Annotated in this window: 56 protein-coding genes and 1 pseudogene (1 of these 57 cut by a window edge); 2 read left to right on the top strand and 55 right to left on the bottom strand. The window is 39.0% G+C overall.

Features of this window, described 5'->3' with window-relative positions:
* The 45 genes and pseudogenes from ACIPKN_RS05940 to ACIPKN_RS05720 form a co-directional block, all read right to left on the bottom strand.
* On the bottom strand, nucleotides 1-302 hold the beginning of the coding sequence (locus ACIPKN_RS05940) for a MotE family protein (protein WP_132357438.1). Its footprint begins 307 nt before the window's first position; the window shows 302 of its 609 coding nt (coding positions 1-302); the start codon lies at nucleotides 300-302; its stop codon lies beyond the left edge, outside the window.
* A gap of 4 nt (nucleotides 303-306) precedes the next feature.
* Nucleotides 307-756, bottom strand: coding sequence for a flagellar export protein FliJ (gene fliJ, locus ACIPKN_RS05935; RefSeq protein ID WP_400934283.1), 450 nt, complete (start codon nucleotides 754-756; stop codon nucleotides 307-309).
* Nucleotide 757: 1 nt separating this feature from the next.
* The gene (gene fliI, locus ACIPKN_RS05930; protein WP_132357440.1) at nucleotides 758-2,083 is read right to left on the bottom strand and encodes a flagellar protein export ATPase FliI; all 1,326 of its coding nucleotides are present in this window, start codon (nucleotides 2,081-2,083) and stop codon (nucleotides 758-760) included.
* A gap of 5 nt (nucleotides 2,084-2,088) precedes the next feature.
* Nucleotides 2,089-2,877, bottom strand: coding sequence for a flagellar assembly protein FliH (fliH, locus tag ACIPKN_RS05925; protein WP_400934280.1), 789 nt, complete (start codon nucleotides 2,875-2,877; stop codon nucleotides 2,089-2,091).
* Entirely contained in the window at nucleotides 2,870-3,883 is a 1,014-nt protein-coding gene (gene fliG, locus ACIPKN_RS05920; RefSeq protein WP_400934278.1) for a flagellar motor switch protein FliG, read from the bottom strand. The genes fliH and fliG overlap by 8 nt, the downstream gene beginning before the upstream one ends.
* 15 nt (nucleotides 3,884-3,898) lie before the next feature.
* Nucleotides 3,899-5,488: a flagellar basal-body MS-ring/collar protein FliF gene (fliF, locus tag ACIPKN_RS05915; protein WP_400934277.1), complete on the bottom strand. Its 1,590-nt coding sequence runs from the start codon at nucleotides 5,486-5,488 to the stop codon at nucleotides 3,899-3,901.
* A gap of 353 nt (nucleotides 5,489-5,841) precedes the next feature.
* Nucleotides 5,842-6,147 carry a flagellar hook-basal body complex protein FliE gene (fliE, locus tag ACIPKN_RS05910; RefSeq protein ID WP_132357443.1) on the bottom strand — a complete coding sequence of 102 codons (306 nt, stop codon included), beginning with the start codon at nucleotides 6,145-6,147 and terminating at the stop codon, nucleotides 5,842-5,844.
* A 23-nt stretch (nucleotides 6,148-6,170) separates the two neighbouring features.
* Complete coding sequence (flgC, locus tag ACIPKN_RS05905; protein ID WP_142507473.1) at nucleotides 6,171-6,632, bottom strand: flagellar basal body rod protein FlgC; 462 nt, start codon at nucleotides 6,630-6,632, stop codon at nucleotides 6,171-6,173.
* A 3-nt stretch (nucleotides 6,633-6,635) separates the two neighbouring features.
* Entirely contained in the window at nucleotides 6,636-7,028 is a 393-nt protein-coding gene (flgB, locus tag ACIPKN_RS05900) for a flagellar basal body rod protein FlgB (protein WP_142507474.1), read from the bottom strand.
* Between the two features lie 973 nt (nucleotides 7,029-8,001).
* A complete protein-coding gene (codY, locus tag ACIPKN_RS05895; RefSeq protein ID WP_370075233.1) occupies nucleotides 8,002-8,781 on the bottom strand; it encodes a GTP-sensing pleiotropic transcriptional regulator CodY in 780 nt (259 codons plus the stop codon).
* Between the two features lie 87 nt (nucleotides 8,782-8,868).
* A complete protein-coding gene (gene hslU, locus ACIPKN_RS05890; protein ID WP_400934275.1) occupies nucleotides 8,869-10,266 on the bottom strand; it encodes an ATP-dependent protease ATPase subunit HslU in 1,398 nt (465 codons plus the stop codon).
* Complete coding sequence (hslV, locus tag ACIPKN_RS05885) at nucleotides 10,266-10,811, bottom strand: ATP-dependent protease subunit HslV (protein WP_132357448.1); 546 nt, start codon at nucleotides 10,809-10,811, stop codon at nucleotides 10,266-10,268. The genes hslU and hslV overlap by 1 nt, the downstream gene beginning before the upstream one ends.
* Nucleotides 10,812-10,831: 20 nt before the next feature.
* Nucleotides 10,832-11,731: a tyrosine recombinase XerC gene (gene xerC, locus ACIPKN_RS05880; protein ID WP_400934274.1), complete on the bottom strand. Its 900-nt coding sequence runs from the start codon at nucleotides 11,729-11,731 to the stop codon at nucleotides 10,832-10,834.
* Between the two features lie 430 nt (nucleotides 11,732-12,161).
* Nucleotides 12,162-13,475, bottom strand: coding sequence for an FADH(2)-oxidizing methylenetetrahydrofolate--tRNA-(uracil(54)-C(5))-methyltransferase TrmFO (gene trmFO / locus ACIPKN_RS05875; protein WP_142507478.1), 1,314 nt, complete (start codon nucleotides 13,473-13,475; stop codon nucleotides 12,162-12,164).
* Between the two features lie 18 nt (nucleotides 13,476-13,493).
* Nucleotides 13,494-15,572, bottom strand: a complete 2,079-nt coding sequence (topA, locus tag ACIPKN_RS05870; RefSeq protein WP_400934273.1) for a type I DNA topoisomerase — start codon at nucleotides 15,570-15,572, stop codon at nucleotides 13,494-13,496.
* Nucleotides 15,573-15,662: 90 nt separating this feature from the next.
* Nucleotides 15,663-16,559, bottom strand: coding sequence for a DNA-processing protein DprA (gene dprA, locus ACIPKN_RS05865; protein WP_400934271.1), 897 nt, complete (start codon nucleotides 16,557-16,559; stop codon nucleotides 15,663-15,665).
* A 153-nt stretch (nucleotides 16,560-16,712) separates the two neighbouring features.
* Nucleotides 16,713-17,615, bottom strand: a complete 903-nt coding sequence (sucD, locus tag ACIPKN_RS05860; RefSeq protein WP_400934270.1) for a succinate--CoA ligase subunit alpha — start codon at nucleotides 17,613-17,615, stop codon at nucleotides 16,713-16,715.
* 17 nt (nucleotides 17,616-17,632) lie between these two features.
* The gene (gene sucC / locus ACIPKN_RS05855) at nucleotides 17,633-18,793 is read right to left on the bottom strand and encodes an ADP-forming succinate--CoA ligase subunit beta (RefSeq protein WP_400934268.1); all 1,161 of its coding nucleotides are present in this window, start codon (nucleotides 18,791-18,793) and stop codon (nucleotides 17,633-17,635) included.
* A gap of 140 nt (nucleotides 18,794-18,933) precedes the next feature.
* Nucleotides 18,934-19,257, bottom strand: a complete 324-nt coding sequence (locus tag ACIPKN_RS05850; RefSeq protein WP_400934266.1) for an EscU/YscU/HrcU family type III secretion system export apparatus switch protein — start codon at nucleotides 19,255-19,257, stop codon at nucleotides 18,934-18,936.
* Complete coding sequence (locus ACIPKN_RS05845) at nucleotides 19,254-21,146, bottom strand: hypothetical protein (protein WP_400934264.1); 1,893 nt, start codon at nucleotides 21,144-21,146, stop codon at nucleotides 19,254-19,256. The genes ACIPKN_RS05850 and ACIPKN_RS05845 overlap by 4 nt, the downstream gene beginning before the upstream one ends.
* A gap of 226 nt (nucleotides 21,147-21,372) precedes the next feature.
* Nucleotides 21,373-21,516: a hypothetical protein gene (locus tag ACIPKN_RS05840; RefSeq protein WP_400934262.1), complete on the bottom strand. Its 144-nt coding sequence runs from the start codon at nucleotides 21,514-21,516 to the stop codon at nucleotides 21,373-21,375.
* Nucleotides 21,517-21,528: 12 nt separating this feature from the next.
* A complete protein-coding gene (locus tag ACIPKN_RS05835) occupies nucleotides 21,529-22,287 on the bottom strand; it encodes a ribonuclease HII (RefSeq protein ID WP_400934260.1) in 759 nt (252 codons plus the stop codon).
* A gap of 639 nt (nucleotides 22,288-22,926) precedes the next feature.
* The gene (ylqF, locus tag ACIPKN_RS05830; RefSeq protein ID WP_142507486.1) at nucleotides 22,927-23,799 is read right to left on the bottom strand and encodes a ribosome biogenesis GTPase YlqF; all 873 of its coding nucleotides are present in this window, start codon (nucleotides 23,797-23,799) and stop codon (nucleotides 22,927-22,929) included.
* Nucleotides 23,800-23,855: 56 nt separating this feature from the next.
* The gene (gene lepB, locus ACIPKN_RS05825) at nucleotides 23,856-24,425 is read right to left on the bottom strand and encodes a signal peptidase I (protein WP_132357459.1); all 570 of its coding nucleotides are present in this window, start codon (nucleotides 24,423-24,425) and stop codon (nucleotides 23,856-23,858) included.
* 106 nt (nucleotides 24,426-24,531) lie between these two features.
* A complete protein-coding gene (rplS, locus tag ACIPKN_RS05820) occupies nucleotides 24,532-24,876 on the bottom strand; it encodes a 50S ribosomal protein L19 (protein WP_049668419.1) in 345 nt (114 codons plus the stop codon).
* Nucleotides 24,877-24,992: 116 nt separating this feature from the next.
* Nucleotides 24,993-25,730 carry a tRNA (guanosine(37)-N1)-methyltransferase TrmD gene (gene trmD, locus ACIPKN_RS05815; RefSeq protein ID WP_132357881.1) on the bottom strand — a complete coding sequence of 246 codons (738 nt, stop codon included), beginning with the start codon at nucleotides 25,728-25,730 and terminating at the stop codon, nucleotides 24,993-24,995.
* A complete protein-coding gene (gene rimM, locus ACIPKN_RS05810) occupies nucleotides 25,730-26,245 on the bottom strand; it encodes a ribosome maturation factor RimM (protein WP_142507487.1) in 516 nt (171 codons plus the stop codon). Before rimM ends, trmD begins: the two co-directional genes overlap by 1 nt.
* Before the next feature lie 611 nt (nucleotides 26,246-26,856).
* On the bottom strand, nucleotides 26,857-27,090 hold the full coding sequence (locus ACIPKN_RS05805) for a KH domain-containing protein (protein WP_004269410.1): 234 nt from the start codon (nucleotides 27,088-27,090) through the stop codon (nucleotides 26,857-26,859).
* A gap of 15 nt (nucleotides 27,091-27,105) precedes the next feature.
* On the bottom strand, nucleotides 27,106-27,378 hold the full coding sequence (gene rpsP / locus ACIPKN_RS05800) for a 30S ribosomal protein S16 (RefSeq protein ID WP_142507488.1): 273 nt from the start codon (nucleotides 27,376-27,378) through the stop codon (nucleotides 27,106-27,108).
* A gap of 94 nt (nucleotides 27,379-27,472) precedes the next feature.
* Nucleotides 27,473-28,831 carry a signal recognition particle protein gene (ffh, locus tag ACIPKN_RS05795; protein WP_400934257.1) on the bottom strand — a complete coding sequence of 453 codons (1,359 nt, stop codon included), beginning with the start codon at nucleotides 28,829-28,831 and terminating at the stop codon, nucleotides 27,473-27,475.
* A gap of 12 nt (nucleotides 28,832-28,843) precedes the next feature.
* Nucleotides 28,844-29,179 (bottom strand): putative DNA-binding protein, encoded by a 336-nt coding sequence (locus ACIPKN_RS05790; RefSeq protein WP_132357463.1) that lies wholly within the window; start codon nucleotides 29,177-29,179, stop codon nucleotides 28,844-28,846.
* Between the two features lie 192 nt (nucleotides 29,180-29,371).
* Entirely contained in the window at nucleotides 29,372-30,619 is a 1,248-nt protein-coding gene (ftsY, locus tag ACIPKN_RS05785) for a signal recognition particle-docking protein FtsY (RefSeq protein ID WP_400934255.1), read from the bottom strand.
* A complete protein-coding gene (gene smc / locus ACIPKN_RS05780; RefSeq protein WP_400934253.1) occupies nucleotides 30,616-34,197 on the bottom strand; it encodes a chromosome segregation protein SMC in 3,582 nt (1,193 codons plus the stop codon). Before smc ends, ftsY begins: the two co-directional genes overlap by 4 nt.
* Nucleotides 34,198-34,201: 4 nt before the next feature.
* Nucleotides 34,202-34,966 (bottom strand): ribonuclease III, encoded by a 765-nt coding sequence (gene rnc / locus ACIPKN_RS05775; RefSeq protein ID WP_400934252.1) that lies wholly within the window; start codon nucleotides 34,964-34,966, stop codon nucleotides 34,202-34,204.
* Between the two features lie 526 nt (nucleotides 34,967-35,492).
* Nucleotides 35,493-35,729, bottom strand: a complete 237-nt coding sequence (gene acpP, locus ACIPKN_RS05770; RefSeq protein WP_036124798.1) for an acyl carrier protein — start codon at nucleotides 35,727-35,729, stop codon at nucleotides 35,493-35,495.
* A 57-nt stretch (nucleotides 35,730-35,786) separates the two neighbouring features.
* Nucleotides 35,787-36,533, bottom strand: coding sequence for a 3-oxoacyl-[acyl-carrier-protein] reductase (gene fabG / locus ACIPKN_RS05765; protein WP_400934249.1), 747 nt, complete (start codon nucleotides 36,531-36,533; stop codon nucleotides 35,787-35,789).
* Complete coding sequence (gene fabD / locus ACIPKN_RS05760) at nucleotides 36,526-37,479, bottom strand: ACP S-malonyltransferase (protein ID WP_400934247.1); 954 nt, start codon at nucleotides 37,477-37,479, stop codon at nucleotides 36,526-36,528. Before fabD ends, fabG begins: the two co-directional genes overlap by 8 nt.
* Nucleotides 37,480-37,832: 353 nt before the next feature.
* On the bottom strand, nucleotides 37,833-38,825 hold the full coding sequence (gene plsX / locus ACIPKN_RS05755) for a phosphate acyltransferase PlsX (RefSeq protein WP_142507495.1): 993 nt from the start codon (nucleotides 38,823-38,825) through the stop codon (nucleotides 37,833-37,835).
* Entirely contained in the window at nucleotides 38,822-39,400 is a 579-nt protein-coding gene (gene fapR / locus ACIPKN_RS05750) for a transcription factor FapR (protein WP_132357884.1), read from the bottom strand. Before fapR ends, plsX begins: the two co-directional genes overlap by 4 nt.
* Nucleotides 39,401-39,530: 130 nt before the next feature.
* Complete coding sequence (recG, locus tag ACIPKN_RS05745) at nucleotides 39,531-41,576, bottom strand: ATP-dependent DNA helicase RecG (protein ID WP_400934244.1); 2,046 nt, start codon at nucleotides 41,574-41,576, stop codon at nucleotides 39,531-39,533.
* Nucleotides 41,577-42,115: 539 nt separating this feature from the next.
* On the bottom strand, nucleotides 42,116-43,027 hold the full coding sequence (gene sdaAA / locus ACIPKN_RS05740; protein ID WP_400934242.1) for an L-serine ammonia-lyase, iron-sulfur-dependent, subunit alpha: 912 nt from the start codon (nucleotides 43,025-43,027) through the stop codon (nucleotides 42,116-42,118).
* A gap of 14 nt (nucleotides 43,028-43,041) precedes the next feature.
* Nucleotides 43,042-43,704, bottom strand: coding sequence for an L-serine ammonia-lyase, iron-sulfur-dependent subunit beta (gene sdaAB / locus ACIPKN_RS05735; RefSeq protein ID WP_400934240.1), 663 nt, complete (start codon nucleotides 43,702-43,704; stop codon nucleotides 43,042-43,044).
* 351 nt (nucleotides 43,705-44,055) lie between these two features.
* A complete protein-coding gene (locus ACIPKN_RS05730; protein ID WP_400934238.1) occupies nucleotides 44,056-45,705 on the bottom strand; it encodes a DAK2 domain-containing protein in 1,650 nt (549 codons plus the stop codon).
* An 18-nt stretch (nucleotides 45,706-45,723) separates the two neighbouring features.
* Complete coding sequence (locus tag ACIPKN_RS05725) at nucleotides 45,724-46,086, bottom strand: Asp23/Gls24 family envelope stress response protein (protein WP_132357473.1); 363 nt, start codon at nucleotides 46,084-46,086, stop codon at nucleotides 45,724-45,726.
* 100 nt (nucleotides 46,087-46,186) lie between these two features.
* A pseudogene (locus tag ACIPKN_RS05720) lies at nucleotides 46,187-46,720 on the bottom strand (diguanylate cyclase); the annotation flags it as partial.
* Between the two features lie 106 nt (nucleotides 46,721-46,826).
* Here ACIPKN_RS05720 and ACIPKN_RS05715 point away from each other — a divergent pair.
* On the top strand, nucleotides 46,827-46,973 hold the full coding sequence (locus ACIPKN_RS05715; RefSeq protein ID WP_400934236.1) for a helix-turn-helix domain-containing protein: 147 nt from the start codon (nucleotides 46,827-46,829) through the stop codon (nucleotides 46,971-46,973).
* Between the two features lie 399 nt (nucleotides 46,974-47,372).
* A complete protein-coding gene (rpmB, locus tag ACIPKN_RS05710; protein ID WP_054770615.1) occupies nucleotides 47,373-47,561 on the top strand; it encodes a 50S ribosomal protein L28 in 189 nt (62 codons plus the stop codon).
* 679 nt (nucleotides 47,562-48,240) lie between these two features.
* Here the strand turns inward: rpmB and spoVM are convergent.
* Genes spoVM through def form a run of 10 tightly spaced genes read right to left on the bottom strand, consistent with a single transcriptional unit; the run spans nucleotide 48,241 to nucleotide 57,259 of the window.
* On the bottom strand, nucleotides 48,241-48,342 hold the full coding sequence (gene spoVM, locus ACIPKN_RS05705) for a stage V sporulation protein SpoVM (protein WP_100544041.1): 102 nt from the start codon (nucleotides 48,340-48,342) through the stop codon (nucleotides 48,241-48,243).
* Between the two features lie 18 nt (nucleotides 48,343-48,360).
* Nucleotides 48,361-49,014 (bottom strand): thiamine diphosphokinase, encoded by a 654-nt coding sequence (locus ACIPKN_RS05700; protein WP_400934235.1) that lies wholly within the window; start codon nucleotides 49,012-49,014, stop codon nucleotides 48,361-48,363.
* Nucleotides 49,011-49,679: a ribulose-phosphate 3-epimerase gene (rpe, locus tag ACIPKN_RS05695; protein WP_142507629.1), complete on the bottom strand. Its 669-nt coding sequence runs from the start codon at nucleotides 49,677-49,679 to the stop codon at nucleotides 49,011-49,013. The genes ACIPKN_RS05700 and rpe overlap by 4 nt, the downstream gene beginning before the upstream one ends.
* A 2-nt stretch (nucleotides 49,680-49,681) precedes the next feature.
* Nucleotides 49,682-50,566, bottom strand: a complete 885-nt coding sequence (gene rsgA, locus ACIPKN_RS05690; protein WP_400934233.1) for a ribosome small subunit-dependent GTPase A — start codon at nucleotides 50,564-50,566, stop codon at nucleotides 49,682-49,684.
* Nucleotides 50,567-50,577: 11 nt separating this feature from the next.
* Nucleotides 50,578-52,563: a Stk1 family PASTA domain-containing Ser/Thr kinase gene (gene pknB / locus ACIPKN_RS05685; protein ID WP_400934231.1), complete on the bottom strand. Its 1,986-nt coding sequence runs from the start codon at nucleotides 52,561-52,563 to the stop codon at nucleotides 50,578-50,580.
* 2 nt (nucleotides 52,564-52,565) lie between these two features.
* The gene (locus ACIPKN_RS05680; protein ID WP_142507630.1) at nucleotides 52,566-53,315 is read right to left on the bottom strand and encodes a Stp1/IreP family PP2C-type Ser/Thr phosphatase; all 750 of its coding nucleotides are present in this window, start codon (nucleotides 53,313-53,315) and stop codon (nucleotides 52,566-52,568) included.
* Nucleotides 53,316-53,321: 6 nt separating this feature from the next.
* A complete protein-coding gene (gene rlmN / locus ACIPKN_RS05675; protein WP_400934229.1) occupies nucleotides 53,322-54,464 on the bottom strand; it encodes a dual-specificity RNA methyltransferase RlmN in 1,143 nt (380 codons plus the stop codon).
* On the bottom strand, nucleotides 54,464-55,825 hold the full coding sequence (gene rsmB / locus ACIPKN_RS05670; RefSeq protein ID WP_400934227.1) for a 16S rRNA (cytosine(967)-C(5))-methyltransferase RsmB: 1,362 nt from the start codon (nucleotides 55,823-55,825) through the stop codon (nucleotides 54,464-54,466). The genes rlmN and rsmB overlap by 1 nt, the downstream gene beginning before the upstream one ends.
* The gene (gene fmt / locus ACIPKN_RS05665) at nucleotides 55,822-56,763 is read right to left on the bottom strand and encodes a methionyl-tRNA formyltransferase (RefSeq protein ID WP_400934226.1); all 942 of its coding nucleotides are present in this window, start codon (nucleotides 56,761-56,763) and stop codon (nucleotides 55,822-55,824) included. Before fmt ends, rsmB begins: the two co-directional genes overlap by 4 nt.
* A 1-nt stretch (nucleotide 56,764) precedes the next feature.
* The gene (gene def, locus ACIPKN_RS05660) at nucleotides 56,765-57,259 is read right to left on the bottom strand and encodes a peptide deformylase (RefSeq protein WP_049668389.1); all 495 of its coding nucleotides are present in this window, start codon (nucleotides 57,257-57,259) and stop codon (nucleotides 56,765-56,767) included.
* Nucleotides 57,260-57,671 lie beyond the last annotated feature (412 nt).

The raw sequence follows: 57,671 nt of genomic DNA, 5'->3' as shown, positions 1-57,671 counted from the left end.
TGTACGATTTCTGCTTCTTTTTCTTGTATTTCGGCCTGTAACTTTACAACTTTTGAATCATTATTAACTACAGCATCTTTTGCTTGTTGTTCTTCTGAAGGAACGAATGGTAAGCTTTGAACGGCCTTCTTCCCTAAATCAAAGACATTCGTATTCATAAGGGTTGCAACAACAAGTAGAACTGCCGCTACGAACATGATAGGTATTACAAACCACGTAAAAAACTTTCGCAAGCCTCCTGATTTACGTTTAGGCGGTTGTTCTACTAATTCTGCTTTAAGTCGATTGTCTGTTTTCGCCATGAAATCACCTGATTTCTCTCTTGTTATACGTCAGCGATGAAATCTCATCTAAAAAAATGCCTTCGATACGATCCTGTTCCTGCTGAAACACTTTAAAATCTTTCTCTCGCATTTTTTCAAATTTACGTACTTCCAAGTTTTTTTCTAATAATTTTTCTTCGTGCCAATTCATTTTTGCACGAGCTTGAACAACTTTTTGCTGTACATCAACAATTGTTTTTTCGAGGCTATCAATAAACCGTGCATAGTGATGAACTTCTTCTATTGATGAACCTACAGCTAAACGCTCCTGCTGAAACTCTATTAAATCTTCTTTCTTTTTTAACAAGTCATATAGCTTAGTTGCAATTTCTTCAAAAGAACGTACAGATTCTTTATAGGCAATTTCTGTTTCATTTTTTTCTTGCTCTCGAATGGTTAACACTTTTTCAAAACGATATATATAGCTTACCACCCTATTTTCCACCACCGATCGATAATGAAATTAACTCATTCTTGCTTTCCTCTAAGGTCACCTTATCTAAATAGCCCTGCTTTAAATAAGCGGTAATGAGCGGTTCATAGTAAATGGCTTCATCAATTTCTTTTGATGTTCCTGTCTTATAGGCACCGATATTAATTAAATCCTCTGACTTGTCATATGTATAATAGAGCTCCCTTAATCGTTCTGCAGCCTTTTTGTGCTCTGGCTCTGCCACATGATTCATCAAACGGCTGACACTTTTTAATACATTAATAGCTGGATATTGACCTTTATTAGCAAGGTTTCGATCAAGGACTATATGACCATCTAAAATCCCTCGCACCGTATCTGCTATCGGCTCATTCATATCATCACCATCTACTAACACTGTATAAAAGGCAGTAATAGAACCTTTCTCATTCGTACCTGTACGTTCTAATAGTTTAGGTAGAATGGCAAATACAGATGGTGTATATCCTTTTTGAGCTGGTGGTTCACCTGTCGCAAGACCGATTTCACGCTGCGCCATAGCAACACGAGTCACAGAGTCCATCATCAACATGACATTTAAGCCGCGATTTCTAAAATATTCGGCAATCGCTGTTGCGGTAAAGGCCCCTTTAATTCGCATTAGTGCAGGCTGGTCAGAGGTAGCAGCTACTACTATAGATCGACTTAAACCCTCTGGTCCTAAATCACGCTCTATAAACTCACGAACCTCACGACCACGTTCCCCAATTAGCGCAATTACATTTAAATCTGCTTGGGTATTTCGCGCAATCATACCGAGCAATGTACTTTTCCCGACCCCAGAGCCAGCGAAAATACCAACACGTTGTCCATTACCCACTGTTAGCATGCCATCAATTGCTTTAACACCTACTTCAAGTCTTTCATTAATAGGTGGGCGCGTTAGCGGATTGGGTGGATCCTGCTCTGTCGGAACTGTCATTAATCCTTTCGGTAATACAGTTCCATCTATTGGATTCCCCATAGAATCAAGTACCTTACCGATTAGCTCAGGGCCCACTTTTACCTCAAGTGGTGCCCCTGTACCTTCGACTAGGCAGCCTATTGATATTTCCCGAAGAGAAGTAAAAGGCATTAAGACGACAATTTCATCTTTGAAGCCTACAACCTCTGCTAAGATGATTTGATGGCCGTTTTTAGAAGTTTCCACATGAATTTTACAAACATCACCAATGGAACTATCTGGACCTTGTGACTCAATCATCAAGCCGACAACTCTAGTTACTCTACCAAATTTTTTAAAGGTTGGTATTTGAGGAATTTGTTCGATTAATTGAGCCGTTTTCATCTAGATCATTCCTTACTTTCTAATATTTCATGTAGCTTTAATCTTAGTTCATTCAATTGCTCATCAATACTTACAACAATACGGCCATGATTTGTTTCAATATAACAATCTGTTTCATTTTCTAACTCCTCATTTACAAAAATCATAAATGGTACGTCAGTTGGGAACATTTCAGCTAGTTCATCCCGATTAGCAGTTATTAAAGCATAGTAGGTTGGCGAAACGTAAATTTTTATTTCCTTCATTTCTCTCGCTTCTTTAAGTCCTCTGTGAACGATTGAAACAAACAATTCGTTGTCTCGCTCTAAAGATGCATCAATAATTCGCTCTGCTGCAGTTAAGCCTAGCTCTAAAATAATCGATTCTTGATCTTCAATATATTTCCGAGCATTTTCCCTCGCATGAATGATTGTTTCATTGGCCGTTTGGAGAGATTGTGCCATCGCTTCAGAAGCTTTGTTTATCCCGTCCTCATAGCCTTGACCGAATCCTTCATCATAAGCTTCTTGCACTCGATTAGGTCGTTCTTCTTCCCAACCTTGCTTTAAATGTTCAATTTCCTGAAAAAACATTTGCTTTTCTTGTTCAAAAGCTTCACGTTCAGCCTGTAAAGTAGCTCTAGCCTCTGCAAATAAACGTTCGCGCTCTTCTAGCACTTCTTCCATAGTCATTTGTTTTTGAGGTGAATTTTCTCCTTCTTCTACCTCTTGCATTTCAAACATGTCACGAATTTGAATTTTTTTGACATGATCGCCATTGGACTGTGTGTATACAGAACGGATGATTCTAGACAATGACGTCATCTCCTCCACCACGTGCAATAATAATCTCACCAGCATCCTCTAAGCGACGAATGACAGCAACAATTCGAGATTGCGCTTCCTCTACATCACGTAAACGTACAGGTCCCATAATTTCCATTTCTTCCTTAAATGTCTCAGCCATGCGTTGTGACATATTGCGGAAAATAATATCTTTTACTTCTTCACTTGAAACTTTCATTGAAAGCAGTAAGTCTTCATTTTCACAATCACGAATAACACGTTGAATCGAACGGTTGTCAAGTGTAACAATATCCTCGAATACAAACATACGTTTTTTGATTTCTTCAGCAAGCTCTGGATCTTGAATTTCGAGTGCATCGAGAATCGTTTTTTCCGTTTGTCGGTCTACACCATTTAACACTTCAACAACTGCGTCAACGCCACCTGTTTCCGTGTGATCCTGTGTAACAGTTGATGATAGTTTACGCTCTAAAACCGATTCAATTTCACTAATAACTTCTGGTGAAGTGGATTCCATTACAGCAATACGTTTAGCAATATCAGCTTGTACTTCCTGTGGTAATGAAGATAAAATAACACCCGCTTGCCCTGCCTCTAAATAAGATAGAATAAGGGCAATTGTTTGTGGATGTTCATTTTGAATAAAGTTAAAAATTTGTGCTGGATCAGCTCTACGCGCAAAGTCAAATGGACGCACTTGTAAAGAAGATGTTAGACGATTAATAATTGTTTGCGCCTGTTCTACACCAAGTGCTTTTTCCAATACTGTCTTCGCGTAACCAATACCACCCTGTGTAATATAATCTTGAGCAAGTGCAATATTGTGGAATTCTTCAATAATTTCCTCTTTAACATTTGCTTCTACTTTTTTAACACTTGAAATCTCTAAAGTTAAACGTTCAATTTCTTCTTCTGTTAAATGTTTATAGACAGAGGCTGAAACCTCAGGCCCTAATGAAATTAACAAGAGAGCGGCCTTTTGTTTTCCGGTTAATTCCTTATCTTTCTTGGACACAGCCTAACCTCCTAGTTAGTCTTCCGCAATCCAACTACGCAGTAACTTCGCAAAATCGTCTGGCTTATCTTTTGCCATTTTTTCAAGCTGCTTACGACGCATTGTAGCTTCCGTTTCAATTTCTTCATTAATATCTTCAATCATTAATTCTTCTTGTTCATCTAGGATACTAAGTTCTTCTTCTTCCTGCGCACGTTTACGTGAACGGATAATGAAGAATGCAAGCAATAATATTACTGCTAGTAATATGCCACCGATTACCCAAACCCACCATGGAATAACAGATTTTTCACTAGCTGTCTCTGTTGCTTTACCATTCAAAGGTTGCACTGAAACAGCTACTTTTTCATCGATTTGCTGTTGTGTAAGTTCAGCTGCTACATCTTTAGAAATCGTCGTACGAACAATAGTACTTAAAATTTTCTGGATATCCTCTTGAACCCCATTTGGTAACGTTCCCGCGTCAGTTCCTGTCGGTGGTTCAACAATTACTTGGATCCCCATATCTTGAATTTTATATGGTGCCTCTTGGATATCTTTACGTATACGATTTACTTCACTATTAATTGTTTCTTCAGTACGTTCGGATTCTCCATTACCATTTACACCTTCGTTATAAGTTGTGAAGTTATCTGTCGTCGTTTCAGCTTCAGGTGTACCAGTAGCTGCAGCCCCTCCAGAATATTGCTCTGTAATACGTTGAGCACTAATTTCTATTCCTGCCATATTCTCTTCGTCAACTGGCGTAACTAGTTTTTCTTCACGATTTTCTTTTTTGAAATCAATGTCTGTTGTCACAGAAACTACTACTTTGTCTTGTCCCATAAGCGTACCTAGCATATTTTGAACTTGACGCTGTAGGTCACGCTCAACTAATTTCTTCGCTTGTAACTGACCTTCTGCTGTCGTTGTTGAAGTTCCATCAGTAGTCGCAGCATTCAGATCAAAGTAATCAGAAAATTGGTTAGAAATAACAATATTATCCGTTTTTAAATTTGGAACACTTTTTGCTATTAAATTGTACATAGTGGCAATTTGTTGCTCTGTAAATTTATAGCCAGGGTCTGTATTTAAAACAATAGATGCTGTCGCTTCCTCTTTAACATCCTTTAAGAAAACTCCTTCTTCTGGAATGTTAATCATTACCTTTGCATCTTTTACACCATCTAGATTTTTAATGAGCTTTGCAACTTCTGTTTCAGTTGCCGCTTTTTTCAAGAGGTTAAACTCATTATCTGTCATACCAAATCCAGAGCTATTTGCAAAAGAGTAATCAATCGACCCTGTTTGCGGATATCCTTCCGATGCCAACGACACTAACAATGAGTCTACTTGGTCTTCAGGTACTGAAATCGATGTCCCTCCCGGTTCAATTTCATACTTTACACCTTTAGCGTCTAGCGCTTCTTTCACTTGTCCGATTTCTCTTGTCGATAAATCTTTATAAAGTGGTACATATGTAGTTTTTGTAGCAAAAATTGTAATAACTATAGCAAGTGCTACAACCCCTACTAAAGAACCGATCATTACAACTTTTTGTTTTTTACTACGACTTGTCCAAAATTGGCTGGTGTCGTTTTTTATTTTCGTCAATCGTTCATTCATTATGATCCTCCGGTTATAGTGAATAACCTATCCATCTAATAATTCGCGAAAACAGTGGTATCCCATAACATTCAATCAATATCATCACCATAACGGATTGATTTCCGTTTCGATTAGTCTTTTTCCTAGGAGCGTCCGATGAGCCACTTTTGGCAATCAGGGTTTGGTCACGAAGGCATTATCACAAGACTTGATGCTTTTAAACTTCATCACTTCTGTCTCCAGGGTATTATTTGTAACGTAATCCTTAAGGAGTCGTCAATCCTCTACATCATTCATTCATTTAAATAAGTATAAATTATGGGATATATTCTTTACTTCAATAGTGATTGTAATCACTTGTTCAAATAAAGTTAGACACTCATTCGCATTATTTCTTGGTAAGCTTCAATCACCTTATTGCGAACTTCAATTGTTGCATTTAATGTAATGCTCGCTTTTTGTGATGCAATCATCACTTCGTGCAACTCTACATCTCCTCCATTAATTAACTTTTGAGTAAGATTGTCAGAAGTAATTTGTTGATCATTTACTTTCGATATGGCTTCTTTTAACGAGTTCGCAAAGCTCTGTTGTGCTTCATAAGGTGTCGTTTTAAGTTTATTTGTTTCATTTACAACCTGCGTAGGTGTCATTTGTGAAACGGACGAAATTGTCATTATGTATCTTCCTTTCTTCTTATTTATCTTCCAATCTCTAAAGCCTTTGTCAGCATGGATTTATTTGCATTCAATACAGTTACGTTTGCTTCGTAGGAACGAGTGGCTGACATTAAATCTACCATTTCTTTTAATGGATCTACATTTGGCATATTTACATAGCCATCTGCATTTGCATCGGGGTGAGTTGGATCATACACAAGTTTGAAAGGTGTTTCTGTATCCTCTTTTATTTGTGTAACTTTTACGCCGTTACCAACGCCGCTTTTTGCGTTTTTACCAAGTGCTACATTAAAGAACTTTGAAAACTGTCCCTCTTGCGCTGTAAATGTCACAGACTTCCGACGGTATGGCTCCCACTCCCCATTCACTTGTTTAGCTCGCGTTGTATCCATGCCAGCCATATTTGAAGAAATGACATCCATTCGTAAACGCTGTGCTGTTAAAGCTGAGGCAGTGGTATTCATTCCATGAAAAATAGACATCTATTACCTACCTCCTTTAATAACAGTATTTAATGTGTTTAACTTACCGTTCATACGTTCAATTAATGCGTTGTAATAAATTTGATTTTCCGCTAGTTTCGCCTGTTCAGCATCCATATCTACGGCATTACCGTTATTCCGATAACGTAAGCCATTAATATTATTCACACCAGGTGTTGATTGTCGAATCTCGAAATCATAATGTCTACTATCAGTACGATATGCCGACAGGGACATTTGTTGTTCTTTCTCCAACATATCTTTAAAACTTACACTTTTCGCCTTATAGTTCGGCGTATCGACATTCGCAATGTTATTAGCGATTGTTTTATGATTCAAAGTTGCATAAGAAAGTCCGTTTTCCAGGCTACTAATAGTTCCTCCAAACAAATCCAAAACATTCACCTCATTTATGTATTTCTTTTTTTATCCAATAACACAATTGTAATTAAGATGATACCTAGTGTCTATTGTCTTTTGTCCCTTTTTGATAGTAAATCAGACCTATTTTTATTCACAAACAACCAGGACAATACTTCTGCACCCCTTGCTACCACAGGCTTCATGGGACACAAGACGTATCTAGTTAATTTACACTACTTGGATAGTGTTTACGGTTTTAGGATTGATTTTTTTCCTTTTTCTTACAAAACATCAGTAGACACAATGTCTAAATTAGAGTTCCTTTTTACTATTCAAGCCCGAGCTACCGAGATTGCTAAAAATTCAGAATAGTTATTCTAGACTGTCTTATAAGTAACAATTGGAGCATCTATTTTTTTCATTTATGCAAATAGTAATGCGCACTCAAAAAATCTAATTTAGGGAGAAAGCAATGATAATTGCATCTATAAAGGTCGAAAACTTACCTATAAGAAATGAGAAAAAGAATTAAAACATAGATTATTTCTCCCCCCCTATTTAGTACTATATCACAGTTCGACTTAATTAGAGCATTGTAAATCGGCTGAAAATTTCGTCGAATCCTTGTCGAATTACGAAAAGTTTAAAAAGGCATCCAGAACATAATTATTCCTGATGCCTTCATGATACTAATAAGTTTTAGATGTCATATTATATCTTTTTGCAAAGCGAGGGGATGCTTTCCGTTCCGGCCGAGCGCTTACCAAGGGGCGTCCGAAGAGCCGCTTTTTTATCTGCGCAAAAGAGGAAGCATAGCGACAAGTTCAGGTGTTTGGGCCCCACTGAAAAGTAACTTAAATCCGCATTTAACTCACCATCTATGGAGGTAGGAGACTTCTGTAACTGCCATTTCACTTACGTTACAAAAGACATTTGATGAAAGAAGTTAAAAGGCATCTAGAAAATTCATTCCAGATGCCTGACACCGTTCCGAAAGAACGTTTTATTATTTCATTTTAATTTCAGCTAATGCGTTTAAGAATTTACCGTTTAGTACTTTAATGTAAGTACCTTTCATACCTAGAGAGCGAGATTCGATTACACCTGCAGATTCTAGTTTACGTAATGCGTTTACGATTACTGAACGTGTAATGCCAACTCGGTCTGCAATTTTTGAAGCAACAAGTAAGCCTTCATGGCCGTCAAGCTCTTCAAAGATATGTTCAATGGCTTCTAACTCACTGTATGAAAGAGAATTAATTGCCATTTGTACAACAGCTTTGCTACGAGCTTCCTCTTCAATTTCCTCAGATTTTTCACGTAAAATTTCCATACCAACTACTGTTGCACCATACTCAGCTAAAATTAAATCATCATCCTCAAATTGTGAAGATAAACGAGCAAGAATTAATGTACCTAGACGCTCACCACCACCAACAATTGGAACAATCGTTGTTAATGCATTTTGGAATAGCTCTTTGTTTTCAACAGGGAAAGCAGTATGTTCGTCATTAATATCTAAGTTTGAAGATGTTCCAGAAATTGTAAACAAGCTATGTGTATACGCTTCTGGGAATTGACGCTCTTCGAACATCTTTTTCATACGTTCGTTTTCAATTTGTTGATGAATTGAAATGCCTAATAGCTTCCCTTTACGGCTTACAATATAAACATTACTGTCTATAATATCTCCTAAAGTATCTGCCATTTCTTTAAAGTTTACTGGCTTACCAGCAGATGCTTGAAGCATCGAGTTAATTTTACGCGTTTTTTCTAATAAATTCATTATATGTTCCTCCTATAAATAATCCGAAGAGTATTTACTTAATATTCTAAAGTTTTTTACAACTGAATGAAACTATTCAGCCTTATATTACAATATAAACTGTGACAAATCTTTGTTTTTTACAATACCCGCAAGTTTTTGATCTACGTACGCAGCATTAATCGGAATATTTGCAGGCGCAATTTCTGCAGCTTCAAACGATAATTCTTCCAATAAACGCTCTAAAATCGTGTGTAAACGTCGAGCTCCAATATTATCGGTCGCTTGATTGACCTCGGTTGCAATTTCTGCAATTCGTTCAATCGCGTCGTCCGTAAAGTTTATTTCCACACCTTCTGTTTCTAATAATGCCTTGTATTGCAAAATAAGTGATTGGTCAGGCTCTTTCAAAATACGTACAAAATCTTGTTTCGTTAATTTTTCAAGCTCTACTCGAATCGGGAATCGGCCTTGCAACTCAGGAATTAAATCTGATGGTTTTGACATATGAAATGCTCCAGCAGCAATGAACAGCATAAAGTCTGTTTTTACAGCACCGTACTTCGTCGTTACAGTAGAACCTTCAACGATTGGCAGAATATCACGTTGCACACCCTCACGTGATACATTCGCAGAGGAGTTACTATCCTTACTAGCGATTTTATCAATCTCATCAATAAAAATAATACCTGACTGTTCAGCTCTCGAAATAGCTTCTTGGGCAACTTCATCTGCATCTATGAGCTTATTCGCTTCCTCTATTGTTAAAATACGGCGCGCGTCTTTCACTTGTACACGGCGTTTCTTTTGCTTTTTAGGCATCAAATTAGATAACATATCCTGCATGCCACTGTTAGCTGACATATCCATGCCCGTTCCTTGTAACGCATCGAAAATAGAAGGATTTTGTTCCGTTACTTCAACTGTAACCCATTCATTTTCTAATTTACCATTACGTAAATCGATAGCGATTTGCGCACGTTTGGAGCGTACTTCAGTTTCTTCAGAGGAATCGTCATTGGCTTGCGGTTCTTTCCCACCAAATAACATTTCAAATGGGTTTTGCATAGACTGTTTTTTCCGTAAGGAAGGAACCAATAGCTTAACGATGGCTTCGTTTGCCAATTCTTCTGCTTGGTCCTTTACAGACTCCATCATTTCTTCTTTTACAAGACGATGAGAAGCTTCTACTACATCACGTACCATTGACTCTACGTCACGTCCAACGTACCCTACTTCGGTAAACTTTGTTGCTTCTACCTTCACAAAAGGTGCATTCGTTAGCTTTGCAATTCTTCGTGCAATTTCTGTTTTTCCGACACCTGTAGGTCCAATCATCAAAATATTTTTTGGAATTACCTCAGCCTTCATCTCATCACTTAACAATGAGCGACGATATCGATTACGTAACGCAATAGCTACCGCTCGCTTCGCTTCATTTTGTCCAACGATATAACGATCCAAATGCCCAGTAATTTGTCTTGGCGTTAAATTATTTTTTGTCATTAGTTAAGCGCCTCCACGATAATATTATGATTCGTAAACACACAGATTTCAGCAGCGGTTTCTAATGCCGCTTCAGCAATCTCGCGAGCAGACATTGTATCACCCGCATATTTTTTCAAAGCACGACCTGCTGATAATGCATAATTACCCCCAGAGCCAATTGCCAAAACTCCATCATCCGGTTCAATTACTTCTCCAGTACCTGAAACAAGAAGGAGCGTACTTTTATCCATTACAAGTAGCATCGCCTCTAATTGACGTAGCATTTTATCACCGCGCCATTGCTTAGCTACTTCAACTGCTGCACGTTGTAAGTTGCCATTGTATTCATTTAACTTTCCTTCAAACATTTCAAAAAGTGTAAATGCATCGGCAACCGATCCGGCAAATCCGGCAAGTACCTGCCCATTAAACAGACGTCTGACCTTCCTTGCTGTACCCTTCATCACAACCGCATTCCCTAGGGTTACTTGACCATCACCTGCCATTGCGCAAGCTCCATTATGATGAACCGCAAATATCGTTGTCGCATGAATTTGTCCCATTTGCCTTCCTCCTTAGCTTATTATGCCCTTGGATGAGCATTCATATATGTTTGACGAAGATGCTCTTTTGTTACATGTGTGTAAACTTGTGTAGAAGTTAAATGAGCGTGACCTAATAACTCCTGCACCGTACGTAAATCTGCGCCATTATTCAATAAATGCGTGGCAAAAGTATGGCGAAGCATATGTGGATATATTTTCGTATGGAGCGAGGCCTTGTCAATCATTTCAGTTAAAATATGACGTACACCTCGAGGAGTAAGTTCCCCACCGCGCATGTTGACAAACAATTGCTGATGACTTGTGTTTTTCATCAATCGAGGACGAGCTTGTTCTATGTAATCCAGCATAGCTAAACTCGCAAATTGCCCGAATGGAATGATACGTTCTTTTCGCCCTTTTCCCATTACCCTAATAATTGAATAATGGAAATCAATATCTTTTACTTGAATAGAGGTAAGCTCACTTACACGAATACCTGTCGCATATAACAGCTCTAATATAGCCGTATTTCTTAATGATTTCAAATCATCGCCAACATTCGCATCAAATAGCTGCTTCAACTCTTCTTCATAGAAAAAACTAGGTAAGCGTGATTCTTTTTTGGGATGATAAAGTGATCGAAATGCCCCATCATCTAATCCGTACTGTCTATTTAGGAAGCGATAGAAGGAGCGTATTGAGGAGATTTTCCTTGATACCGATGATCTTGCTCTCTTTTCATCGTACAACTTCGTCACATAAAGACGTGCATGTATATACTCAACACTAGCTAAATCATTTACGCCCTCCGCCTGCAAAAACGCTAAAAAATCTAGTAGATCCGATTCATACTCCCGCACTGTATGAACAGAGAAGTTTTTTTCAATTTGAATATAAAGCATAAACTGCTCAAGTGCATCTTGGGACGAAACTAACATTAAAAGATTCACCACCAACGAATTATTATAAACCTTCTGTATATTACGGCTCATTACCATAACGTGGGATTGGTTTTTTGTTCGGGCTAGTCGCTTTCCCGGGGGCGTCCAGTCTGAACGGAAACCCAATATTTATACATAGCATACGTTTCAACGTCATCCCTAACGTTTGGTGATGAACCCAAATACTTACACCTTGCTATTAAAAATGTACAATTTCGTGTATCTCTTTAGTTTGTCATGTTGGGTATCGTTAATGTAGAAAACATACATATTGACACTATACCTATCTTCATCATATAGCAAGTGGAAATGTTTATATTTTGAGAAAATCTCCATACAAAATAATAAAATACGTGTAAATTAGCATTTTATCTACAAAAAAGAAAAAGCCTCTAAGAGTATATCAACTTTTAGAGGCTTTTTGCAATCAAATTGTTTGTGAATTCACAAAATTACGAATTGTACTTATTGCACGTGTAGCATGCATCTCTGCACGCTCTGGTTTTGAACGACGTCCTGGTGGTAGTTCAGGGAAAATTCCAAAGTTAACGTTCATTGGCTGGAAGTTTTTCGATTGTGCTTCTGTTATATAACGCGCCATACTTCCTAACGCCGTTTCAAATGGGAAGATAAGTTGTTCTTGTCCTAATGCTAAACGAGCCGCATTAATACCAGCAATTAAACCACTACCAGCAGATTCAACATATCCTTCGACACCTGTCATTTGACCAGCGAAGAAAATATTTTTTCGCTCGCGAAGCTGATAAGTTTTCTCTAGAACCTTTGGTGAATTAATGAACGTATTTCTATGCATAACTCCATAACGAACGATTTCAACATTCTCTAATCCCGGAATTAATTGCAGTACTTCTTTCTGTGGTCCCCATTTTAAATGAGTTTGGAAGCCAACGATATTGTAAAGAGTTCCTGCTGCATCATCTTGACGTAATTGAACAACAGCATAAGGTCGTTTCCCTGTTTTTGGATCTTCTAGACCTACTGGCTTCATCGGTCCAAATAACATTGTTTTCTCCCCACGAGCAGCCATTACTTCGATAGGCATACAGCCTTCAAAGTAAATTTCCTTTTCAAATTCTTTTAATGGCACAACCTCTGCTTCGATTAACGCTTGACGGAAACGATCAAATTCTTCCTTTGTCATAGGACAGTTTAAATAAGCTGCTTCCCCTTTATCGTAACGAGATTTTAAATAAACCTTTTCCATATCGATGCTGTCTTTTTCAATAATTGGTGCTGCTGCATCATAGAAATATAAATAATCTAAACCTGTTAAGCCCTGAATTTTTTCAGCTAAATCTTTCGATGTTAGTGGTCCTGTGGCAATCACAGTAATGCCTTCTGGAATTTCAGTGACTTCTTCATGAATTACTTCGACAAGAGGATGATTTTTCACAGAGTCTGTCACATAGCCCGCAAACTCATGACGATCCACTGCTAATGCACCGCCTGCCGGTACTGAACATGCATCTGCTGCCTTCAAAATAACAGAATCTAAAATACGCATTTCTTCTTTAATCACACCTACGGCATTTGTTAATCCATTTGCACGTAATGAGTTTGAACAAACAAGCTCTGCAAATTTATCAGTATGGTGAGCTGGAGTTTGCTTTACCGGACGCATTTCATAAAGTTTAACTTTCACACCACGTTGAGCAATTTGCCAAGCTGCCTCACTGCCCGCAAGACCTGCGCCTATTACATTTACTACTTGTTCAGTCATGTTCTTACCATCTTTCTATCATTGAGTAGGTGTCTCTTCATAGTCACATTTCGTACACTGAATTTGTACACCTTTTTTAATTTTTTTCTCTACTAATAATGCACTACATTTAGGGCATGGTCTACTAATTGGCTTGTCCCAAGAAACAAATTCACACTCAGGGTACTGATTGCAACCATAGAATAAACGCTTTGTTTTACTCTTTCGTTCTACAATTTCGCCAGTTTCACAGGAAGGACATTTTACACCAATAGGTTTCATAATAGCTTTTGTATTGCGGCAATCTGGGAAGTTTGAACAAGCCATAAATTTCCCATATCGTCCAAGCTTAAAGACCATTGGAGATCCACAAAGCTCACAATCCTCGCCAGCGGGTTCATCTTTTATAACAACCTTTTCCATAGCCTCATCTGCATACTTTACATGGACCTCAAAATCCTTATAAAACTCACGGACAATTTCTTTCCACTGACGACTACCTTCTTCAATATCATCCAAATCTTGCTCCATTTGTGCTGTGAATTCGATATTTATTTCATCAGGGAAAAACTCTAGTACGAGTTGATGCACGATTTCTCCCAGCTCAGTCGGCATAAATCGTTTTGCATCTAATACGACATAGCCACGGCGCTGTATTGTATCGAGGGTCGGTGCATATGTGGACGGGCGCCCTATACCTAACTCTTCCATTGTCTTTACAAGACGCGCCTCTGAATAGCGTGGTGGTGGCTGTGTAAAATGTTGCTTTGGCTCAATTTCAAGAGATTTTACTTGATCGCCAACTTCCATTTCAGGTAGAAGCTTTGTTGTTTCTTCAGTTTGATCATCTGTACCCTCAATATATAACTTCATAAAGCCAGCAAATTTAACTTGTGAGCCGTTTGCACGGAATAAAACATCCTCATTTTGTAAATCAACAGCAACTGTATCAAGTACAGCCGGCGCCATCTGACTAGCGATAAAGCGCTCCCAAATTAAACGATATAAGCGCAATTGGTCGCGACTAAGCACTGCTTTTAATTCATCTGGAGTTCGTATCGTACTAGTTGGACGAATGGCCTCATGGGCATCTTGTGCATTGGATGCTTTTTTAGCCTGCTTCGACTCCGTGGAGATGAATTCTTTACCGTACTTGGATTCAATGTAGGCAATTACTTCAGTTTTTGCTGTGTCCGAAATACGTGTAGAATCGGTACGCATATAAGTAATTAAACCGACTGTCCCCTCTTTTTTACCAATATCAATACCTTCATATAATTGTTGGGCAAGCATCATCGTTTTCTTAGCACGGAAATTTAACTTACGTGCGGCCTCTTGCTGTAAAGAAGACGTTGTAAAAGCAGGTGCTGCATTTCGTTTACGTTCTTTTTTAGATACATTGACAACTTCAAAACTTGTACCTTTAACATTTTTTAAAACAGATTTTACTTGTTCTTCATTTGTTAATTTAATTTTTTCTTTGCCATCACCATAATAAAGCGCATCGAACGTTTTCTTACCTTTTTCAAAAGAACCTTCAATTGTCCAATATTCTTCCGGTTGGAAGTTTTTAATTTCATTTTCACGATCAATAATCATGCGTAGTGCTACAGATTGTACTCGTCCTGCTGATAATCCCTTTTTAACCTTTTTCCAAAGAATCGGACTAATGTTATAACCAACAAGTCTATCCAAAATACGGCGTGTTTGCTGTGCATCTACTAAATCCATATTAATAGGACGTGGATTTTTAAAGGATTCTACAATCGCATCCTTTGTAATTTCATTAAAAACAACACGACAATCTGAATTAATATCAATATTTAACGCAGTCGCAAGGTGCCAAGCAATCGCTTCTCCCTCGCGGTCTGGATCGGCCGCTAGGAAAACTTTCTTCACTTTTTTAGCTGCAGACTTTAAGTCCTGTAAAACAGGACCTTTACCACGAATAGTAATATATTTAGGTTCAAAATCATTTTCAGGACCAACACCCATTTGGCTACGTGGTAGATCACGAACATGCCCGATTGACGCTTTCACTTTATACTTTTTCCCTAAATATCGTTCAATTGTTTTTGCTTTTGCTGGTGATTCTACAATCACTAAATAATCCGCCATCTATGTCTCCCCCTTAGAGAGGTCTATTGCTATTTTTTAAGTTACCTGTTGCAAAATGTATAACAGATTTTAAGATAATGCAACTTTTTTTCAATTTTTGTTAGAAAAGAGAGTAAGTGTTTCAACGATTTCGTGACCACTGCACACCGGAATAGCTCCTTCTAATAGTAGTTTATTTGTGCCTTTTGATTGCTCCGCATTAATTGGACCCGGTACAACAAATACATCTTTTCCTTGCTCTAAAGCATATTCTGTTGTAATAAGTGTGCCACTTCTTAATGCTGCTTCGGTTACAACTAAAGCTTTGGACAATCCACTAATTATTCGGTTACGCATTGGAAAATGCCATTTTTCAGGCTTCATATATGGGGGATACTCTGTGACAAGTAACTGATGCTCCGCCATATGCTCAGCGAGCGACTGGTTTTCCTTAGGGTATATAAAATTAAACCCATGTCCAAGCACTGCAATTGTGGAACCGCCAACTTTTATGGTTGTCTCATGAGCGATCGTATCTGCCCCTCTTGCAAGCCCACTTACGACAGTATATTCGTGTTCAACAAGAGGCGGGACAATTAGGTCCAACGCAGCCTTTGTATAAGCTGTAGCCTTTCTAGAGCCTATAATGGCTACTTGTTTTTCTTTCGTTAATAAAGAATACCGACCTTTCACATACAATACAGTAGGTGGACTGGATATTTCAAATAATTGCGCCGGGTATAAAGGATGATGAAATGGGATAGGGGAAATATTAGCCCGTTCATAAGCTTCCCGAAATGAAAATGTCATAATTTGTCGAAAACTCTTGGATATTTCCAACGCTCTTTGGGATGATATTTGCAATGCTTTGGCAATCTCGTTGGGGGGCACTTCTTCAAAATAACTTAGTATATCCACCGGGGACAATAATTGCTGAAGTTTTTGAAGTGGCAATGGGTATATATAATGTAAAGCTAGTAATCTCTGTGTATCAACTGATAAAATCATTTAAAAACCGCCTTTTAATAGAAGAAATTAAATGACCGCATCTTTAATGACATAGCTTTTTTAGACAGTAAGTAGGGAGTTAGCTATTTCATCTCTTAAAGCCGTGTCTAAATAAAGAAAAAGATGTAGCCACAACGTGCTACATCTTCCATTTTAATGGGTTTTACACTTTTCGTATAGCCCTTTTTCTTTGATTACTTTAATAAGTGTGTCACCAATGACAGATGGCGTTTCTGCTACTTCAATACCAGCAGCATTCATTGCTTTAATTTTCTCTGCTGCTGTTCCTTTACCACCTGAAATAATAGCACCAGCGTGACCCATACGTTTTCCTGGAGGCGCTGTTTGGCCACCGATAAAGCCAACGACAGGCTTCGTCATATTCGCTTTAATCCACTCAGCCGCCTCTTCTTCAGCTGTACCCCCAATTTCCCCGATCATTACAACTGCATATGTTTCCGTATCGTTGTTAAACGCTTCCAAAACATCGATAAAGTTCGTACCATTGACAGGGTCTCCACCGATACCTACAGCTGTAGTTTGGCCAATACCAGCTTGTGTCAATTGGTGTACAGCTTCGTATGTTAACGTACCAGAGCGAGAAACAACTCCTACATGCCCTTTCGTATGGATATAACCTGGCATAATACCAATCTTACATTCATCTGCCGTAATAACACCTGGACAGTTTGGACCAACTAGACGTGTCTTTTTACCTTCCATATAACGTTTAACCTTAACCATATCAAGGACAGGAATATGTTCAGTAATACAGATTGTTAATTCTAATTCAGCATCAACTGCCTCTAAAATAGCATCCGCCGCGAATGGAGCAGGTACATAAATAACTGAAGTTGTTGCGCCTGTTGCAGCTACAGCTTCCACTACAGTGTTATATACAGGCACTCCTTCGATTTCCAGACCACCTTTACCTGGTGTTACACCAGCTACAATTTTAGTACCATAATCAAGCATTTGCTTCGTATGGAAAAGCGCTGTTTCGCCCGTAATCCCTTGTACAATTACCTTCGTATCTTTATCAATAAATACAGCCATTGTTCTCCCTGCCTTCCTTAGCCTACTAGTCCCACAATTTTTTGTGCACCGTCAGCCATTGAATCCGCTGCAACGATGTTTAAACCAGATGCATTTAATATTTCTTTTCCAAGTTCCACATTTGTACCTTCTAAACGTACAACTAATGGCACAGCTAAGCCAATTTCTTTGGCAGCTGTCACAACACCCTCGGCAATAATGTCACATTTCATAATTCCGCCAAAAATGTTTACGAAAATACCTTTTACATGTGGATCAGAAAGAATAATTTTGAAAGCTTCTGTTACTTTTTCTGCCGTTGCACCGCCACCTACATCTAAAAAGTTAGCAGGGCTTCCGCCATAATAGCTAATTGTGTCCATTGTAGCCATTGCAAGACCAGCTCCATTAACCATACAGCCAATGTTGCCATCTAGAGAAATATAACTAAGATCATATTTTGATGCTTCGATTTCCTTTGGATCTTCTTCATCAAAATCGCGTAATTCGACAATATCTTTATGACGATACAACGCATTTGCATCAAAATTAAATTTAGCATCTAATGCCAAAACTTCTCCTTGTCCAGTTATAACAAGTGGATTAATTTCTACAATAGAAGCATCTTTGTCGATAAATGCTTGATACAAACCTAACATTAATTTAACAGCTTTCCCTACTAGGTTAGCTGGAATATTCATATTAAACGCCATGCGACGTGCCTGGAAACCTGTTAATCCAACAACTGGATCCACAACTTCTTTGAAGATTTTTTCTGGATTTGATTCCGCTACTTCTTCAATATCCATGCCACCCTCTTCAGACCCCATCATTGTTACACGGGATGTTGCGCGGTCTAATACTAGACTTAAATAGTATTCTTTTTGAATATCAGAACCCTCTTCAATATATAAGCGTTTTACTTCTTTTCCCTCTGGACCTGTTTGATGAGTTACTAAAATTTTACCTAGTAATTCTTTTGCGTATGCACGCACCTCGTCAAGGTTTTTAGCGATTTTTACGCCTCCCGCCTTACCGCGTCCACCTGCATGAATTTGCGCCTTGACTACTGTCACATTAGAGCCAAGTTCTTTCGCTACTTTCACTGCTTCATCAGGAGAAAAAGCTACTTTTCCGTTTGGTACAGCTACACCATATTTTCTAAGAATCTCTTTCCCTTGATATTCATGGATATTCATAATACATCCTCCCATCAAACATTTGCATAAAATTGTTTTACTAACATAATCTATTCTAACGAAAGATTCTGATAAAGTCTATACCTTGTCTCTTATTCATTTTTTATCTTTTAATATGACGATTTTTACTGTTTTGTGTACTAAAACAGAGTTTTATAAAAATCAGAATTCTCTATTTTTTCTATTTTTTCGGCATATTGTTGGTCTAATCGATAAATAAATGCAAAAACCTCAGCAACAGCTTCAAACAATTCTTCCGGGATTGACTCATTTAAATCTAATTGTCCAAGTAAATGAACAAGGTTAGGATCCTCATAAATTGGGATTTCGTGCTCATTCGCGCGTGCTAATATATTTTCCGCTATTTTCCCTTTTCCTTTTGCTACTACTGTTGGACTATCAAAACTTCCTAACTTATACGTAAGAGCGATAGCCTCTTTTCGAGTAAATTTTTCTTCACTCATACGCGAAAATCCACCCCATTATGTTCCTCCTGCTGTTCTACTACAGGTGTTTTTGCAGGTTGGGCTTTTTCAAATTGCTTAATAAAAACGCCTGAAAGTTGATATTCTTTTTCTGCTAGGCCAATTTTCAACGCTGCTTTTAGCGGTTCTGCAAGCGGAATAATATCATCATTTCCATTAAATACTGTCACAGAAACTACACGATTTTGAACCTGCATATCAATAACGGTTTCTTTCATAGATTCCATTTGTAAATAAAATAGTATACGCGCATAATTGGCATCAATTTTACCGTCTTCCTTCATGCGCCCATTCCACTGCAATGTTGCATCCATTTTCCTACCAAAGAATTCTAATGGTACTTGCATAATAAGCTGATGCTGATGACCATTCTCCCCTGATGCTAGCTGCATGCCGTTCATGCGTGCCATTAACATTTCTGCTGCTTCCTTCAGCTGCGGAGAAATATGTGTTTCCTGCAATAATGTATGTAGCTGCGGTTTTAATTGATGTGCAATCTGCTGTAAATCTGCTGACTTATTACTAAGTGTCGCTTCATAGCTAACTCCTAGATTTTTTAATACTGTTTTAAGTGCATGTTCCATTGCTTTACTGTCCATAGAATTTTGTACATGGGCATCTGCTTGCGTCACGATTTGCTGAATCATTGCTTGCGGGGATTCAACACTATTTTTCATAAGACTTCGCATGAATGCTTCATTTTGTAGCGGAGTAGTAGCTTCATGCTTTAAAAGCGATAATAAATGGTCCTTTACTGAAAGAGCATTGGCGTCTTGTGTAAATAAACGCTCCGAAGAATTTTCTGCAAACGCTTTTATAAATTGTTCTTGCATCTGTTTTGCGAAAATCTCTAGCGTTTGTTTAGTTGCTGGTAGCTGATTAAATCGATCGATAAGTTGATTGAATGACTGCTTTTGTTCGTTGGTTAGCAAGCTTTGATTTGCTGTCCAAGATTTAAGCTGGTCAACTAGATGATTTATATTGTCAGATTTTGTCGTTAAAATTGATTGAATAACTTCTCCAGCCTGTTGAAACTGATTTGACTGGATAGACTTTACATCGCTAAAGCTTGACCAGTTTTGCAAGGTTGCCTGCTGAGGAAGTATCCCTGCCGCTTTTAAAATAGTCATGGCTTGAATCTTTTCACTCATAGAAGCAGCATTATTCGATAATATTTGTATGGATTTGGCAAGTACTAAACTACCTGTTTCTACTTCAAAAGGCTTTGCAATAGCCTTTACCTGTTGGATTAGATTTTGCTTAAGGTTTTCTGGTAAAGCTATTTCTTTCGTTAAAAGCTGTGTAAAGTTTTCCATTACGGAAACCATGCCAGTAGTTTTTTGTCCACTTATAAGAGCATGAAAAACATCATTTGTCATCGGCATTTTAAGCTCCACCATTTTTTGAATAGCTTGTAGGGCATCCATCTTAGTAACACCCTCCGGTAATGCCTTTAACCACATTTCTGCCTGCATTAGCTGCTCTTTTGAAATCGGTAGCTGCGCTTTCATAAAATGAGCTAGAAGTTGCTGCATCTCAGCTGTTTTGGGTAAATTCATTGAGTCAAGTAACTGATTAATTTGTTGACTTTGAGAAGCCGTTTGCCCCATAGGGCCCGTAACTACTTTTAGTTCTGTTTGTGGGCTTGTACCAGTTACTTGGAAGAAGTGGGCATCCCCTGCTTTTAGCGGCACTTCGAGTTTAGCAATAAACTTCTGATGGCCAACCTGTATTTCTGCCATTTGATCTGGATATAATTGTTTGATTGTTCCTTGAAATACTTGCCCTTGTTTTAAAGTAAGTGGCTGATTATTTGGGGTTAAAGCAGTTTGTTGCATTTGAATCGGATTAAAAGATGTGGCTGTCATATACATACTCCTTTCATCAACTACTCCTTGTAATTGGCGTCCTTTTTTAACGCGGGGAGATTTTTGCTCCGACTGGGCGCTTTCCTAGAGGGCTGAGTGCCTAGTCGGAGCTCTAATCAACTTATTCACATGATATACGTTTTTACAAATGTCATTTCTAACTGCTTGAATGTGCCTTTTATTTTTTGCTTGCTATTATGTGTTAAAAATGACATCCGCCAGAACATTAACTTATTTCAGCGGATGTTTGTACAATAAACATTTGTAGCTGTCGCTTTGCTTTCGCTACATAAAACACTTGTAGCTGTCGCTTTGCTTTCGCTACATAAAACACTTGTAGCTGTCGCTTTGCTTTCGCTACGTAAAACATCGCTGAAACAAGTTAAAGCATTGACTTTATCGGCTCAAATGATTTGCGATGATGAATAGTTGGACCAAACTCTTCAAGGGCTATTAAATGCTGTTTTGTTCCATATCCTGCATGCTGAGCAAAACCATACATAGGGAATTCCTCGTCCAATTGATCCATATAATCATCTCGAGCTGTTTTTGCCAATATGGATGCAGCTGCAATAGCTAAGCTTTTCGCATCCCCTTTAATTATTGAATCCTGCGGAATAGAGATTGGCAGCGTCATAGCATCAACTAGCACATAATTAGGTTTTATAGATAACGATTCTACACTTGTCTTCATCGATTGCTTCGTCGCTTCGTAAATATTTAATTCATCAATTTGCTGTGTTGATTGGAAATGGATAAAGTAACATAATGCATGCTCTTTTACTAAAGCAGCATAAGCATTGCGTTTATTTTTTGATAATTGCTTTGAATCATTTAAGCCGACTAGAGCTTCACAGTTCGCAGGTAAAATAACAGCTGCTGTTACTACTGGCCCTGCTAACGGTCCACGCCCTGCTTCATCTACTCCTGCAATTAAAGTATTCTCTCCTCCGTAACTTCGATCGAAATCAACTTTCGCTTGATGTTCCTGCAGTATCTGTTGCTTTTTCTCTTGACACTTTTGCCAACTTTGCCAAGCCTTTTGTACACCTGCACGTTCATCGGTTGCTACCCCTGACATCCAGTCCTGCCATTCCTCCGCTTCTTTCAATGCTGTAGTAATTTCTTTAATCGTTTTCATATATTTACTCCCTATTGGTTCTTAACAGTTATTCGCTAATTTTACTTTTTAGTGGGCTAAGGATTCACCCTAACGTTTTGGCGTTCTTCGCAATATATCCTTTTTTGTAATATGTACTTAAATGCACAGCACTCTTCATGCCGTACATTTGAAGCCTGAGTCTCCCCGCCCATGCTTTTATACTAACAATACTTTTTTAGAAAGAACAGGTTTGGAATCGTATTACATTTAATGGTATTCCGTTATATTAATTGATTGTAGTGGAGGTTGGGCGACTCCTTAGGAATCAGCGAATGAGGAACAAAGACTAAAACCATCACATCCTGCGATAACGCCTTCATGACCAACACAGGTGCCTCTTCACTTTCACGCAAAAAAACATCTGTTGGGCCGAGACCACGCAGCGAGCAGCGCGAGTGAAGCTGCTCATCGGACGCCCCCAGAAGTCTTTGCTCTTTTGCGAAAGCGAAGCGCAAGCCTTCACTACAATCAATCCCTACGTTATAACGAAAAGCTCCAAATCAATTCAAAAATATTTATTGCTTTTTTCTCACTCTATATCATTTATCGGCAAGATGGCGTATTCCTAAAAGAAAAACTGTCACACTCACGATTTAAGGCGTGAGTGTGACAGTTTTATTACTGTTCTGTTTCTTTTTCAAGTTGTTCGTCAACAAAGTCAAATGTTAGTTTACCTAATTGCAACCCACGGATATCGCGAACGACTAGTTGAGCTACTTGATCATAATCGATTTCTCCTCCAGGACCGAAAACACGGCGAAGTTTACCGATATGATCGAAGGTATCCACTAAATCTTCATGGATAAACTGGAAGCCATAGCGTTCTTCCATTCGTGCCGGATAATGAACGGATAAAAAGCGTAGACCATATACAGCTAAATCCTCCATATTCGTTATAGTATCCTTTATAGCACCTGTTAAGGCTAATTTAAAGCCTACTTCTTGGTCTTCGAATTTCGGCCATAAAATACCTGGCGTATCGAGTAATTCTAGCTCCTTGCCGACCTTTATCCATTGCTGAGCCTTAGTGACCCCTGGCGTATTCCCTGTTTTTGCGATATTTTTCTTCGCTAAGCGATTAATAAGCGTCGATTTTCCTACGTTCGGAATGCCAACAATCATTGCACGAATGGCTCTTGGCTTCATCCCACGTGATTTCATGCGTTCAAATTTTTCTTTCAAAATTTCTTGAGCAGCCTTTGTCACCTGCTGTAATCCTTTGCCTTCAAGAGAATTGATTGCAACCGCCTTATGACCTCGTTGTGCAAAGTATTCAACCCATTTACGTGTTTCGTGCTCATCTGCCATATCTGACTTATTTAAGATAAGGAGACGCGGTTTTTGATTAATTACTTCGTCGATCATCGGATTTCGGGAAGAAAGCGGTAAACGTGCATCTATTAATTCAAATATAATATCAACTAGCTTTAATTTTTCTGTAACTTCTCTGCGGGCCTTTGCCATATGCCCAGGAAACCATTGTATAGTCATATCTATACCTCCTAAACTAAAAGAAAAAGGGAGTGATTAGCCCTCCCTTTCAAAAATTACTTTACAATTTTAATATCACTAAACGGCCAGAAAATCAGACTTGTACTTCCAATAATCTCTTTCTGATCGACGACTCCAATAATACGACTGTCCTTACTGTATCGACGATTATCTCCCATAACGAAAACATAGCCTTCTGGAATTACATTATCTTTTAGGTTTACATCAATGTCTTTTAATGTAAAATCCTCGGTTAAAGTACCTTCTGTAATTTTTGATTTGTAAGCATCTAAATAAGGTTCATCTATCGGTTCACCATTAATGTATAATTGATCATTTTTATACTCCAATGTCTCTCCTGGAAGCCCAATAACACGTTTAATATAGTTTTTCTTTTCAGGAGCATGGAATACCACAATATCAAAGCGTTTTGGTTCACCTATTTTATAACCAATTTTATTCACAATCATACGGTCGCCATCTTCAAGGGTTGGCATCATGGATTGGCCATCTACTGCAATGGGTGTAAATAAAAAATAACGAATAATCGCTGCAATCGCAAATGCAATTAGAAGTGCCTTTGTCCATTCCCATAGTTCATTCTTTTCCTTTATCTGTTTTTCCATCGAGATTTGCCCCCTTGTCTATCCTCATTTTAGTTGATAGCTATTTAAGATGACAAGCAAAAAGAAAAGGGGCTTGTTACACAAGCCCCTCACTTTTAAGTCATAATTATCGAATTTCTTTAATACGAGCAGCTTTACCACGTAGGTTACGTAGGTAGTAAAGTTTAGCACGACGTACTTTACCACGACGTACAACTTCTAAGTTAGCGATTTTTGGTGTGTGTACAGGGAATGTACGTTCAACACCTACACCGTAAGAAATTTTACGAACTGTGAAAGTTTCGCTAATACCGCCACCACGACGTTTAATTACTACACCTTCGTATACTTGTACACGTTCACGAGTACCCTCTACTACTTTCACGTGTACCTTAACAGTATCACCAGGACGGAAAGTTGGTAGATCAGTGCGAAGCTGAGCTTTTGTAATCTCTGTAATAATGTTTGACATTGTTTTCTCTCCTTAGACAGATGCTCTTGCACGCAATCTATGCCACAGCGGAACACCGTAATTCAGTACTTCACATAGAAGTACAGAATAGATGTTATCATAAATATAGATAGCAATCAAGCATCTTTATCGTTATTTTTAAGTTTTTCTAGATACAATTTTTGCTTGTCTGTTAATGGATAATTCTCGAGCAAATCAGGACGACGCTCGAATGTTCTTTTCAGAGATTCTTCCATACGCCATTGCTCAATCTTTGCGTGATTGCCCGATAGTAAGACATCAGGTACTTTCATCCCACGAAATTCAGCAGGGCGTGTATAATGTGGGTGCTCTAGAAGACCCGTTGAGAACGAATCTTGTATGTGGGAATCCTCTTGTCCTAAAACCCCCGGCAGAAGTCGTACAACGCTATCTATAACTGTCATAGCCCCTAGCTCGCCACCAGTTAATACGAAATCTCCAATTGAAATCTCATCTGTGACAAGATGCTGACGAATGCGTTCATCATAACCTTCGTAATGACCACATAAAAATACTAGCTCTTTTTCTTGCGCCAGCTCTTCTGCCTTTTTTTGAGTAAAGCGCTCACCTTGTGGGCACATCAAAATGATACGAGGATTTTTCCCTTCTGTAATGGCCTCGACAGCGCTAAACATCGGCTCTGGTTTTAACACCATTCCCGCACCACCACCATACGGATAATCGTCTACTTGATTATGCTTATTACCCGAAAATCCACGGAGATCAGTGACTTCCAGATTTACAGCACCTTTTTCCTGCGCCTTCTTTAATATGGACGCTCCAAAAACGCCTGTAAACATATCCGGAAATAAACTTAACACATGAATATTCATCATAGTAGACCTTCCATTACATGGATCACTATTTTCTTCTCATCAATATTAATTTCCTTGACGATATCCTCGATATACGGGATATAATGCTCTTTTTTAGTGCCTTTGACTACCCACACATCGTTTGCACCTGTTTGAAGAATGTCGGTCACTGCTCCAATTGTTTCGCCTTCTTCAGATACAATTGTACAGCCAATTATTTCGTGGAAGAAATATTCATTTTCCTCTAATAAATCATCTGTCAATTGATCTTTCGTAATTTTGAGCATTCCTTCTTTGAAAGGCTCAACCAAGTTGATGTTATTCATTCCCTCAAAGGTTAACAAAATAAAGTTTTTATGACGACGCACTGATTCAATTGTTACCCACGTTGGCTTTTTATCGTCTTTTTTAAACGCCGCAAGCTTTATTCCCACTGCAAAGCGCTCTTCCTCAAAATCAGTTGTTGATAATACACGCACCTCACCGCGAATACCGTGCGTATTGACAATACGACCTACATTAAACCATTCCATTCAAATCTCACCTCATATCAATTTCGCCTTGGCGTAATTGCGTCCGGATTTTGAATTGTGCCCAGGCCTACGCGAAGTAGGTAGGTAAGTTAACCGTTTTCGCAGGATGCGAAGGTTTTAGGCTAACATCCTTCATTTCATTCCTTTCAAAATCCGTGACATCCGCCGGAGGCTTTATCTTCATTCAGCGGGAGTTTGAAATCCGCTGAAAAGGAATCACATCCTCATTCATCTCACAACCTTAAGAGGCGGGAGTCTTAAGCTGAATGAAGATAAAAAATGCTAAAACATGCTCGTCCCCGTCAAGCTACTTGCTAGCCAGATCAAAAAGTAACATTTCTCTCACCTTTCACCTACAAAAACAGTTTAACTTTTGGTGGACGGTGTTATAGCTAAGACGTTGACCAGTCTTCCTCAATGTCATTATGTTCAATTATCTCTCAATGTAACTAAGATAATGAAAAAAGGAAGGAACCGGCAAGCTCCTTCCTTTTAAGTCCAGATTTTACGCTTTACCTCAAGGCCACTTCGAATTCCTAAGCGCATGTAAACATACCTGTTAGGACTCTCCAGTGCTTGTTGCATATAAAAGAGCGTGAAAATCTTTTCTTTCAATCCAATATATCGACGTAGGTCTTTTTTTGATGGTGACTACCCGCCGCTGAATAAACAATTGTACGAATCGCTTTCGCTACTCGCCCTTGCTTGCCTATGACTTTCCCTCGATCCTCTGGATGAACAAAAAGTTTATAAACAATTCGATTTGCATTTTCATCCGTCTCTATACGAACTTCTTCTGGATAATCGACTAACGGTAAAACGATTGCTTCAATCAGCTGCTTCAAAGACCTCGCCCCCGATTATTTACTGAATTTTTGGTTATGGTATTTTTCCATGATACCTTGTTCTGAGAACAAGTTACGCACTGTATCTGATGGTTTTGCACCGTCAGTTAACCATTTAAGAGCTTTCTCTTCATCAATGTTTACAGTAGCTGGTTTAGTTAGTGGGTTGTAAGTACCAACTGTTTCGATTGAACGACCGTCACGTGGTGAACGAGCGTCTGCAACTACGATACGATAGAAAGGAGATTTTTTAGCTCCCATACGTTTTAAGCGAATTTTAACTGCCATTTTAATAGCACCTCCGAATAAGTTTCACACAAGATAGTATATTATCAATGTTTAGGTTGTTTGTAAAGTGTTTTTTCTTAACACCTATAAAATATTATTTAAACAATGAATCGAAGCCTGGTAGTTTCATCTTTTTCTTTCCTTTTCCACTCGCCATGCCTGTCATTTGCTTCATCATTTTTTTCATTTCTTCAAATTGCTTCAATAGACGATTTACCTCTTGAATTGATGTCCCAGAACCCTTCGCTATACGCTTTTTACGGCTACCGTTAATAATTTCTGGATTCGTCTTTTCAGCAGGTGTCATCGAATAAATAATCGCTTCTACGCGACCCATTTGCTTATCATCGACTTTAACATTGTCTAAGCCTTTGATTTTGCCGGCACCTGGCAACATTTTTAAAATTTCGTCAAGTGGACCCATTTTCTTTACTTGTTGCAATTGTTCCACGAAATCATCGAACGTAAAGGTCTGGGATTTAAATTTTTCCTCTAGTTCTTTAGCCTTTGCTTCGTCAACATTCGCCTGAGCCTTTTCTATAAGTGATAGAACGTCACCCATTCCTAATATACGGGACGCCATACGCTCTGGATGGAAAGATTCCAGCGCATCCAGCTTCTCACCCATACCAACAAACTTAATAGGCTTCTGTGTAACGGAACGAATTGATAACGCCGCACCACCACGTGTATCACCATCTAGCTTTGTTAAAACAACTCCTGTAATACCGACTGCTTCATTAAAGCTTTCTGCCACGTTTACAGCATCCTGACCTGTCATAGCATCTACAACTAGGAATACTTCATCCGGCTCTTTTAACGCACGAATATCCTTTAATTCTTGCATTAAATCTTCATCGATATGCAAGCGACCAGCTGTATCGATAATAACGACATCATGATGTTCTTCTTTTGCCAATTCAATTGCCTGACGTGCAATTTCTACTGGAGATACATCGGTTCCTAATGCAAAAACAGGTAGGGATAACTGCTTTCCTAATGTTTGTAACTGCTGAACAGCCGCTGGACGATAAACGTCTGCAGCAACTAGTAATGGCTTACGATTATATTTTTTACGTAACACATTTGCCAATTTACCTGTAGTTGTCGTTTTACCTGCACCTTGTAAGCCGACCATCATAATGACAGTTGGTGGCTTTGTATTAAATTTAATTGGGCTTTGCTCGCCACCCATTAGTTCTGTTAATTCTTCTTGTACGATTTTAATAACTTGCTGACCTGGTGTTAAGCTTTGCATAACATCTACACCGACAGCACGTTCACTGACCTTTTTAACGAATTCTTTGACTACTTTTAAGTTAACATCCGCCTCGATTAAAGCAAATCGGACTTCGCGCATCATTTCTTTAACGTCTTGTTCCGATACTTTACCTTTACCTTTAATCTTTTGGATCGTTCCTTGGAGTCGTTCCGCTAATCCTTCAAAAGCCATTGCTTTCGCCTCCTAATCCCATTCTTTCAACTGTTCTATAAGCGTTAGCTGCTCTTCAATTGTCATACTTTGTTCTGTAATCCCTGTTGTTAGCTGCGCAAGCATTTGTGTACGTTGTTGAAATTTTTCAAGTAAACATAGTTTTTCTTCATATTCTTCAAGCATCGCTTCTGTTCGACGAATATTATCATAAACAGCTTGGCGTGAAACCCCATACGATTCAGCGATCTCACCAAGTGAGTGATCATCTAAATAATAGAGTTCCATATAACTTCGTTGCTTATCTGTTAATAATGCTTGATAAAAGTCGAAGAGAAAGTTCATGCGTGTTGTTTTTTCAAGTAGCATCGAATGTTTCTCCTCCCGTTATTAGTCATTTGTATCATAACGAAAAGCGCCCGTCTGTGTCAAGGTAATCTCCTTGTCTAAAAGCTTTAATTAACTGCTTTTTAGGTGTTTTCCACCTATAGCCAGTATTTCCCTTTTAAACAATGCGATTCCCCTGTTTACAGACGAGCGCTTCAAATTACTTGTGAGCCATTAGTCCTCACTATTTTGTAATTCTTTATCTAAACCATCAGCAAATAAGCCATACACATAACGCTCTGCATCAAATGGTTGTAAATCATCCATTTTTTCACCAAGGCCAACAAACTTTACAGGAATGTGTAATTTATTACGAATAGCAAGAACAATACCGCCTTTTGCAGTGCCGTCAAGCTTTGTTAAAACGATCCCCGTTACATTTGTAGCTTCCTTAAATGTTTGTGCTTGAACAAGTGCATTTTGGCCTGTTGTTGCATCTAATGCTAATAGTACTTCATGTGGAGCATTCGGTATCTCACGAGAGATTACTCGATGAACTTTTTCAAGCTCATTCATTAAGTTTACTTTGTTTTGTAAGCGCCCTGCTGTATCACAAATTAACACATCTGCATTACGGTTTTTCGCTGCACGAATGGCATCATACATAACCGCCGCTGGATCTGAACCTTCCGATTGCTTAATCACTTCACAGCCTACACGGTCTCCCCAAACTTGTAATTGATCGATGGCACCAGCACGGAAAGTATCACCTGCCGCTAAAACAACTGTTTTACCTTGCGATTTTAGACGATGGGCAAGTTTACCGATTGTCGTCGTTTTCCCAACACCGTTTACCCCTACGAATAAAATTACCGTAAGCTCACCTTTAGGTTGCATATTAAGCTCGATTAAATCCTCTTCTCCTTGCTCATAAATTTCCACAAGTTTTTCAGAAATAATCGTTTGAATACCGTTCGTATCTTTTATATTTTTACGCTGAACCTCAAAGCGTAATTTGTCCATTAGCTCCATTACTGTTTCAAAGCCAACGTCTGCCTGTAATAATAAGTCTTCTAATTCTTCAAAGAAATCTTCATCCACTTTTCGATAACGAGCAACTAGATCGTTTACTTTAGAAGTAAATGAATTACGCGTTTTTTCAAGACCAGCCTTGAATTTTTGTGTAATAGACCATGCAGAAGGTTTTTTCTCCTCCTCAGGTTCTTCTACTACTGCAACTTCTTGCACTTCTTGTTGCTCTTGATCTTTAATTGCTACAGGAGTTTCTGTTTCAATTGAGGTTTCTGTTTCAGAAACTTCTTCAACTTTTTCCATTTCATCTACAGTTGCTTCAATTTGAGCAGGCTCTGTTGCTTCGTCTTGCTTCTGTTCAGCAGCTTCTTCTTCATTGATTGCTACTACTTTTTCTTCCTCGGTGGGATTGCCTGTCAATTTATCTTTTAAACGTTTAAAAAAACTCATGCTTGTTCGCTCCTTTGCTCCGCAAGTACGGGTTCATCTTCTAATTTTACTGATACAAGTTTAGATACGCCAGATTCCTGCATTGTAATACCATACAATACATCCGCTCCCTCCATCGTCCCTTTACGATGGGTGATCACAATAAATTGCGTATTGCGACTAAATTTCTTCAAATATTGGCTATATCGAACGACATTCGCCTCATCTAAAGCCGCCTCTACCTCATCGAGAATACAAAATGGTACAGGTCGAATATTTAGGATGGAGAATAATAACGCGATTGCAGTTAGTGCACGCTCACCACCTGAAAGCAAACTTAGATTTTGTAATTTTTTCCCTGGAGGTTGTGCTACAATTTCTATACCTGTTTCTAGCAGATTCTGAGGGTCCAATAACACTAAATCCGCCTGTCCTCCACCAAACAATTCACGGAATACACGTTTAAATTGCTCTCGAATGGCATAAAAGGTTTCGCTAAATCGTAGCGTCATTTCTTCATCCATTTCTTTAATAGCCTCATGTAATGTTTCCTGTGCAGCAAGTAAATCCTCACGCTGCTCTGTTAAAAATGAATGGCGTTCAAGTACGCGATCGTATTCCTCGATGGCGCTCAAATTAACAGGACCTAGCTCTTCTATCGATTTCTTCAGTAATTTCACTCGACGTCGCATATGCTCTTCATCTTCAATTGCAAGGGCTAACTCCTCAGCTTCCTCATATGTTAGCTGATAGTTTTCTTCTAGCTGTTCATTGAAATTATTGATTTCAAACTCTACGCGACTTCGCTTCAATTCATTTGCACGTATCGCTTCAAGGTAGCCTTTATGCGTACGTTGCAATTCCTTCAGCTGTTCTTCTAAAGTAGTAAGCTCTTGTTGTTGTGCTACTTTTTCATCTTTTTTCTGTGAAATAGTGTCTTGCAACGAATCTCTTGTCGTTTTCCACGTAGCAACTTGCTCATCCACTTCTTCATCGCTTAAAAGTTTTGTCGATTCATCAGATTGAAGCCAGATTATTTCCTGAGAAATATTTTCGGCTTTTTGACGAGCTTTGTTTAATTGTAGGGCTAACTCTGCTGTAGCAATTTGTACTTGTGACATTTGCTCCTGCATTACCGCTAACTGCGAGCGTTTTTCAGCTGACTGCTCACGAAGTAAATCTTTCTCCGATTCACTTTGTAGCTTCACCTTGCTTAATTGCTCCACTGTTTCGTTTATCTCTAGCAGTTCTGTCGCTAGTGCCGTTAAACGCTCCGTAGACGCTTCCTTTTGAGCTAACAATGCTTCTTCGCGTGTTTTTACATCTTGTGTTTCATTTGAAGCAAAGGATACTCTTGCGGATAAGCTTTTCTCGACAACCTCTAGCTCGCGAATACGACTTGCCTGTTGCATTTCATCTTTTCGAAGTTGCTCACCGTCAAGCTTCAATTGTTCTACTTTGTCTCGCAATGTTGCAAGCTTCTCTTTCTCAACTGAGACAGCCTGTTCAGCACTATAAATAGATGCTTCCAGCGATTCTAGCTTTACTATTAAACCATCTAATTCCGCTTTTCTTGTAAAGAGTGACGATTGTTGCTTCATTGCACCACCTGTTAATGAACCGCCTGCATTAACGATATCACCTTCAAGTGTTACAACACGATACCTAAACCCACATAAACGAGCAATTTGACTTGCACCTTCTAAACTTGATGCAACGATAACATTACCAAGGAGGTTCTCAACAATTGTGCGGTTGTTTTCATCGAACGTTACAAGTGCATCAGCCATATGGACAAATGCGGGGTGCTCAGTTGCTAGCTGAATCATAGATAGATTGATCTTCCGTGACTTGATAACTGTTTTAGGTAAAAATGTTGCGCGTCCAGCTCTCTTTTGTTTTAACCAATGAATTGCCTGTTGAGCAAATTGTTCATTGGTTGTCACAATATGCTGAGAGGCTGCCCCTAATGCTGTTTCAATAGCCTGGGAATATTTCCCTTCAACTTGAATTAACTCAGCAACGGCTCCTTCAATCCCAGCTAATTCACTTTTATCACGTGCTAGTAATACTTCTTTTACGCCATGGAAAAACCCAGAGAAATCTGCTTCAAGCTCAGCAAGCGTATCTTTTCTAGCTTTCAGTTGCTGCTGATGCTGATAAGCTTTATAAAGCATATCCTGCTTTTCATTAAATGATGCATTGACGTTTTTAAGCTGTATTTGCAATGCTTCATATTGCTCAAGTTTTTCCTGCAAGTCGTTAGTTGTTGTAGTATGAGCAACAACTAGCTTCTCTTTTTCAGCTAGAATTTGCGCAAGCTCTTGCCCGATTTCATCAGTTTGATCTAACATTCGTGTCGCCATCGCTTTTTGCTGCGCTAACTGTTGTTCGATATTTTTTAATTCATTTTTAACTGTTGCTTCTTCGTTTAAAGAGTCGATATAGCGGTTTTTTTGTTCTTCAATTTCTTCTTCAATTTCAGAAACTGAGCGATTTAAAGATTGTTCTAATTGCTTAATGCTTTGTTTCAGCGCTGCAACCTCTTGCTGTTTTTCAATGAACAATTCTTTTTTCTCTTGCTCTTGGGCTATAAGAGACTCAACCTCAGCTTTTGCTTCCTGTAATGCCGTATTCAATTGAAGTAGTTGATTAGAAGCATTTTGTCGTTTTTCAGCCATTAACGCTTTACGACCATCCCAACGCTCTACCTCCATTGTTGCATTAACAAACTCAGCCTGAGTCGTATCTAGATAATCATCTAACTCTTTTAAAAGCTTACGAATACTTATAGTTTGCTGTTCTATCGAAGAAATATGATGAGCTTGTTTTTGCTCCGTTTCATATAGCTCCGTATACTCAGCTTTCAGAGCATGCAAAGATTGTGCACAATTTTTTAAATCGTGCACAAGGATAGCAATATCAAAATCCTTTAACTCTGTTGACATTTGCACATAATCTCTTGCACTTGATGCCTGAATTTCTAACGGCTCCAGACGACTGTCTAGCTCATGTAAAATATCCAAAACACGATACAAGTTTTCATCTGTTTCAACAAGCTTATGCTCTGCCTTTTTCTTTCTTAGTTTATACTTTAATACGCCAGCTGCCTCTTCAAAAATTGAACGACGGTCATCAGGTCGGCTATTTAAAATTTCATCGACACGGCCTTGCGAAATAATGGAGAATGCCTCTTTCCCAAGTCCTGAGTCCATAAACAAGTCCGTAATATCCTTCAGGCGACACTGTTGGTTATTTAGTAAATATTCACTATCACCTGAACGGTATACGCGTCTTGTTACGCTAACTTCTGTATATGAAAAAGCTAACTGTTCATCTGTGTTATCTAAAATTAATGTTACTTCTGCAAAGTTTAGTGGCTTACGTGAGTCACTTCCAGCAAAAATAACATCCTCCATCTTTGCCCCACGTAACGACTTTGCCGATTGCTCCCCAAGTACCCAACGAATAGCATCAGTGACATTACTTTTACCACTACCATTTGGTCCAACCACCGCTGTAACACCAGGTACAAAATCAACTCCAATGCGTTCCGCAAAAGATTTAAAGCCAATCACTTCGAGTCGTTTTAGGAACATCTATTTAAGCCTCCTCTTTTGCAGTTTGCTCACGCATTGAACGCATCGCACATTGCGCAGCTTGTTGCTCGGCTTCTTTTTTTGATTTCCCACGACCAATACCAAGTTCTTGCCCATTTAATAGCACGCTCGATACAAAGGTACGATTATGTGCAGGACCCTTTTCATCAATAATTTCATAATGAAGAAGACCATTATTTGTTTGCTGTACCATTTCTTGCAATTGGCTTTTGAAATCCATCACATGCGAAAAAGCACCGATTTCTACTTTCGGGAATACGATTCGTTCTAAAAAGCACACAACCGTTTGTAAGCCTTGATCTAAATAAAGGGCACCTACAAATGACTCAAATACATCTGCAAGTAACGCTGGGCGTTCCCGTCCACCTGTTAATTCCTCACCTTTTCCAAGTAATACAAAGCGACCAAAGCCTAATTCATTTGCAAAGATAACAAGTGACGGCTCACATACTATGGATGCTCGTAGCTTCGTCAGCTCACCCTCACTCATATGTGGGTATTTCTCAAAAAGGTATTTAGAAACAGACAGTTCAAGTACTGCGTCTCCTAAAAATTCAAGACGCTCATTATCCGTAAACAATTTACGGCGATGCTCATTCACATAAGATGAATGTGTGAATGCTTGATACAATAAATTTTTATTAATAAATGTGATATTTAATTCATGCTGTAACAGCTCGAATTGATTGCGTACTTTTTCAGGAAGCACGCCAGATTTCTGCATAGTTCCTTTTCTTTTCATAGCCATTGAACAATCTGCCTTCCTAATAGTTTCTACCGTTTAAGTGTACCTTTTTCAAGGCATTTATGCAAAAGTATTTCGGCTTAAATACAATGTTTTGGAAATTATTTTTTTCAAGGTCAATTTCGCCTTGGCGTAATTGCGTCCGGGAGGCTTTTGGCCAAGGTGATGTTGGTCACTCAGTCGTCACCACAGGACGTGGCGTTCTTAGACTGAGTTCCTTTATATCAGTAGGTGTTAGGCACTCACTAAAAAGGGATAACTTTTGCATCCTTCTTACTACCTTCAAAAATGAGTGTCTCTACTGAATGAAGATAAAAAAAGGGACGATCACAGTTCGCTAAACGAACCATTTCGCCCCTTTTTAAACATACCTTCAGCATAGTATCTGCTCTTCACAATGAAGAAAAGCATGCGTAATTTCTGCCAAAGACTTTAACTTTATTTAATCATAAACATTTATTGTGTAATGACCGCATCCATGTCAGCACCAGTAGAGGTGATTAATCTCAGCTATATAAAGTTAAACGAATTAGTTTAATTTACTTTCGATGTATGAAATTGCAGAACCAACTGTTGAGATTTTTTCAGCATCTTCATCAGAAATTTCCATATCGAATTCGTCTTCAAGCTCCATTACAAGCTCAACTACGTCTAATGAGTCAGCACCTAAATCATCACGGAAAGAAGCTTCTAGTGTAACTTCACTTTCTTCAACACCTAAACGGTCCACGATTACTTTTGTTACGCGTTCTAATACTGTAGACAAAACATTCACCTCCCCTCAATGATTATACAAAAAATCATTATTTATGACTAATTGAAATTACATTACCATACCGCCATCTATATGTAATGTTTGACCTGTCATATAGGTAGCATCATCTGAAGCTAGAAAAGCTACTGCCTTTGCAATATCCTCAGGCTGCCCAAGTTTTGCTAGAGGAATTTGCGTAAGCATACCTTGCTTTATATCTTCTGGTAGTTGCTCAGTCATTTCAGTTTCTATAAATCCTGGTGCAATTGCATTCACTAAAATATTACGTGATGCTAATTCCTTTGCAGTTGTTTTCGTTAGCCCAATAACACCTGCTTTTGCAGCTACGTAATTAGCTTGCCCTGCATTACCAGCTACACCAACAATTGATGAAATATTGATGATACGGCCTGCACGTTGCTTCATCATTTGACGTGTTACTGCTTTCGTACAAAGGAAAACACCTTTTAGGTTCGTATCTAGCACATCGTCCCATTCATCTTCTTTCATACGCATTAACAAGTTATCACGCGTAATACCCGCATTATTGACTAAAATATCAAGCGAGCCGAATGTTTTCACCGCTGCATCCATTAACGCAGAAACTTCCTCAGTTTTTGAAACACTCGCTTGTACGGCTATAGCCTCGCCGCCATTCTCTTGAATCGTAGCTACAACTTCCTCTGCCTTTGCCTGTGAACCGCTGTAGTTAACGACAACTTTAGCACCCTCGTCAGCAAGCTTTAATGCAATAGCTCTTCCTATACCACGTGAAGCACCAGTTACAACAGCTACTTTACCCTCTAGTTTACGCATTAATTGTCCACTCCTTCGCCGCTTTTAGTACAGCCTCTAATGATGCTTCATCATAAACACAGTATGTCGCAACAGATCGATCGATTTTCTTCACTAATCCACTTAATACTTTGCCTGGTCCACACTCAATAAAGACATCCACACCTTGTGCAATCATTTCACGCACAGATGCTTCCCATTGTACAGCGCTATATACTTGTTCTACTAACTCCTGCTGAATAGCTGGAACATCCTCTAATACTTCCGCCATTACATTGCCGATTACAGGAATTTGTGGAGCTGATAATGATATAGTAGCCAACGCTGCTCTTAATTTTTCAGATGATGGTCGCATTAGCTCTGAGTGGAATGGACCACTAACAACTAAAGGAATAGCTCGTTTTGCACCAGCTTCCTTTGCCGCTAAAGAAGCCTTTTCAACGCCTTCCTTCGTACCAGAAATAACGATTTGCCCCGGACAGTTTACATTCGCTACCTGAACTGGATCACTTGTTGCAGATACTTTTTCAGTTACTTCATGCAGTGCCTCAAGCTCCATCCCTAAAATAGCTGCCATAGCACCTTGTCCTGCAGGTACAGCTTCATTCATATAAAGCCCACGCTTATGCACAACTGAAACTGCATCCTCAAATGAGAGCACACCAGCGATTACTAATGCACCATATTCTCCAAGCGAATGTCCAGCTGCAAAATTTGGCGTTATGCCTGCTGTACGTAATTTTTCTGCAACCATTACACCAGTAGTTAAGAGTGCCGGTTGTGCATGGTAAGTCAATGTTAGTTCCTCAGCTGGTCCCTCTAGCATAAGCTTAGATAACTCAAAGCCAAGCGCTTGATTTGCACGGTCATAAAATGCTTTACTTTCTGCCGCGTTCTCAATAAACTCTTGCCCCATCCCAACTACTTGGGAACCTTGTCCTGGAAAAATAAATGCTATTTTCGTCATTTTTTATTAATCCCCTTTTTAATCAATTATGCCTCGGCATAATTACGTCCGGAATCGGCTTTGTGCTTAGGCCTGCACGAGGGCCGACACGATGTCGGTCATTTCGGTAATGCCACAGGACGTGGCGTTTTTACCGATGCAGGTTAGTTAGCCGTTATCGCATAGATGCGATGATTTTAGGCTAACATTCTACATTGAATCCCTTTCCGATTTCGTGACATCCGCCGGAGGCTTTTGGCCAACGTGATGTTGGTCACTCAGTCGTGTGTTGTTGCTGTCGCTTCGCTTTAGCACAAATAAAACCGTGTTGCTGTCGCTTTGCTTTCGGCACAAAAGACACCTGCTTAAATAAGTTAATCAATTTCTAAGTGACGTACTGTATCTGTAATCGTCGAGATGACTGTATGCTCAACCATCGTATTTGCTTGGCGAATTGCACTGTATATCGCTTTAGCATTAGATGAGCCATGCGCCTTAATGACAGGTGCTTGCAAACCAAACAAGCCTGCACCACCGTACTCTGTGTAGTCCATCTTATTTTTTAGGTCACGTAAATTATTTTTCATAAGTGCTGCCGAAATTTTTGTTTTTGTTGAAGACATAAATGCTTCTTTTAGCATTGAAAATAACGCTCCAGCAGTACCTTCGATCGATTTCAGCACCATATTACCTGTAAAGCCATCTGTTACAACAACATCCGCTACCCCTTCAAGTAAATCTCGTGCTTCTACATTACCGATAAAATTTAAATCAGCTTCTTTTAATAAGCCAAAAGCTGCCTTCGTTAATTCATTCCCTTTTTTATCCTCAGTACCGATATTTAATAAGCCGATACGTGGCTTTTGTAAGCCACCTACCTTTTTCGCATAAATATCGCCCATAATGGCATATTGCAATAAATGCTCAGGTCGTGCGTCCGCATTTGCCCCTAAATCGAGCATTAAAAAGCCCTTACCATCTAAAGTAGGTAGTGTAGTGGCTAGAGCAGGTCTAGCAATCCCTTCAATACGTCCTACTTTAAATAATCCTCCTGCCATTAAAGCACCTGTATTACCCGCCGAAAGACAAGCATCCGCCTTTCCTTCTTCAACTGCATCCATCATGCGTGCCATGGATGAATCCTTTTTACGACGAACAGCGCGTGCTGGATCGTCTGTTCCTTCGACAACTTCATCACACTGTATTACAGTTAATCGATCATGTATTTTTAAAAATGGTTCGAGCTTTTGCTGCTGACCATATAATTGAATTTCTAAATTTGGAATTTGCTCTAATGCTAATAAAGCACCTTCAACAACTGATTTTGGTGCGTTGTCTCCACCCATTCCATCAAGCGCTAATTTCATTGTTGTTCACCTTTACCTTTCGTGCGGTACATATCAAATTCACCAACAAAAACTGTTTCACCGTTAACAGTGGACGTTAACTCTACTTTTGTACGATGATTTTTTTCATCACGTCCGATAACGATTGCTTTTGTAATAACACGATCTCCAGCTCTAACAGGTTTTACAAAGGTAATGTTAGAATGTACTGTTAATGCTAGTTCGTCGTCAATTACTGCTACCGCTAATGAGTTTGCCTGTGCAAACAAATGATGTCCACGTGCGATGCCATTGCGCTGAAAAACATGTTCTTCTTTTACGTCAAAAATAGATAATGCACGATTATCCAATTCAATATCAATTATTTCTCCGATAACTTCATCAATCGGTAGTGATTTCACTTCATTTTCATAGGTTTTCGAAGCAACATCTTTAATTCGTTCTCGTAATTCTGGAATAGATAATTCCATACGATCTAAACGAATTGTTTGGACACTAACCTGAAACTGTGTTGCTAGCTGTTCATCTGTGACGAATGGATTATCAGCTATCGTTTCGGATAATTGTCGCTGTCGCTCTTTTTTCGTTCGTCTCAACATCATTCGCCACCTTTTTAGTTGTTATTAGCACTTGGTACTAATATCAGTATATAGAGTATAAAAAAAGAATGCAAGACTTGTTTTTAAAACAAGTGCTCACATTCCTAATTGAGCATCAAAGAATCAGTTAATCGAAGCGGTCCCCTTGTAAAACACCTGAATTGTCAAGCATTTCACGTAAATATTTGTACTCATCATCATGCCAAAAAGCATCAGTCTCAAGCATATCCGTTGCATCTTTTCTCGCCGTTTCAAGTATTCGATAATCGTGCACTAAATCCGCTACTTTAAAATCAGGCAAACCACTTTGTTTACGCCCAAAAAAGTCACCTGGGCCACGTAGTTCCAAATCCTTTTCAGCTAGACGGAAGCCATCATTCGTTTCCGTCATCGACTGCATTCGCTCTTTGCCTTCATCGGATTTCGGATCGGCTAACAACACACAATATGACTGATGTTCACCTCGTCCAACACGCCCACGCAGCTGATGCAACTGAGCTAAGCCGAAGCGTTCAGCGTCATAAATAATCATAAAAGTTGCATTCGGTACGTTCACCCCAACCTCAACAACGGTTGTAGACACGAGCACGTGAATAGTTCCCTCACTAAAGGCTCGCATAACAGCGTCTTTTTCATCCGCTGATAGACGACCATGCATTAGCCCGACGTTGTAACGCCCATTAAAATACGTTGCAAGTTGCTCATAGATTTCTACCGCATTTTGTACATCCAGCTTGTCTGATTCCTCGATTAGTGGACAAATAGCATAAGCCTGCCTACCAGCAGCAAGCTCTAATTCTAGCTTTGACATAACAGAGCCAAATTGCTCTTTTTTCATCCAATGCGTTTCAATTTGCTTACGCCCCGCTGGCATTTCATCAATCATCGAAACATCCATTTCTCCAAATGCTGTAATCGCGAGTGTACGCGGGATTGGTGTCGCGGTCATAAAGAGCACATCTGGATTTTCTCCTTTATCACGTAATATTCTACGCTGCTCTACACCAAAACGATGCTGTTCATCCGTTATAACAAAACCAAGTTTGTAAAAAACGACATCAGGCTGGATTAGCGCATGTGTACCAATTAAAATATCTATGTCTCCGTTTGCCAGTTCTTCTAAAAGTAAACGACGCTCCTTTGCTTTCGTCGATCCTGATAATAAAGCTACACGTACGCCAAACGGCTCAAACCATTCCTTCAAATTTTCAGCATGCTGCTCTGCTAAAATTTCCGTTGGCGCCATTAATGCCCCTTGAAAACCAGCAGTTACTGCTGCATATAAACATATTGCCGCAACAACTGTTTTCCCCGACCCTACGTCACCTTGAAGTAAGCGATTCATACGATGTGGCTCTTTCAAATCCTTACAAATTTCATTGACAACGCGTTTTTGCGCACCTGTTAATTCATAGGGTAATGATGCAATAAAAACACGTAACTTTTGTAACTCAAACTGTATAACTGTACCGCGCTCACTATCTTTTCTAATTTTACGTAACGCTTGAATACGTACTTGAAAGTTTAGTAACTCTTCATAGGCAAAGCGTCTTCTAGCCTGTTTCGCATGCCCAGCATCAAGAGGAAAATGAATGCCCTCAAGCCCTTCACGCATTGTCGTAAGTTTATAATCGACTTGTAAACGCTGCGGAACAGCATCTGGTATTTCTACACCAAACTCATCTAATGCTTGTCGCATATATTTACGAAATCGTTTTTGTGGAATCAAACCTTTTAAACTATAAACAGGTTCAAAATCGACTTGATCTGTCTTAGGGCCAAACGTTACAGACGTTCCATTGATTACTTGTCTGCCGCGATCCCATTTTCCCGTAACGGTTATAATAGCTCCCGGTACAAGCTTTTGTTTCAAATAACCTTGATTAAAAAAAACAACCTTAACTAAATGTCGCCCTGCTAGCACCGTAACTTGTAATCGTGATTTATTGCGCCCTAAAAACAGCACTGTCGGTTCTCGTTCAACTTTACACTCAACTGTGACACGTTCATTATGTGGTGTTTGTGCTAAATCCTTTAAACGAAAATCCTCATGCCGATGCGGAAACGTCCATAACAAATCCGCAATCGTCTCGATGCCCAATGCCTCTAAATGTCCTGCTGTTTCTTTCCCGATTCCCTTTAATTCAGTAACGGGATTCGTTAAATCAGTCACCTTGCACGACAACTCCTCCAAAGTTTTTCACCACAAGTACTTTACCTGCAGTCATTTGTATCATCATACTATTTTTCAGCATATGAGTTTTCCCCTTTCATACGATTACTCTTAGCGTTTAACACATCTGAACACACGTATTATTATTCTCAATATTATTATATAACTTTTCATTTTCTGTAGGATAGCAATTCAATTCATTAATAATTGATTGATAGTTAATTATATCGAATGAATTAACACTTTTTCATCCTATTGCATTTTCATAATGATACTCCTTTTCTAGACTCATCACCATAACGTGTGGTTGATTTCCGTTCCGGCTGGGCGCTTTCCTGGGGGCGTCCGATGAGCCGCTTCGCTTACGCTCCAGTGTCTCATCTGTGACGCTGATCCCCAAGGAGTCGCCCAGCCTCCACTCCAATCAACTTATTTACATGGCGTACTATTTCAGCTGCTTTTCATTAACTATAAAAAATCTATAGCATAGAGAACCTCAAAAAAACACGCCTCCCTTAGGAATAGCGTGTTTCATATTTTTATTTTTGAAGTGACTTGATACTTTCTAAATCGCCATTATCAAAAATGGCTTTGCTAATAGCTTTACCTGTTGGTGTTGCAGCAAGTCCTCCACGAGCAGTTTCTTTTAAATTCGGACTCATAGATTGTCCAATTCGATACATCGCACCAATCACTTCGTCACACGGGATGCGACTTGTAACCCCTGCAAGTGCCATATCCGCTGCCACAAGGGAATTTGCCGCTCCCATTGCATTTCGCTTAACACAAGGAACCTCTACTAATCCCGCTACCGGGTCACAAACAAGCCCTAGCATATTTTTCAGTGTAATGGCAAATGCTTCTGAACATTGCTGTGGTGTACCACCAGCCATCTCTACAATCGCTGCGGCCGCCATACCAGCAGCTGAGCCAACCTCCGCTTGACAGCCACCAGCAGCACCTGAAATCGAAGCATTATTAGCAACAACGAAACCGAAAGCTCCCGATGTGAATAAATAACGAATCATTTGCTCACGTGTCGGATTTAGCTTGTTCTTTACCGCGAACAACGTCCCTGGTACAACCCCAGCAGAACCCGCAGTTGGGGTAGCACAAATTGTACCCATAGCTGCATTCACTTCGTTTGTTGCAACAGCCTTACTCACTGCGTCTAGTAATAAATCCCCCGACAGTGAATTGCCTTGCGCAATATAATTTTGAAGCAATACTGCGTCACCGCCCGTTAAGCCTGTTACAGATTTTACACCCTTCAAACCTCTTTCAACAGCTTCTTCCATCACCGTTAAATTATTGTCCATTTGCTGTATAATTTCATCTCTCGAGCGTCCAGTTATTAACATTTCTTGCTCAATCATAATTTCAGAAATTAGCTTTCCTTCTTGCTCCGCTCGTTCAACTAGTTCACGAACATTATGAAACAATACGTCCATATTCGTGCACCTCCTTAGTTATTAATTTTAGAAACCTTCGAAATATATGGTATTAAAGAAATTTGTTGTAATATTTTATCCTCAATGTTTTGATCGACTTCTATCACCATAAGGGCCGTTAAACCACGTTCTATACGCGAAACCTCCATATGTCCAATGTTGACTGCATGCATCGCTAAGCAATTTGCCACATTGGCAATACAGCCAGCACGATCATCATGAACAACAAGGATTGCTGGCATACCACCTGTTAAACGTAGCTTAAAGCCATTAACCTCACTTACTTCAATTTTACCGCCACCGATAGAAATACCAACGACAGACATCTCTCCTTCATCATCGCCAATTACAAGGCGAGCAGTATTCGGATGCTCCATATTTGCTGTTTCTGGGATAAACTCATAATCTAATCCTGCCTTTTCTGCATCGGCAAAAGCTGTTTTGATCCGCTCATCGAATGTATCGTAATTTAGTAGGCCCCCTACCAAAGCTACATCTGTTCCATGTCCTTTATACGTTTCAGCAAACGAACCATACAAGTGGATTTTCGCCCATTTTGGTTGTCTTCCAAATAAATCTCTAGCAACGCGTCCAATTCGTGCGGCTCCTGCCGTATGAGAAGAAGAAGGCCCAATCATCACTGGTCCAATAATATCAAATACTGAAGTAAACTTCATAATAACACCCCTCTATTCTATCCATATAATAATATCGATTTTTTATTTATATCATGCTTGATAGTTACTATAAAAGTAAAGCACTTCTTTATCAACTTTCAGATAATTTACACGACTATATTTTACACAATGGCAATATTGATTAGCCTTTGTCTACTCCGTATACACAATAATTTCAAAACGCTGATATTCCAATATTTCCAAGTTCATTGTCCACTGGACGCATACATCGAATCATTTATTTTTAGCTACTTCAGCTCGTGTATGATCCCCTATTCTCCCAGTACCATAAACAAAAGCAGTACACGACTTGTGCACTGCTTTGTCTACTTATGCGCAAAGTAGAGTGAATTATTCTACTGAAATAATATATGGATATAATCCTTGTTTACCATTAAATAACTCTACTTCAACCTCTGGATAATTCTCTTCAATGAATTTCACTAATTCTGAAGCATTTTCTTCGGTTGTATCCTCACCATAGATGACTGTTACAATTTCTGCATCTTCATCCACTAAATCAGCAATTACCTTCTCAGCAGCATCTTTTAATGCTGGAGTAGATAATACAATTTTCCCTTCTGCAAGAGCCATGAAATCATCCTTATGAATTTCCACACCATCAATAGATGTATCTCGAACTGCATAAGTTACTTGGCCTGTTTTAACATTTGCGAAGGCTTCTGTCATTGTTGCTTGGTTCATTTCAACTACCGCCTCTGGATTAAACGATAAAATCGCTGCCATACCTTGAGGGATCGTTTTCGTTGGAACTACAGCCGCTTCTATATCTAATAGCTCTACCGCTTGTTCTGCTGCCATTACGATATTTTTGTTATTTGGTAAAATCAATACTTTTTCAGCACCAATTTCTTTTACTGCCTTCACAATATCTTCAGTTGAAGGGTTCATTGTTTGACCACCTTCAATAACATAAGAGGCACCAATTGAACGGAGTAATTCAGCAACTCCCTCGCCCATTGCAATCGTTACAATTGCATATGGGTGCTTTTCTGCTTTCTTAGCTGAAGAAGGTGCTTTATGATCCTCACCAACAATGGCAGAATGCTGTTCACGCATATTGTCGACTTTAATTTTAATAAGACTACCATATTTTTGACCCATTGCTAATACAGCGCCTGGTTGTTCAGAATGAATATGCACTTTTGCAATTTCTTCATCTGAAATAACGAGTAAAGAATCACCTAGAGGATTTAATTCATTGCGGAATTGTTCTTCACTAAATGGCTCTTTTCCTTCTTCAAAACGTACCATGATTTCAGTACAATAACCAAATTCAATATCCATAGTATTCATGAAATCTTGTGCTCTATGATGTTCTGCATTAATTAAATCATCTAAAGTTGCTTCATTTTTCACCGGTAATGGCTCGCCCTTTAGGGATGCTAAAAATCCTTCATACACAAATAGCAGACCCTGACCGCCACTATCTACAACTCCGACTTCTTTTAGAACAGGTAGAAGTTCAGGCGTACGTTGCAACGAAGCCTGTGCTTCAGCAGTAAATGCCTCCATCACTGCAATGATATCGGTTTCAGTTTGTGCCACTTCTACACCTTTTTTCGCCGCTTCACGTGCAACCGTTAAAATCGTTCCCTCAACTGGCTTCATTACTGCTTTATAAGCAGTTTCTACGCCTGCTTGGAAGGCACCAGCAAAGCCCTTAGCATCAATCGTCGCTTCTTTTTCGATAGATTTACCAAAGCCACGGAATAACTGCGATAAAATAACGCCTGAATTTCCGCGTGCTCCCATAAGTAAACCTTTTGATAAAGCTTGAGCTGTTTTGCCGATATGTTCTGACGCATACTGCTCTGTTTCCTTTGCCCCAGATGTCATCGATAAGTTCATATTCGTTCCTGTATCACCATCTGGTACTGGAAATACATTTAATGAATCAACATAATTTGCATTTTGGAATAGGTGATGGGCACCCATTTGCACCATTTCTGCAAACTTTATTCCGTCTAAAGACTGCATTAGAATTAGTTCCTCCTCTTAATCATTCGCTACACGAACGCCCTGCACAAAGATATTGACAGATTTCACGCTCATACCTAATGTTTTATCCACTGTATATTTCACTTTCGACTGTACTTGATAAGCAACTTCCGAAATTTTTGTCCCGTAACTAACAATAATGTACATATCAATATGTAAATCGTCGTTCTGTTTTCGAATAACAACACCTTTTGCAAAATTTTCTTTACGTAAAATATCAGTTAGACCATCACGAATTTGATGTTTAGATGCCATGCCAACAATACCGTAGCATTCTACAGCAGCGCCACCAGCTATTTGTGCAAGTACATCTGTTGAAATATCAATTTGGCCGAATTCATTGTTTAATTCAATCGACATAGAAATGCCCCCTTGGCTCTTTTTGACTAAATGATATTGTAACACTTTCGTTATGCATTAAGCAACCTTAGAAGGCATTAAAGCGCATTGTATCAACGTTTTACTGACATTTTAAAGGGAAACATACATCTTCATCGAAATTTCCACTTTTGCTGAAAAAGTTGTTACGACCGTTTTGTTTTGCTGTGTTTAGTGCTCGATCAGCTAATTCACAGCATATTTTCAATTGCTCGCTATTTGAGATTTTGGCATAACACATCCCGATGCTGACTGTTACAATATCAGCTACTTCTGAATGCTCATGACGTATATTTAAATGGCTTACTTCCTCTAAAATTTCCTCACACACATGCTCTGAAAATTTAGCCGCATGTTGGCTAACGATTACGAACTCTTCGCCTCCCCAACGTGCTGCAAATGCATTATACTTTTCTGCAATTTCATCTAATAGAGCTGCCACTTTTATTTAAGCTTCATCACCTTGTAAATGACCATAATAATCATTTAATTTTTTAAAGAAATCAAGATCAATCATCATGACAGATAAAGATTTTGGTTTACTTAGTTGTTGCCCTATTTGTGTCAATTTATTATTAAACGCTCGACGATTAGGCAAATTTGTCAATGTGTCCCGGAATGCTTGCGAATGCTTAAAGTATCACGTCCTGTGATCCACAACTACGTAGCTAGGCGTAGAGACGGAATAAAAATAAAATGAATGAAGGAGAGGTGGGACATCAATGCAATTACTAGAACAAGCTATGACAATCGCTAAAGTTCTGGCTTCTGAAGCAAATGAAAACAGCTTGTCCATTTCAGAGCTTTCGGCAAAATGCAATTTACCACTTAGCACATTACATAGAATATTAAAAGCGATAATGAAGTAGTCGGTTCAGTAAGTATAGGTTTTGTTAGCTTTAACGTTTCTGCAGAACATATTAATACCCTTACAGAGCGTTTAGTGGAAACTGGTAAACGTGTTTCAATGAAGTTTGGCCACCGAGGAAAATAAGGGTTTTTTTATCTTCCACTGATTGTCAATCCCTTACAATCAGGCGTGCGGTTAGGGCGAGTTAAAATCGAGCTACTATATCCCAAGATTTTCAACACCTAGGAATTAACAACCATTATTTAACAAGTATTTTTTGTCTGTAAAGGTTTTTTTCTTGAAAGGTTATGTGAAAACTATTGCACTGAACGTCATGGTATGTTAAATTATTATGGTATGTGAAATATCGAACTGAAATAATAATCTTTCAGCATCAACAGTAAGGAGGGAATACTACATGCCTAAACAATGTGTAATCACTGGACGTAAAGCTCGTACTGGTAACAACCGTTCCCACGCTATGAACGCTAACAAACGTACTTGGGGTGCTAACCTTCAAAAAGTTCGTATCTTAGTAGACGGTAAACCAAAACGTGTATGGGTTTCTACACGTGCATTAAAATCAGGTAAAATCGAGCGCGTTTAATCGTTGCTTCCAAAAAATCGATTTCGCATTTGGCGCAAATCGATTTTTTTCTGTCTTATTAACTGGGCAAACTACCAACCGCCTTTGTGAATATTTATATAATAAAATGACTATGCCGCTAGAAATTACTTCTCATAGTAATTCCTAGCGGCTTTCATTACATATAGCAGCACAACAAAACACCTATGCAGAATGGCAGTTACGATATAATAAAGTATAGTTCTTCAACAAAGCGAGGGGTTGATTTCCGTTCCGACTGGGCGCTTTCCTGGGGGCGTCCAGTCTCCACTACAATCAACCACTTCTCATAGTATGTATCTTCTGGCATGTCTTTCGCGAAAGCCTAGAATTAACGTAGCGTCAGCAAGATCAGGTGTACAATAGCATTATTGTAATAAGTTTCTTCTGTTTGATTATAGTGAGTAGCCATAGCGTTCACTTTTGAAATACATAAAATTAATAAAAGTTCTACGCTACCGCTGATTGGAGTGGAAGGCTACTCGACTCCCGTGGGAAAGCGAGACAGGCGAGACCCTGCACGGAGCACAGCGGAGGAAGCGGCTCGACGCTCGCCCACAGGAAAGCGAGTAGCCTGGAACGGAAATCATCCACCATAATATTCACAAAGAATTCCTTGACCGTTTTGTTTTTCAATACTATAAAAAAAATCCGACTAGTGTTAGTCGGATTTTTTTACTTTCTTTTCTTTTTTAAAAATGTTGATACATGTACGCGTAATACTACTTACAAATTTCGGCAGCTGGAACGTATATACTTTCAGGACTCTCTCCCCCTTACGCTAATCTATGCTTCTTATCATTAAACATATGCCTTGCGAGAAAGATATAGACCCTGAATTCCCTATTATTTCATTACTTGTAAAGCGAGATGTACCAAGAGAGATTTCTTCATTTGTTGTTTCATACTTCACATGCCTTAATGTCACATCTTTAATCGGCTCTTCATGTGCAAAGAAAGATAAATAACGGTATTGCTCGTCTGCTTCAATGAAGTGCTTGCCCGGCATTAAAAATTGCAACATATTTGCATGATTAATAATCTTCAATACTACCTGTGGATGCTCTTTTTGTAATCGATAAATCGAACGAACTGCTGCCTCATAATGATCTAAACGACCACCTGTAACACCTGTAAGTACAATTTCTAGCGGTGTATAGGTCAAAGCTTTTAATAATGCTAAGTCCGTATCTGTTTCATCTTTTTCTTCCATGAATCGTTGTCTATCATTTGTATGTGCCATCACCAGCTTGTATTCCTCTTGCGATAGTGAGTCAAAATCTCCTACTATGGCATGCGGTGTGATTCCTTGCTCGATTAAATATAGCGCTCCTCGGTCTGCTCCGATAAATAACACATCACTTTGTTCTTTATACGGACTAAATGAACAGAGTTCCGCTCTTGGCCCACCTGCACAAACAACGACTACTGTCATCCTTGAATCGCTGCCTCACCAGCAGCTAAAATTTCCTGTAGGGCCGCGGAACGATCTTCTTTACTATAAATAGCGGAACCAGCTACAAAAATTGTTGCTCCTGCTTTGGCACAAGGAATAATAGTCTCTGCATTAATACCACCGTCAATCTCTATAGCAATATCGAGATTACGTTCTTTAATGATAGCTGCTAGTGCTTCAATTTTTGGCACAACAGAATGAATGAATTTTTGCCCACCAAATCCTGGATTTACTGTCATGAACAACACCATATCAATATCTTCTAAAATGTGTTGAATAGATTCTATTGGTGTATGTGGGTTTAATACAACACCAGGTTTAACTCCATATGAGCGAATTAATTGAATCGTGCGGTGTAAATGGCGGCAAGCTTCAACATGCACCGTAATATAGTCCGCTCCTGCTTTGGCGAATTGTTCAATATATTGATCAGGATTTTCGATCATTAAATGAACGTCTAGTGGCAAATCAGTTAAAGGGCGAATGGCGTCTAAAACAATAGAGCCGAAAGAAATATTTGGCACAAAATGACCATCCATAACATCGATATGAATAAGCTGTGCCCCTGCCTTTTCTACTTCTTTTACTTCTTCTCCTAATTTAGCAAAGTTCGCTGCTAAAATTGATGGTGCTATTTGTATCATCATTAATACCTCGGCTTTCGATCCATAATTTCTTGCATAAATTGTTCGTAGTGTTTATAACGGTAGTCACGAATTTCTCCCGCCTCAACAGCTGCCTTTACTCCACATTTTGGTTCCTTTAAGTGTAAACAGCCTCTAAATTTACAATCATCTGCCATACGGGCCATCTCAGGGAAGCATGCGCCTAATTCTTCTTTTTCTATTTCATCAAAATCAAATGAACTAAATCCTGGAGTATCTGCTAATAAGCCATCACATACCTCGATTAATTCCACATGGCGAGTCGTATGTTTTCCACGCCCTAAACTTTGCGAAATAATGCCGGTTTTTAAATTTAAATCTGGAATTAAAGTATTTAATAGTGTGGATTTCCCAACTCCAGATTGCCCTGCTAATACAGAAGTTTTTCCCTTTAAAATAGGCTGTAGACGATCAACTAATTCTTCTTCACCTTTATAGGTTTGTAGCACTGTATAACCCATGCTTTCATAATCTGCTATATAGCTTTGCAATTCCTCGCGTTCATGATCTTCTAGTAAATCCATCTTTGTTAAACAAATAATCGGATGAACATGGAATGATTCTAAAACAACTAAGAAACGATCCAGTAAAATTGTATTAAAATTAGGTTCTTTTACAGAAAATACCAAAATCCCTTGATCAATATTAGCTATTGGCGGACGTACTAATTCATTTTGACGTTCCATAATTTTTTGAATAGTACCGTCTGACCCCTCTGTTTCCAGAGTGTATTCTACATTGTCGCCAACGAGTGGGGATTCCCCGCGATTGCGAAAAACCCCACGTCCTCGACATTGTATTAGTTGTTCTCCATCATATACATAGTAGTAACCGCTTAATGCTTTACGTATTTGGCCTTGCGCCATCCAATTCCCCCTTATTTAACATCATCATAATTAAAACTTTCTCCAGCAATAATTTGCGAATCACGTATAATTCTATATGCGCCTACTTTGCCCTCTTCAATAACAAGCTGGATTTTATACGGTTTATTAGCCGTAATAGTAAATTGATCGGCAGCTGATGACATTGTATGGTCTTTATCTTCAATTTCAATACGAATAGATTGCACCATACCTTCCTCTGTTGGCTCATATGGTATTTCCAAGTGCACAGTTTTCACCAACGTTTTTACAGGTTTTTCGGCAGGTCCTTTACTTATTACAACAGCTATTGTAGATCCTACTTCAACTGAAGTCCCTGCTCTTGTCAATTGGGAAATAACACTTCCGGCCGCTACTGTATTATGATAGTCTTCACGAGCTATACTCCATTTTAAGCTATTTCTTCTTACATACTCATCCATTTGAGCCTTCGTGTAATTCGCAACATTACCTACGGTAACCATTTGTATACCTGCGCTTACCTTAAATTTCATCTTTGTATCTTTAGCGATTACCTCTTCTTGAGGTTTTGGCTCTTGATCAATAATTTGTCCTTCTGGCTCTGTTGAATGCACGAAGGTAATATCTGGCTCTAAAAATTTATCCTTTAACATTGATTCAACTTGGCTGATTTGCTGCCCTCTATAATCTTCCACTTTCGTCATTTCTACTCCAAGACTGACGATTAAATCTATTTCCGTACCTTTTACACGCTCCGTACTCTCTGCAGGGTCCGTTTCAATAACTTTACCCTTTTCAACTTTCTCATCATAACGCTCCTGATGTTCTTCACCAACAGTAAAACCTTCAGCCACTAATTTATTTGTAGCTTCCTTAACGGTCATATTAGCCACATTAGGTACAGGTATCTTTTTCGGGCTAAATAAATCTGTGGCAAAGAAAAAGAATAGGAAGATAGCGATAGCGGCTATTACTAGTCCAGCAACAACTATTGGCCATTTTTTCTTTTTCTTCACAGGTGCTGTCTTTTCAACAGGCTTCTTAGCCTCAGGTTTCGGCTTTGATTGCGCAATTGGTTCGATTGCTCTTGTCTTCGTTAAATCTTCATCTTTACGTATAACCGGCTCTTTAATAATTGGAATAGCCTTTGTCACATCATTATCTTCCGGTATGACAAACTTCGGTTCATTCATACGATTTGGCGATAAAACTGTTTCTAAATCTGCTTGCATTTCTTCTACTGTCAAATAACGATGAGAAGCATCTTTTGCTGTAGCTTTTAGCACAACGTTTTCCAGGCTTTGTGGAATCGTGGCATCGAATGCACGAACGGACGGCGTCTCAGATTGTAAATGTTTAAGCGCGATAGAAACAGCTGACTCGCCTGAGAAGGGCAATTCCCCTGTTAATAATTCATATAAAACAATGCCAAGTGCATAAATATCAGACTTGTTTGTTGCCGTACCACCACGAGCCTGCTCTGGTGATAAATAATGCACCGTTCCAAGTACGGAGTTCGTTTGTGTAAATGACGTTGCACTAAGCGTCATCGCTATGCCGAAATCAGTTATTTTTACATTGCCTTCAGCATCCATTAAAATATTTTGAGGTTTAATGTCACGATGGATAATATGATTTTCATGAGCATTGGCAATTGCTGATGTTAACTGCTTCATAATATGCACACTTCTAGCAGGAGAAATTGGTGCAAATTCCTGTATGTACTGCTTTAATGTTTTCCCTTGGACATACTCCATCACAATATAATGTAAATCACCATCATCACCTACATCATAAACACTAACAATATTTGGATGTGTAAGGCTTGTAGCAGAAAGTGCTTCACGTTGAAAACGGCGATGCAATTCATCCTCATTAGTAAAATCATAGCGTAATATTTTGATCGCTACATCACGGTTTAAAATCATGTCATGTGCTAAATAAACATTGGACATACCACCGCCACCAATTAGCCCTATAATTTTATAGCGATCACTAATTCGTTTACCTACAAGCATACTTACACCTCCTCATCTTGCCTTGTGAGTAGCACGAGGGAGATATTGTCTTCTCCCCCGCTTGCATTTGCTAATTCCACAAGTTTTCGTCCTTTTTCTTCTATTGAATCCGGATACGTAATAATTGATGCCATTTCATACACTGTAAGTTTATTGCTTAAACCGTCAGAGCAAATGAGTAAATACGATTCTGATGCTAAATCAACTTCATAAAAGTCTGGTTCAATCGTTTCTTCTGTACCAACAGCTTTTAAGATGAAATTTTTCTTAGGATGTGTCAACGCTTCCTCTTCACTAATTTCACCATTTTCAACCAGAACATTTACATAAGAATGATCTCTTGTTATTTGTTGTGCACCATCATCAAAGAAATAATACACACGACTATCACCAACATGTGCGATAAAGCAATGATGTTCTTCAATTAACACTGCAATAAACGTCGTGCCCATTCCTTTACAGTCTTCATGTGATAAAGAATAGTCATATATACTTTTATTCAATTGCTTGACTGCCTGTAATAACCACTCTTTTTTTGTTGTCGTTGATGCAAAATGATGTGCCTCTGCCTGTAAAAAAACGGATTCCATCTGTTTCATCGCCATATCACTCGCTACATCGCCAGCATTATGACCACCCATGCCGTCCGCTACAAGTGCTAGCGCAAGACCGTTTGGACGTTTGAAAAATGCCGCACGGTCTTCATTAATTGCTCGTTTTAACCCAATATCACTTTCGACTGTGTATTCCAACACTGGTCACCTCGTCTCTTCAGATCTCTCTTGCGCACGTAATTGACCACACGCAGCAGCAATATCAGAACCTTGCTCTCGGCGGATCGTTACGTTAATACCATTCTTCTTTAATGTTTTTTCAAAGGCAAAAATTTGACTACGAGATGTGCGAACATAATCACGTTCTGGTACGTAGTTTACAGGAATTAAGTTCACGTGGCATTTAAGTCCTTTTATTAATGCAGATAATTCTTCTGCAATTTCAACTGAATCATTTTCACCAGACATTAAACCATACTCAAAAGTAACACGTCGGCCAGTTTTTTTAGTATAGTAACGAACGGCTTCCATTAATTCATCCAATTTGTAAGCACGTGCAATTGGCATCAGCTTTTGACGAGCCTCTTGGTTTGGTGCGTGTAAGGATACTGCAAAGTTGATTTGTAGCTGTTCATCAGCAAATTCGTAAATTTTAGGAACAATTCCTGATGTTGAGACAGTAATGTGACGAGCACCAATATTTAACCCTTTTTCATGGTTGATGACTTTTAAGAAGTTCATCATCGCATCATAATTATCGAAAGGTTCTCCAATACCCATAATGACGATATGTGACACACGTTCGTCCAATTCATCTAAAGTTTGTTGTACTTTGACAACTTGCTCCACGATTTCCCCTGCTAATAAGTGACGTTTTAATCCACCTAAAGTTGACGCACAAAACGTACAGCCAATTCGGCAGCCTACTTGTGTCGTCACACAAACAGAGTTCCCATACTCATGACGCATTAATACAGTTTCAATAGAATAGCCATCTTGTAACTGGAATAAAAACTTGATCGTACCATCTTTGGATTCCTGTTGAATAATTGTTGACAATGTCGTCAATGCAAAACTTGCTTCAAGCTTTTCACGTAATCCCTTTGAAAGGTTTGACATTTCTTCAAATGTTTTTACACGTTTATTATAAAGCCAATCAAAAATTTGTGCTGCACGGAATGGTTTTTCACCATTTTCCTTTAACCATTCTTCTAATTGTTCCGGCTGTAATGAGTATACCGATTCCTTTAAATTTGGTTTTTCTTTTTTTGCGCGTCGAACAGGCTTGTCTTCTGCTTCATCAACTAAGTCGTTAATGCGCTCATTATATTTCTCTTGATCCACCATTAGTTGGATCCTCCTTTTTTACGAAAGGCGGCAACGAAGAAACCGTCACTGCCAAAGTCTTGTGGAAAGACTTGAAGCATGCCATTTGCTTGCTTTTCCGCTAATTTTGTTGGTAAAGATTCTAGTTGTATAGCTTCCATTTCTGGATGCGTTGTTAAAAAGGCTTCTACAGTACCTTCGTTTTCCCTTTTATCTACTGTACATGTACTGTACACAAGCTTGCCATCTATTTTTAATACTTTTGTTGCAGCATCTAATAGTGCCAATTGTATTTTTTGGAGGCTTTCTAAATCTTCTTCTCGCTTTGTATATTTAATATCTGGCTTACGGCGCATAACACCTAAGCCACTACAAGGTGCATCGACTAAAATAGCGTCGAATGATTCTAGTTGTAGAAAATCCGGTGCCTTACGTCCGTCAATCGGAGCAGTCTCTACGATATCAATCCCTAGACGATCCGTATTATGGTCGATTAAATCTAATTTATGAGGGTGAAGGTCAGTCGCTAAAATTGAACCTTCATTTTTCATAATCTCAGCTATATGTGTTGTCTTTCCTCCCGGAGCTGCACACATATCTAAGACGCGCATGCCAGGTGATGGATGTAAAACATTTGCTGGAATCATTGAGCTTTCATCCTGAATAGTAATAAGTCCTTCTTGGAATGCCTTTGTTCGAGCTGGCTGACCATTTGTTACATATAAACATTCAGGCATTAGCCCGCTTCTTTGCGCCGATAAACCTTCCGCTTCTATGCTGGCAATCGCTTGCTCAACGCTTGCTTTCGTCATATTTACACGTACAGTCTGCACTGGTGGTACATTATTTTCATGTAGCATTTCAGCCGCTACTTCAATACCGTAGTTATCGACAAATCGCTGCACTAACCATTCAGGATGACTCGTTTCAATAGCAAGGCGCTCAATCGGATCTTTAATGTCATCCGTAGAAGCTACACCTTGACGTAAAATAGATCGTAAAATACCATTGACCATTGAAGCTATCCCTTTGTGACCTCGACGCTTAGCAATTTCAACAGCCTCATTTACCGCTGCATGTGGTGGGATACGCGTTAAATAATGCATTTGATATAAAGATAAACGTAAAAGCCAGCGTACCCAATGATCCACTGTGCCACGAATAAATGGCTCTAGATAATAATCAAGTGTCATTTTATATTGTAAAGTACCATACGTAATTTCTGTTAAAAGCGCACGATCCTTCGCTTCAATTTTATGTCGCTTGATCGTTTCATTTAAAAGCAAATTACTATAGGCTTGATTTTTATCTACTGCTAACAGAATAGAAAGTGCAGCATCACGCACATTCCCATCCCAAATTACTACGCTTTTTTTACTCATTTAAATTGGTCCCCAATCTGTAATTTAGAACCTGTACCACGCAAATATTCCTCTGCTGTCATGCGTTTTTTACCAGCTGGTTGTACATCATACAGGGCTAGTGTTGTACCATTTCCTGCTGAAACTTCAAAATGGTCCTTTGAAATCGCAACAACCTCACCTGGTAAAGTATCATGCTTTGTGTTACCAAGCTGCGCCCACCAAATTTTAAAGTTTCCATCTTCAAATGTTGTGTAGGCAACAGGCCACGGATGAAGACCACGCACTTGATTGTATAAAGTTGTCGCATCCTTTGTCCAATCGATACGTTCCTGTTCACGTGAAATATTGCTTGCAAAGGTTACTTGTGCTTCATCCTGCACTGTACGACTATTTGTTCCATTAATAATAGAAGGAAGTGTATCTTTTAATAATTCACAGCCTACAACACTTAGCTTATCAAATAGTCCACCTGTATGATCATCCTCTTCAATTGGGATAGCCTTTTGAGATATGATGTCACCGGCATCAAGCTTTTGTGCCATATACATAATCGTTACACCCGTCTCTTTTTCACCATCAATAATTGCTTGGTGAATAGGTGCTCCTCCACGATACTTTGGTAAAAGTGACGCATGGACGTTAATACAACCAAGCGGTGGTGTATCAAGTAATTCTTTCGGCAAAATTTGTCCAAAAGCGGCTGTTACGACTAGGTCAGGCTGTAAATCAATAATTTGCTGTAATTCCTCAGAACCACGCAATTTTTCAGGCTGAATAACAGGTAAACCTAATTCCATAGCTGCTGCTTTAACAGGTGGTGGTGTTAGCACACGCTTACGCCCAACTGGACGGTCTGGTTGTGTAACTACAGCTTTAATATCATAACCTTCATGATGTAGCATACGCAAAATTGGCGCGGAGAAATCAGGTGTTCCCATAAAAATTATTGAAGACATGTTATTCCTCCTCTTCAGCGTACATCGCTTCAAGCTCTTCTTCAGTTAAAATGCGTTTAATTTTCGAATCAAATAGCACGCCGTCTAAATGATCGATTTCATGTAAAATTGCTCGTGCATCAAAGCCTCCCGCTTCCAACTCGTATACACGTCCTTCACGGTCACATGCTTCAATTTTCACGTAGTCAGGTCGTTCAACCTCACCGTACAATCCCGGGAAGCTTAAGCATCCTTCAATATCAACTTCAGCGCCATCCGTTTCAATGACAGTCGGATTAATCATTTCTAAAATATCTCGTTCCTCGCCAAGCTCGACAATGGCAACACGTAATCCTACATTTATTTGTGGTGCAGCAATACCAACACCATCGTATTCAACCATTGTGTCATATAAATCATCTAGTAATGTAATAATCTCTTCATTAATTTCTTTTACTTCCGCGCACGGCGTTGATAATACCTTTGCAGGATGTTCAACAACTTTTTTAATTGCCATCTTATGTTCCTCATTTCTATATTTAAGGTCAAGTGTTGATTAGCTATTTTTATCCATTCTAATTATTTAGAAGGCTCTGATTTCCGCTACGGGCTACAATCAGTAAAAAATGGGGATATATTAGCAAGATAGCAACAAAAAAATTCTTCTATCAGCCAACAACAAACCTATATTTACCAATCAACATGCCTGATTTAAAGTTATACCTTATTTAATTGACTCCATACCACTAGCTACGACTCTTTCAGCATTTAATATGCTCAGCATCATAACTCGTAGTTAATTTTCGTTCCGAATGGGCGCTTTCCTGGGGCGTTAGGTAAGCAAATGTTTTAAATGTGCAAAAGCGAAGCGACAGCGGCACCGATGTTGGTCACGAAGGCGTTATCACAGGATGTGATGGTTTTAGCCT

This window comes from Lysinibacillus sp. NPDC086135 (assembly GCF_044746345.1).
GTDB lineage: Bacteria > Bacillota > Bacilli > Bacillales_A > Planococcaceae > Lysinibacillus.
The sequence above is the reverse complement of the archived record's forward strand: the minus strand, read 5'-3'. Positions and strand labels throughout refer to the sequence as shown.

Excerpts from the sequence above, each read along its gene's own strand:
- fliI (WP_132357440.1), bottom strand. The coding sequence starts at position 2,083 with ATGAAAACGGCTCAATTAATCGAACAAATTCCTCAAATACCAACCTTT.
- fliF (WP_400934277.1), bottom strand. The coding sequence starts at position 5,488 with ATGAATGAACGATTGACGAAAATAAAAAACGACACCAGCCAATTTTGG.
- fliE (WP_132357443.1), bottom strand. The coding sequence starts at position 6,147 with ATGACAATTTCGTCCGTTTCACAAATGACACCTACGCAGGTTGTAAAT.
- flgC (WP_142507473.1), bottom strand. The coding sequence starts at position 6,632 with ATGTCTATTTTTCATGGAATGAATACCACTGCCTCAGCTTTAACAGCA.
- codY (WP_370075233.1), bottom strand. The coding sequence starts at position 8,781 with ATGAATTTATTAGAAAAAACGCGTAAAATTAACTCGATGCTTCAAGCA.
- hslU (WP_400934275.1), bottom strand. The coding sequence starts at position 10,266 with ATGACAAAAAATAATTTAACGCCAAGACAAATTACTGGGCATTTGGAT.
- hslV (WP_132357448.1), bottom strand. The coding sequence starts at position 10,811 with ATGGGACAAATTCATGCGACAACGATATTTGCGGTTCATCATAATGGA.
- xerC (WP_400934274.1), bottom strand. The coding sequence starts at position 11,731 with ATGTTAGTTTCGTCCCAAGATGCACTTGAGCAGTTTATGCTTTATATT.
- trmFO (WP_142507478.1), bottom strand. The coding sequence starts at position 13,475 with ATGACTGAACAAGTAGTAAATGTAATAGGCGCAGGTCTTGCGGGCAGT.
- topA (WP_400934273.1), bottom strand. The coding sequence starts at position 15,572 with ATGGCGGATTATTTAGTGATTGTAGAATCACCAGCAAAAGCAAAAACA.
- dprA (WP_400934271.1), bottom strand. The coding sequence starts at position 16,559 with ATGATTTTATCAGTTGATACACAGAGATTACTAGCTTTACATTATATA.
- sucD (WP_400934270.1), bottom strand. The coding sequence starts at position 17,615 with ATGGCTGTATTTATTGATAAAGATACGAAGGTAATTGTACAAGGGATT.
- sucC (WP_400934268.1), bottom strand. The coding sequence starts at position 18,793 with ATGAATATCCATGAATATCAAGGGAAAGAGATTCTTAGAAAATATGGT.
- ACIPKN_RS05850 (WP_400934266.1), bottom strand. The coding sequence starts at position 19,257 with ATGAGTGAAGAAAAATTTACTCGAAAAGAGGCTATCGCTCTTACGTAT.
- ACIPKN_RS05845 (WP_400934264.1), bottom strand. The coding sequence starts at position 21,146 with ATGACAGCCACATCTTTTAATCCGATTCAAATGCAACAAACTGCTTTA.
- ACIPKN_RS05840 (WP_400934262.1), bottom strand. The coding sequence starts at position 21,516 with ATGTTTTACGTAGCGAAAGCAAAGCGACAGCTACAAGTGTTTTATGTA.
- ACIPKN_RS05835 (WP_400934260.1), bottom strand. The coding sequence starts at position 22,287 with ATGAAAACGATTAAAGAAATTACTACAGCATTGAAAGAAGCGGAGGAA.
- ylqF (WP_142507486.1), bottom strand. The coding sequence starts at position 23,799 with ATGACTATACAATGGTTTCCTGGGCATATGGCAAAGGCCCGCAGAGAA.
- lepB (WP_132357459.1), bottom strand. The coding sequence starts at position 24,425 with ATGGAAAAACAGATAAAGGAAAAGAATGAACTATGGGAATGGACAAAG.
- rplS (WP_049668419.1), bottom strand. The coding sequence starts at position 24,876 with ATGTCAAACATTATTACAGAGATTACAAAAGCTCAGCTTCGCACTGAT.
- trmD (WP_132357881.1), bottom strand. The coding sequence starts at position 25,730 with ATGAATATTCATGTGTTAAGTTTATTTCCGGATATGTTTACAGGCGTT.
- rimM (WP_142507487.1), bottom strand. The coding sequence starts at position 26,245 with ATGGAATGGTTTAATGTAGGTCGTATTGTCAATACGCACGGTATTCGC.
- rpsP (WP_142507488.1), bottom strand. The coding sequence starts at position 27,378 with ATGGCAGTTAAAATTCGCTTAAAACGTATGGGAGCTAAAAAATCTCCT.
- ffh (WP_400934257.1), bottom strand. The coding sequence starts at position 28,831 with ATGGCTTTTGAAGGATTAGCGGAACGACTCCAAGGAACGATCCAAAAG.
- ACIPKN_RS05790 (WP_132357463.1), bottom strand. The coding sequence starts at position 29,179 with ATGCTACTTGAAAAAACAACACGCATGAACTTTCTCTTCGACTTTTAT.
- ftsY (WP_400934255.1), bottom strand. The coding sequence starts at position 30,619 with ATGAGTTTTTTTAAACGTTTAAAAGATAAATTGACAGGCAATCCCACC.
- smc (WP_400934253.1), bottom strand. The coding sequence starts at position 34,197 with ATGTTCCTAAAACGACTCGAAGTGATTGGCTTTAAATCTTTTGCGGAA.
- rnc (WP_400934252.1), bottom strand. The coding sequence starts at position 34,966 with ATGGCTATGAAAAGAAAAGGAACTATGCAGAAATCTGGCGTGCTTCCT.
- fabG (WP_400934249.1), bottom strand. The coding sequence starts at position 36,533 with ATGCGTAAACTAGAGGGTAAAGTAGCTGTTGTAACTGGTGCTTCACGT.
- fabD (WP_400934247.1), bottom strand. The coding sequence starts at position 37,479 with ATGACGAAAATAGCATTTATTTTTCCAGGACAAGGTTCCCAAGTAGTT.
- plsX (WP_142507495.1), bottom strand. The coding sequence starts at position 38,825 with ATGAAATTAGCGCTTGATGGAATGGGTGGAGACAACGCACCAAAATCA.
- sdaAA (WP_400934242.1), bottom strand. The coding sequence starts at position 43,027 with ATGGACGTATTGTTTCATAATGTTCGTGAACTAGTTGAACGAGCGGAG.
- sdaAB (WP_400934240.1), bottom strand. The coding sequence starts at position 43,704 with ATGAAGTTTACTTCAGTATTTGATATTATTGGACCAGTGATGATTGGG.
- ACIPKN_RS05730 (WP_400934238.1), bottom strand. The coding sequence starts at position 45,705 with ATGCAGTCTTTAGACGGAATAAAGTTTGCAGAAATGGTGCAAATGGGT.
- ACIPKN_RS05725 (WP_132357473.1), bottom strand. The coding sequence starts at position 46,086 with ATGTCGATTGAATTAAACAATGAATTCGGCCAAATTGATATTTCAACA.
- ACIPKN_RS05715 (WP_400934236.1), top strand. The coding sequence starts at position 46,827 with ATGCAATTACTAGAACAAGCTATGACAATCGCTAAAGTTCTGGCTTCT.
- rpmB (WP_054770615.1), top strand. The coding sequence starts at position 47,373 with ATGCCTAAACAATGTGTAATCACTGGACGTAAAGCTCGTACTGGTAAC.
- ACIPKN_RS05700 (WP_400934235.1), bottom strand. The coding sequence starts at position 49,014 with ATGACAGTAGTCGTTGTTTGTGCAGGTGGGCCAAGAGCGGAACTCTGT.
- rpe (WP_142507629.1), bottom strand. The coding sequence starts at position 49,679 with ATGATACAAATAGCACCATCAATTTTAGCAGCGAACTTTGCTAAATTA.
- rsgA (WP_400934233.1), bottom strand. The coding sequence starts at position 50,566 with ATGGCGCAAGGCCAAATACGTAAAGCATTAAGCGGTTACTACTATGTA.
- pknB (WP_400934231.1), bottom strand. The coding sequence starts at position 52,563 with ATGCTTGTAGGTAAACGAATTAGTGATCGCTATAAAATTATAGGGCTA.
- rlmN (WP_400934229.1), bottom strand. The coding sequence starts at position 54,464 with ATGGTGGATCAAGAGAAATATAATGAGCGCATTAACGACTTAGTTGAT.
- rsmB (WP_400934227.1), bottom strand. The coding sequence starts at position 55,825 with ATGAGTAAAAAAAGCGTAGTAATTTGGGATGGGAATGTGCGTGATGCT.
- fmt (WP_400934226.1), bottom strand. The coding sequence starts at position 56,763 with ATGTCTTCAATAATTTTTATGGGAACACCTGATTTCTCCGCGCCAATT.
- def (WP_049668389.1), bottom strand. The coding sequence starts at position 57,259 with ATGGCAATTAAAAAAGTTGTTGAACATCCTGCAAAGGTATTATCAACG.